This is a genomic window from Rhodococcus sp. NBC_00294 (genome assembly GCF_036163995.1).
Lineage (GTDB): Bacteria > Actinomycetota > Actinomycetes > Mycobacteriales > Mycobacteriaceae > Rhodococcoides.
The window spans coordinates 2,983,386-3,040,763 of sequence record NZ_CP108043.1; the positions used below are offsets into that span (position 1 = coordinate 2,983,386).

Sequence of the window (57,378 nt, forward strand, 5' to 3'; positions counted from 1 at the left end):
CGTAGCCCCCGACGACGTCGGCGGGTTCGGGCTCGATCACCCGCAGCGACCAGCCGAGATCCGCCATGGCATCACGGAAGGCCCCCTCGACGAACGACGCGTCGGAGCCGGTGCCGGGCAGCAGTACGACGGTGGTTGTCTCCATGGTGTCCGCATCTTCTCGTGGCGTTCACCGACCCGACCGGCCGGGTGTGGTGAGGCGTGCTCGGAAAGGTCTACAGTGGCGCTGACAGAAGCAGAACATCCGCCGCGGAAGGCCCGCGCGAACCGCTCCAGGAGCACTCATGGCACCCGCTGCCGCAGGATACTTCCGCCGCATGGCCCGGAAGTTGACCGAGGACATCGATCAACTCGATGCCGAGGAGTTGGAGTCGACGTCGAAGGCGTCCGGCGCCCAACGAGCATGCGATTGCACTCGCGGTGACGAGGTCACCATGGTCGGACGGCTCCGCAGCGTCGAGACGTGCAGCAAGGCCGCCAACGCCATCGTCGAGGCCGAGTTCTTCGACGGCACCGACACCATCTCGCTGATCTGGATCGGCCGACGCAAGATCGCCGGCATCGAGTCCGGCACGCAGTTGCTGGTCCGTGGTCGCGTGGGGGAGCGCGAGGGCCGCAAGGTCATCTACAACCCGTACTACGAGCTGCGCACCGAGGACTAGTTCTTCGGGAGCCGCATCGTCTGGCACCCTGAACTGCATGAGCGAGTCACCGAACAGTCAGCCCACCGAGGACGCGCCTCCCGAGACGATCCTGTCCCAGCTCGGTGGGGTCAGCGGACTGGTGTTCTCCACCCTGCCCGTGCTGGTCTTCGTTCCGGTCAACTCCCTCGCCGGTCTCACCGCGGCCATCTGGGCCGCCCTCGGTCTGGCCGTGGCGATCCTGGTGTGGCGCCTCGTGAAGCGGGATCCGATCCAGCCGGCCGTGTCGGGATTCTTCGGCGTGGCTGTGTGCGCGTTCATCGCCTACCGCACCGGAGACGCCAAGGGCTACTTCCTGTTCGGGATCTACACCTCGCTCGCGTACGGCGGGGTTTTCCTCGTCTCGATCCTCGCTCGTCGGCCGCTCGTCGGCATCGTGTGGGGCTACCTCAACGGCACCGGCAAGGCCTGGCGCGAGCATCGGGCTGCCGTCCGCGCGTACGACATCGCGACGTTCGCCTGGGTTCTCGTGTTCGTCGCGCGGTACGTCGTGCAATCGCAGCTCTACGACTCCGACCAGACCGGGTGGCTCGCGGTCGCCCGCATCGCGATGGGCTGGCCGCTCGCGGCGGTCGCGTTCGCCGTCACGTTCTGGGCCGTGCGACGGGCCGACGCTGTCGTGGCCGCAGCGACGCACCGGGAGAGCGAGACCACCGAGGTCGTGGACGCGGACCGCATCGAGCCCTGACGGCTGTCGGTCGGTCCTGTCCGTCAACGCTGGGAGAGTCCCAGCACCTCGCGGAGTTCGTCCTCGACGTCGACGGTGGTGACGAACAGCAGTTCGTCGCCGCCCTCGAGCGGGTCGTCCTTCTCCGGGACGATGACGCGGCCACCGCGCAGGATGGTGACCAGCGCGACGTCGCGAGGAAGCGTGATGCGGCGCACCGGCTTGCCCGCCAGCGGTGTGTTCGCCGGCAACGTGATCTCCACGAGGTTCGCCTTGCCCTGGCGCAACGTCATCAGGCGCACCAGATCTCCCACCGAGACCGCCTCCTCGACGAGCGAGGCCAGCATGCGCGGTGTCGACACGGCGACGTCGACTCCCCACGACGCGTCGAAGAGCCACTCGTTGCGCGGGTCGTTGACGCGGGCGACCACTCGGTCGACGCCGAACTCGGTCTTCGCCAGCAGGCTCAGGACCAGGTTGGCCTTGTCGTCGCCCGTGGCGGCGATGACCACGTCGTACGACTCGATGCCGGCGCCCTCGAGGGTGGCCAGCTCGCAGGCGTCCGCGTGGATCCACTCGGCCGCCTCGACCGATGCCGGGTCGACGTGGTCGGCCTTGCGTTCGATCAGCAGGACGTGATGGTCGGACCTGAGGAGCTCGCGGGCGATCGAACGGCCCACGGCTCCCGCTCCGGCGATGGCGACTCTCATGACGGATCCTTCGGTGACAGGTCTGGTGCGGGGACGGACACGAGGTGAGGCAGGAGCCGTCAGTCCTCGGGCGGAGGGTTGCTCGCGAGCGCCACGGCCTCGGCGACCATGCCGTCGACCGCCGCGATCCACACCTCGTCGTCGGCCTGGATCACCGTCTTCCGGTCGGGCAGGAGTCCGGCACCGAAGCGGATGATGAAGGCCACTCGGGACTTGGTCGCACTCTCGAGCGCGGTCACGCCCTTGCCCACCCATCCCTCGCCGATGTCGAGGCGGGCCACCGCGACGCTGCCCGACGGATCGCGCCACTTGGTGAGCTCGTTGTCGTGGATCAGCGTGTGCAGGAATCGATCCGTCGTCCACGGCACCGTGGCCACCGTGGGGATGCCGAGGCGTTCGTACACCGCGGCGCGCTTGGCGTCGTAGATGCGCGCGACGACGCGCTCGACACCGAACGTCTCGCGGGCGACACGCGCGGAGATGATGTTGGAGTTGTCGCCCGAGGACACCGCGGCCAGTGCGTCGGCCTTCTCGATGCCCGCCTCGACGAGCACGTCCCGGTCGAACCCCATGCCGATCACCTGACGTCCGGTGAAGTTGGGACCGAGCCGGTGGAACGCGGTGGGATCGCGGTCGATGACCGCGACCTCGTGGCCGATGCGGGTGAGTGCACCCGCGAGGGCGGAGCCGACGCGGCCACACCCCATGACGACTACGTACAACAGACGCTCCGTTCGGGAGTCGAGAGGACGGTGCCCAGGTGATTGCTGCCGGGAGGGACTTCGCGCAACGCTATCGGTCACCCTGCCCCACGGTCGAGCCCGGTACGGCCTACGCTCTGCGATGTGTCCAAGCTTTCGACGGCCACCAAGAGGCTGCTGCTGGGTAGGCCGTTCCGTAGCGACACGCTCGGACACACGCTCCTGCCCAAACGCATCGCCCTCCCGGTGTTCGCGTCCGATGCCATGTCGTCCGTCGCCTACGCGCCCGAAGAGATCTTTCTGGTGCTGTCGGTCGCCGGGATCTCGGCGTACTCGTTCTCCATCTGGATCGGTCTCGCCGTCGCCGTCGTCATGGCGGTGGTCGTGGCGAGCTACCGCCAGAACGTGCACGCCTACCCGTCCGGCGGTGGCGACTACGAGGTGGCCACCACCAACCTGGGACCGACCGCGGGCCTGACCGTCGGCAGCGCCCTCCTCGTCGACTACGTGCTCACGGTCGCCGTGTCCATCTCGGCCGCCGCCTCCAACATCGGATCGGCCCTGCCGTTCGTCGCGGAGCACAAGGTGCTGTTCGCGGTCGCCGCCATCGTGCTCATCACCTCGATCAACCTGCGCGGCGTCCGCGAGTCCGGTACCGCGTTCGCGATCCCCACGTACGCCTTCATGGTGGGCATGGTCGTCATGCTCGTGTGGGGCCTGGTGCAGGTGTACGTCCTCGGCGACGACGTGTCGGCCGAGTCGTCGAACTTCGAGCTGCAGGCGGAGGACAGTCACCTCTACGGCATCGCGTTCGCGTTCCTGCTGGCGCGCGCGTTCTCCTCCGGGTGTGCGGCGCTGACGGGTGTCGAGGCAATCTCCAACGGCGTGCCCGCCTTCCGCAAGCCGAAGTCGCGCAACGCCGCCACGACGCTCCTGCTGCTCGGCTCCATCGGCATCACGTTGCTGCTCGGCATCATCCTGCTGGCGGAGAAGATCGGTGTGAAGTACGCGGCGGACCCGGCGACCCAACTCGTCGGGGCCCCCGAGAACTACCAGCAGAAGACGCTCATCGCGCAGTTGGCCGAGGCCGTCTTCCGGCACTTCACGCCCGGCTTCTACTTCATCACCATCGTGACGGCGCTGATCCTGGTGCTGGCCGCCAACACCGCCTTCAACGGGTTCCCCGTACTCGGGTCGATCCTGGCCCAGGACCGCTTCCTGCCCCGCCAGTTCCACACCCGCGGCGACCGGCTCGCGTTCAGCAACGGCATCCTGTTCCTCTCGGCCGCCGCCATCTTCTTCGTCGTCATGTTCGGCGCCGAGGTGACCAAGCTGATCCAGCTCTACATCGTCGGAGTGTTCGTCTCGTTCACGCTCAGTCAGACCGGCATGGTGCGGCACTGGACTCGGTTGCTGCGTACCGAGACCGACCCCGCGCAGCGCCGGTCGATGATGCGGTCGCGTGTCGTCAACGGCATCGGCCTGGCCATGACGGGCGCCGTCCTGGTGATCGTCCTGCTGACCAAGTTCCTCGCGGGCGCCTGGATCGCGATCATCGCGATGCTCGCGATCTTCGGATTGATGAAGCTGATCCGCAAGCACTACGACTCGGTGGCCACCGAGCTCGCCGACGTCGAGTGGGACGGTGTGCTGCCCAGCCGCACGCACTCCATCGTGCTCGTGTCCAAGCTGCACAGCCCGACGCTGCGCGCCCTCGCCTATGCCCGTGCGACCAGGCCGGACACCCTCGAGGCGATCACGGTCAACGTCGACGAGGCGGACACGCGCACCCTGGTGCGCGAGTGGGAGAAGAGCGACCTCAGCGTCCCGCTCAAGGTGGTCGAGTCGCCGTACCGCGAGATCACCAAGCCCGTGCTCGACTACGTGCGCCGGGTCAAGCGGGACTCACCGCGCGACGTCGTCACCGTGTTCATCCCGGAGTACGTGGTGGGTCACTGGTGGGAGCAGGTGCTGCACAACCAGAGTGCGTTGCGACTGAAGAGTCGCCTGCTCTTCCAGCCCGGCGTCATGGTCACCAGCGTGCCCTGGCAGCTCAACTCGTCCGAGCGGGCGAAGCGCGAGAGCCTCGAGAACGCACCGGGCTCGTCCCGTCGTGGTTACGAGCCCACCTCGGCCGAACGGCGATCCGAACGATGACCGACTCGTGGCTCGGCGCGGTCGTCGAGGTCCGCGTGGGCAAGCCGGGACACGGCGGCTTCTGCGTCGCACGGCACGAGGGCCGCGTCATGTTCGTCCGGCACAGCCTTCCCGGCGAGCTGGTGACGGCGCGGGTCACCGAAGACACCGGAAAGTCCTTCTGCCGCGCGGACGCCGTCGAGATCCTGGAGGCCTCGCCCGACCGCATCGCGCCGCTGTGTCCCATCTCCGGCCCCGGTGGGTCGGGATGCTGCGACTTCTCCCACGCGACCGCCGAGGCCGGACGCCAGATCAAGGCGGCCGTCGTCGCCGAACAGCTGAGCCGCGTCGGGGGCATCGAACGCACCGTCGAGGTGGAGTCGCTCGGTGATCAGACCGGCTGGCGGACGCGCATCCGGTTGGGTGTGGACGACGAGGGACGGCCCGGTTTCCACCGGCTCCGCAGCGCCGACATCGTGACGGATCTGGCCTGCCCACAAGCGGTTCCGGGGATGTACGACGGGCTGGCTGCCCGGTCCTGGACGCCGGGCGCCGATCTCGCGGTGGCCGTCGACTCCGACGGCACCCGTCACGTCGTGGAGATCGCTCCTGCCGTCGATCGTCGCGTGCGCGCCGACACCGGTCGCCGCGGCGCCTCCTCGCGCCGCGCCGCGAAGTCCGGTGACCGCGCGCACCGAGTGCGCGAGGGCTCGGGTCGGGCCGTCGAGCGCGTCGGGTCGCGCGAGTGGACCGTGGACTCGTGGGGGTTCTGGCAGGCTCACCGGGCGGCTGCCACGCAGTACGCCGAGGTGGTCCGGGAATGGTCCGGTGCTCGGCCCGGTGACACGGCCTGGGACCTCTACGCCGGTGCGGGCACCTTCGCGTCCGTCGTCGCCGAGGCGGTCGGACCGGGCGGCACCGTCGCAGCGGTCGAGTTCTCCCACCGGGCGGTGGTGGACGGGCGTGCGGCGGTGACGGACCTGCCGCAGCTGTCGATGCAGGCAGCGCCCGTCGAGCGCGCGATCGGATCCCTGCCGCCGCAGCCGTCCGTCGTCGTCCTCGACCCGCCACGATCCGGCGCCGGCAGACAGGTGATCGCGTCGGTCGCCGGTGCGCACCCGGATCGTGTGGTGCACATCGGGTGCGACCCCGCGTCCTTCGCACGGGACGCGGGGCTCTACCTCTCGCACGGCTACCGCCTGGAGAATCTCCGTGCGTTCGACGCCTTCCCGATGACCAGCCACGTCGAGTGCATCGGATCGTTCGTCCGGGACTGACGCGTCACTTGGCGTTGTACAGGCGCATCGTGATCGGTCCGAACACCGCCAGCAGTCCGACGGACCAGATGCCGGTCCACATCAGCGCGTCCGTCTCGAGCACACCGTCGGCGAAGCCGCGCAGCGTCGTCACCAGATGCGACACCGGATTGACCGACACGAACGCCTGCAGCCACCCGGGCATCGTCGTCGGGTCGACGAAGATGTTGCTGGCGAAGGTCAGCGGGAACAGCACGAGCATGGACACGCTCATCACCGCGGTCTCGCTGCGCAGCATCAGCGCGAACATCGTCCACACCCACGAGACGCAGAACGAGAACGCCAGCAGCAACGCCACCGACGCCAGCACGCCGAGCACGCCGCCCGCCGGCCGGAAGCCCAGCGCGAGACCCAGCACGAGCACGATCGTCGAGGCGAGGGTGTAGCGGACCACGTCTCCGAGCAGGGCGCCGACCAACGGCGCCGGCCGCCAGATGGGCAGCGACCGGAACCGATCGAAGACGCCCTTCTCGATGTCCTTGTTCAAGGTCAGACCCGTGTACATCGTGATCATGACGACGGTCTGCACCAGGATGCCCGGCAGCAGGAACTGGATGTAGGCACTGGTCGAGCCCGCCAGGGCGCCGCCGAACAGGAACGTGAACATCAGCGTGAACATCACCGGGAACATGGTCACGTCGAACAGCTGCTCGGGGACGTGCTTGATCTTCAGCAGTGCTCGCCACCCGAACGAGAGCGCCGCCGACATCGACGACGGTCGATCGGGACGGGGACCGGAGTCGCGGAGCAACTCGGCGATGGTCGGCTGCGCGGTGCCCGTCGCGGCGGTGGGGGAGTTGGTGGTGGTCATTCTCAGGACGCCTCCAGTTCTGTCGTTCGTCCGGTCAGTGCCAGGAACACCTCGTCCAGGCTGGGTTGCCCGAGGGCGTAGGTGGTGACGCCGATGCCGTCGTCCGACAGCGTCGCGAGTGCGCGGGCCACCAGGGCGGTGTCGTCGACCAGCGCTGTGACGGCGAAGGGATCGGACTCGAGAGTCACGTCGGTGTGCAGGGTCGCGCGCAGGACGTCGGCGGCGTCGTCTCGGCGCGACTGTTCCGCGACGCGGACGTGCAGCGACCCCGAGCCGACCGATGCCTTGAGCTGACCGGTGGTGCCCTCGGCGATCACGCGGCCCCGGTCGATGACTGCCACCCGGTCGGCCAACTGATCGGCCTCGTCGAGGTACTGCGTGGTGAGCAGGACCGTCGTGCCGCCGGCGACCAGGGAGCGCACGATCTCCCACACCTGGTTGCGGCTGCGGGGATCGAGACCCGTGGTCGGCTCGTCCAGGAACATCAGCTCCGGCGTGACCACCAGACTCGCCGCGATGTCGAGGCGGCGCCGCATACCGCCGGAGTACGCCTTGACCTGCTTGCCGCCGGCCTCCACAAGATCGAAGACGCCCAACAGCAGATCGGCACGCTCCCGCGACGCCGGGCGCGAGAACCCGTACAGCCGCGAGAGGAGCACCAGGTTCTCCACTCCGGTCAGGTCCTCGTCCAGCGAAGCGAACTGGCCCGTGAGCGCCACCTTCGACCGCACCGCGTCGGACTCCGTCGCCACGTCGTGGCCGAGCACGCGGGCCGACCCGCCGTCGATGCCGGTCAACGTCGCCAACATGCGCATCGTCGTGGTCTTGCCGGCCCCGTTCGGCCCCAGCACCCCGTAGACACCGCCCCGCGGGACGGCGAGATCCACGCCGTCCACCGCCACGGTGTCCCCGAACCTCTTCACCAGACCGACCGCCTCGATCGCCAGGCCCCCGGCCTTCCCGTCCGTCGGCGGCCGGCCTCCGGCCTTCCCGTCATGTGTCGTCATGTGAGTGCTGACTCCTGATCCGCCACGATCTCATCGGTATGTCCGGATCGTCCGATCCGGTGCGACGAGCGTCCCGCAGTCATTGCAGGTCCGCAACGGGTTTTTCGCCGGAGACGCCGGTCACCGATCCACTCACGCCCCGGTGACGAATGATTCCTGCACGATGTTCGCGCCGTGGCGTGGGCGCCATTGCCCGGCGGCGTGGCCGCCATGATCCGGTGGCGTGTACGCCAGGACCGCGACGCGCAGGACCACGATCGCCGAGGGGGTGAGGATATGACGACGATGGCCACTAGTCTCATGGTCGATGAACTCGACGATGAACGTCTCGCAGCGAGGTGGGGGTCTGTGAGCGCCGGAGGTACGAGCGCAGCCGACCCGAGCGCCGGCGAGCCTCGGCACCGACGCGCCCCGGACGACACCGCCGATCCGTCGTGCCCCGTTCCCGATCCCGACCTCAAGCGTCGGCGTGTCGCCGAGGCCGACGAACTGCGTGCGTTGCTCGCACGTGTCGCCACCGGTGACCGCCGAGCGTTCGCCGATCTGTACGACGCGACCTCGTCTCGGGTGTTCGGCATGGTGCTGCGTGTGCTGCGCGATCCCGGGTTCAGCGAGGAGACCGCGCAGGAGGTGTTCCTGCAGATCTGGAAGACGGCCGACCGATACGACCCCGCGCAGGGGTCTCCGCTCGCCTGGATGATGACGTTGGCGCATCGCCGCGCCGTCGACCGTGTCCGGTCGGAGCAGTCCGGCACGGATCGCGAGGCGCTCTACGGCTCCTCGACCCACAGTCCCGCGCACGACGAGGTTCTCGAATCCGTCACCCAGACCCTGGAGTCGGAGTCGGTGGTCCGATGCCTGGACACGCTGACGGAGACCCAACGCGAATCGGTACGGATGGCGTACTACAGCGGGTTGACGTATCGGGAAGTGGCCGAGCGCCTGGGCGTGGCCGTTCCCACCGTGAAGTCCCGGATCCGGGACGGTCTGATCAAGTTGAAGAATTGTCTGGGGGTGGAGACCGGTGAGTGACGGAGAAGGTCGCCATCGCCGCCATGACGACGCGTCTGCACCCGACGACGTGTCGGAGCAGGATGCGATGCAGGACGTGAACGAGATGAACGACAGCGTGGTGGACGACGCCTACGCCTACGCACTGGACGCGATCGACCCCGCCGAGAGGGCGGACATCGAACGCAGGCTCGCGCAGTCGGACGCGGCGACGCGGTCGTGGTTCGAGAGCATCGTCGAGTCGGTCGACGAGACGATGGCGCTCAGCGCGTCGTCCACGGCCGCGGAACCGCCCTCGTCGTTGCGTGCGAGCATTCTCGCCGCGGTGGAGAGCACTCCGCAGGGTGATGCCCGGCCACTGGCCGATCCGATCGACGACGCTCCGGTCGCCCCGGTGGTGTCGCTCGACGATCGCCGCCGCACACGCCTGCGCGTGCTCGCGGCAGCCGCGGCGGCCGTCGTGATCGTCGGAGTGGGCGGCGCCGTGGTCACGCAGCAACTGGGAGACGCACCGTCGTCGCCCACGTCGCAGGTGCTTGCGGCCGGTGACATCAGGACCAGCACCGTCGAGGTCGAGGGTGGCGGTACCGCCACCGTGCGCTGGTCGCGCTCGCAGGACGCCGCCGTGGTCACGCTCGACGGGCTCGCGGAGCCCGGCGACGGCAAGGTGTTCGAGATGTGGCTCATCGGAGAGGATCCCGCGCCGCGCCCGGCAGGTCTCGTCCCCGCCGATGCCGCCACGCCCGCTCGCGAGCACGTCGTCACAGGCTTGAGCGACGCGACCACGTGGGCGGTGACGGTCGAGCCTGAGAGCGGTTCGGACGCACCCACCACCACGCCCATCGCCGCGGTCACGCTCGACGCCTGAGCGCAGCCGCCGGCTCAGACGACGCCGGAACGGCGCAGTGCGGCGACGATCGACTCGGCCTGCTCGTACGCGCGATCGAGAAGCACCTCCAGCAAGGCTGTCTTCGCAGCGGGGTTGCTCTCGGTCAGCGCGTCGAAGTCCTTCGGGCCGAGGATCGCGACCGTGGTGTCCTTCATCGCGGTGATGCGGAGCCCGAAGCGTGAGCGCCGGACCAACGGCATCTCACCGAAACTCATGCCGGCGGACAGCGTCGACACGGCGCGGGCCCGGCCGTCCGCGCCGATGAAGTCGACCGCGACGCGGCCGGACAGCACCATCACCAGACCCAGTGACACGTCACCGACCTCGGCGATGACGGTGCCTGCGCTGTACTGCGCGTCCGTCGTGCGGGAGGTGATCGCATCGCGGTGGGCCTCGTCCAGCGCGGTGACGATCGGGTGCTGATCGACCGTCACCTCCGTGGGTTGCCGTGCGCCGCCGCACCACCGGTCGAGGACGGTGTCCTCGCCCCAGCGCAGTGCGGAGTCCAGATCGTCGAAGACCCGGCCACTGCCGTCGTGTTCGGACAGGGACGACACGGTGTGCGCCATCGCAGCTCGGGGATCGACCAGGACGGCGGCACAACCCTGTCGGCGGAGCCCGGCGGCGAGGGTGTCCAGCATCGAGCGGGCGACGTCGCTCACCTCGTCGACCCGACGCATGTCCAGGATCACGCCGTCGAGTGCGCTCCCGTCGTCGGCGCCGTGGTCGACGGCCGTGGACACCGCGCGCACGACGCTCTCCGCTGCGGAGAACAGCAGATCGCCGTGCAGTTCGAAGACGCGGACTCGGCGTCCCCGCGCGGCGAGCGTCTCCTGTTCGGCGGCGGTGCGCCGGCGACGCGAGGGGGAGTCGGCGACGGTGTACTCGGCGCGCACGGCGCTGCGTGCGGCCCGGCCGACGTGGAGGAAGTGCAGTTCGAGGCGCGAGGACAGCTCGCGGCACGCCTTGACTCCGCGCACGCTGTTGCCGTGGGCGTCGAGTCTGGGTGAGAACACCGAGATACCGAGCTGACCGGGCAGGACCGCGAGCACCGCACCGGCGACACCGCTCTTGGCGGGGAGTCCGACGCGGTTGACCCAGTCGCCGGCTCCGTCGTACATGCCGCACGTCGTCATGACGCTCAGCACACGCTCGACGAGCACCGGTTCGAGGGCTCGGACGTCGGTACACGGGTTGAGGCCGTTGTTGGCGAGGGTCGCCGCCATGACGCCGATGTCGCGGCACGTGACGTCCAGCGAGCACTGGCGGAAGTAGAGATCGACCATCGCGTCGGGATCGCCCTCGACGATGCCGAAGGAGCGCAGCATGTGGCCGATGGCGCGGTTGCGATGGCCGGTGCGTGATTCGGAGGCGTGCACGGCGGCGTTCATGGCGAGTTCGCGTCCCGCGTACCGCGAGAACGAGGCCCGGATCCGTTCGAACTGTTCGTCGGGCGTCGCGCCTCGCACCAGCGACGCGGAGGTGATGGCGCCCGCGTTGATCATCGGGTTGCGCGGGCGCTCGGTGACGGGGTCGAGGCTGATCTCGTTGAACGGCTCACCGGACGGCTCCACGTCGATCTTGCGGGCCACCGCGGTCTCGCCGCGATCGGTGAGAGCGAGGGCGTAGGTGAACGGTTTGGACACCGACTGGATCGTGAAGGGCACGTCCGTGTCGCCCACCTGGTACACGTGGCCGTCGGCCGTCGTGAGGCAGATACCGAAGCGATCGGGGTTCGCGGCCGCCAGTTCGGGGATGTAGTCGGCGACGCCACCGGAGGTGTCCGCCACACACAGCGCGTGGACCTCCTCCAGAATCTCCTGCACGACGTCGGTCATCGTCACCACTCTCTCGATTCTGTGCCGCGGCTCGGCGCTCGTACGGTAACCCGCCGATCCGGGTCCACGTAGACTTGTCCGAACTGGCCTGTCCGAGTGCCTCACGGCACGACGGACGACAAGGCAATCTTCGGAGGGGAGCGATTTCGTTGGGTGTTCTGGACGGCGTGCACGAGCCCAGCGACCTGCGTGCCCTCGGCCCGGTGGAGCTGGCCGAGCTGGCGGACGAGATCCGTCGGTTCCTGGTCGAGAAGGTGTCTGCCACGGGTGGCCACCTCGGACCCAATCTCGGTGTCGTCGAGCTGACTCTGGCCATCCACCGCGTGTTCGACTCGCCTCGTGACCCGGTGATCTTCGACACCGGCCACCAGGCGTACGTGCACAAGATGGTCACCGGTCGGGCGGACCGCTTCGACTCCCTGCGCAAGGAGGGTGGGCTGTCCGGCTACCCGTCCCGCAGCGAGAGCGAGCACGACTGGGTCGAGTCCTCGCACGCCTCGGCATCCCTCTCCTACGCCGACGGCCTCGCGAAGGCCTTCGAGCTGACCGGGCGCGGCGATCGTCACGTCGTCGCGGTCGTCGGGGACGGCGCCCTCACCGGTGGCATGTGCTGGGAGGCGCTCAACAACATCGCGGCCGGCAAGGATCGTTCCGTCGTGATCGTCGTGAACGACAACGGTCGCTCCTACTCGCCGACCATCGGCGGCCTCGCGGACCATCTCGCGACGCTGCGCCTGCAGCCCAACTACGAACGCGCGCTGGACACCGGCCGTCACATGGTGAAGAACCTGCCCGTGGTCGGGTCGGCCGCGTACGCCATGTTGCACGGCATGAAGGCCGGCCTGAAGGACGCGATCAGCCCGCAGGTCATGTTCACCGATCTGGGCATCAAGTACCTCGGTCCGGTCGACGGACACGATCAGGCGGCTCTGGAATCGGCGCTGCGCCGCGCGAAGGCCTTCGGCGGGCCGGTCATCGTCCACGCGGTGACGCGCAAGGGCATGGGCTACTCCTTCGCCGAGAACGACGTCGCCGACCAGATGCACTCGACGGGAGTCATCGACCCGCTCACCGGCCTGGCGACCAGCGTCGCGGCTCCGGACTGGACGTCGGAGTTCTCCCGTCAACTCATCGCCCTGGGAACCGACCGCGAGGACGTCGTGGCCATCACCGCCGCGATGGCCGGACCCACCGGTCTCGCCGCGTTCGGCGAGGTGTTCCCGGACCGTTTCTTCGACGTGGGCATCGCCGAGCAGCACGCGCTCACGTCCGCCGCCGGTCTCGCACTCGGTGGTCTGCATCCCGTGGTGGCGATCTACTCGACGTTCCTCAATCGGGCGTTCGATCAGCTGCTGATGGACGTGGCACTACTGAACCTGCCGGTCACCCTCGTGCTCGATCGCGCCGGGGTCACCGGATCGGACGGCGCCAGCCACAACGGCATGTGGGACATGTCGCTGCTCGGCATCGTGCCGAACATGCGCGTGGCGGCGCCCCGCGACGGAGCGACCCTGCGCGAGGAACTCGCCGAGGCACTCGCGGTGTCCGACGGTCCCACCGCGCTGCGCTTCCCCAAGGGCGCCATTCCCGACGACATCGAGGCGGTGCGGCGTCTGGACGACTCCGTCGACGTGCTGCACGAGCCCGAGGGGGAGTCGGACGTACTCCTCGTCGCCGTCGGTCCGTTCGCGTCGTTGGCACTGGACACGGCGCGAGAACTCGCCGCGGACGGTGTCTCGGCCACGGTCGTCGATCCGCGGTGGGTGCTGCCCGTTCCGGACTCGCTCGTGAAGCTCGCCGCGGACTTCCGTCTGGTGGTCACGCTCGAGGACAGCGGTCTGCACGGCGGCATCGGTGCATCCGTGTCGGCTGCCCTGCGCGCCGGCGGCGTCGACGTCCCCTGTCGGGATCTCGGTGTGCCACAGCAGTTCCTGGACCACAGCTCGCGGGATCGCATTCACGCCGACATCGGCCTCACCCCGTCGGACATCGCCGGCCGGGTGCGCGGATGGATCGCACACCGGCCCGGCGACATCTGACGGTCGCTACGTCGCCTTGGTGGCGGCGTCCTTCAACTGCGGGAGGATCCGGTCGAGTACCCACGGGGTGCTCACCGGGTTGACGTTGCTCAGACCGGCGATGACCTGCTCGTCACTGAGCGCGACTGCGGATCCGGAGGCGACCGCGGGCAGCGTCGCCACAGCCGGAACCGAGGCAAGGTCGAAGCCCTCCGGAGTGAACGCGACGATCACGTCGGCGTCGAAGCTCTGCACGTTCTCCAGTGACACGGTGGAGAAGAAGGTGTCCGCGGAGTCGGCTTCGTCGAGTGCCACGACGCCGGGGGCGTTGACGAAACCCATCTCGTTGAGAACCTGCACGCGCGGATCGGACGGCATGTAGACGTTCGCCTGACCGGCGTCCGTGTCCAGGTTCACCACCGCGACGGTCTTGCCCGCGAACTCCGGATTGGCCTCGGCCTCCGAGGCGAGCCGCTGGCCCATACCGTCGATGAGAGCCTGTGCCTCCGTGGGCTTCCCGACTGCCTCACCGATCATCGTGGTCTGGTCCTGCCACGTCGTCTGCCAGGCCTCACCGGGGTAGGCGACGACGGGCGAGACAGCGGACAACGTGTCGTAGTAGGACTTCGGGAAGCCCTCGTAGGGGGCGAGCACCAGATCGGGCGTCAGTGTCGCGATGGTCTCCACGTCGGGATCTCCGGCTGCGGGATCGTCGTACAACGTCGTCGCGTCGGCGTCGTAGTACTGCTGCGCCCACGGCATCACACCGTTCTCGTCGGCGCCGTAGGTGTACTTCGGCTGCCCGACGGGCGTGACGTCCAGAGCGCCGAGGATGTCCTGCGCGTTCCATCCCATCGTGACGATGCGCTGGGGCTGAGCCTCGACGACGGTCGAGCCGAAGGCGTGGTCGACGGTGACGGGGAACGCGCCCCCGGACGCGGCTGCGGGCGCGTCGGAATCGGTGTCGGACGAGCATCCGGCGACGAGGGCGAGCGCGGCAGTGGCCGCGATGGCGGGGAGAAGTCGAGAACGTTTCACATTGGGTAGCCTAACCTATCCATCGTCAGCCGTGTAGATGCGACGGCGATATGGATTCGGTCTGCGAGTCTTTCCTTGGCCGAGCACCGCTCGAACCGCATCTCTCATCGTCAGGTTGTACTAATCGACGGCGAGTTCTGCAGAGCTTGCTTGATCAAGCTCGACCGACACTGCGGGGGACCAACTGCTGACGGTTGCTCTGGCCTGCTGTTTCGCTTGCTGTATGCCTTCTGAGGGAATGCTGGGTAGGTGTTCGGCGCGGCCGAATCGCTGGGAATCGGGCTCAGTAGGATTACGTGATGCGTAACAGCCACTCTGACTTTCCGGACTCGCGGCATGCGTCCGTCAGCGAGTGGCCGGCACAGTACTCGCTACCTGGGCGCCGATTCGCGGCGAAGGAAGAACAGACCCTCTATCCGGATTTGCGATTTCTTGCATCCACATTGCCGCGTGCGACAGATGGTGTGATCGTAATCCCTGAAATGGTGGGACCCGTCGGTGTGCCGGACTTGGTCGCTGTAGTTCGCACTCCGGCACTTGACGCCAGGCTGGCAGCCGGCATTGCTCCAATAAGGACGTGGAATGACGCCCGGCTCGTTGCACATTGTGGGCCAACGCGTGGGCTCTCGATAGAGTCGCTATCTCATCGCATGGGTGCGGAGACGAAAGCTACTCGACGCCGAGTGATGCGGTTGGAGCGACAGGGCGCCTTAGTGGTCAGCAGGGGTCTTGTCAGTCGAGACTCCCGAGTGCAACCACTGGGTCGTGTCTATGCGCTTGAGGCCAAAGTAGCAGACTGGTCTGGGGCGATAAGCCAGGCGCTTCGTTACGCCACTTGGGCGGATGGTAGCGGTGTCGTACTAGCGAGACTTCCGCGGGACGTCGCGCGAGTTGTTGATACCGCGCGTGACCTAGGGGTAGGGCTCGCGCTGCAGTCTAAATGGCTTGTGCGCCCACGCATCCACAGGCTCTCAACCGCTAATAGACTTTTAACGAGTGAATATATCGTCGCAGCACTTGGCGTACAAAAAGTTTGACAGGCGATCCGTGAGTCAGTCAAACCCATAAGCCTTCGGGTTCGGCGTAAGCTTTCAATGCCTGCAACGGCTGGCTTACCCAGCGTAGGCGGCTGTCGGCAGTTACAGTTCCTGAAATTAGTCGATTTATATTATTGAAGTCGAGACTTGCTTGCTCGTAAAACTCGCGGAGTTCTTGCACGCGATCGCGCCTGTTCGTACCGTGGCTTACAATTCGACTCACTATTCCATTTATCTGCCGAAAATGGTGCAGCCGCTCTGCTGCGTCATCTGAAGGCGTCTGGCCTCCCCTTATCCTCTGTGCTTCAGATGTGCCGATGGTCCTGGTTATGGTGTCCGCGGCGTCGCGACGCAGCACAGCGCCTAGCCCGCCTTGGGTGACGTATGATGCAGAACGCCTGATAACCGGTGGGGTAACCTTATAAGATTCGGGATCGTAGAACCGCATCGCACGTGTCCACCCAGTCCCTACAACGGAAGCTCCTGCGGCTATCGCGGGTAGTGCGGAATAGTCCGCGTGGGTAACTACGACCTCGCTTCGACGGGACAAAGAGTCGACTGTTCTACACAATCCGGCGAATGCGCTGGAATCTGCCAAATCCGGAATGCTGTCTTCAACCGTCAAATTGTTGACCGTCAGTACCCAGCGAGGCGAGCGCAAGGCGGCCAAGCTGCCCACATAGCTATCAAGTGCGGTTCCGGAACGCCAGAAAGTTCTTGTACCGACTAACCTCTGACATGAGTCGGAATCGAGTCGGCTAGCAAGTTGCGCAGTCTCTAAAGCATGGTTCGCATCCGCGCTGTTAGGACTGTCAAGTGACACTGTTGCTGCGAGAGGCGTAACGCCGAGTGCTGTCTGGTGTGCGAATACGCGTTCAAGGTGTTCGAGTCGCCTTGAAGGAGTATCCAAACCTACGCCGGAAGGACCCCAGAGCTGCCATGTGTCGTAATGCGGAGTATCACTCGTACCTGCTGCGAGGTGGGCATGAGTGTCGGGATCGAAGTAGACAGTCTTACCGGCAGCGTGAACAGTCTGGACAACGTCTTTGGCTGCCTTGTGTCGTGGTATTGACACGCGTGGCGTATGGAATGCGCTTATGAATAAACCCGCGACTGAACCGTCTGCAATCGCTGCGCTAGCCCAGCCTAAATGCCCACCCTGCCTACCATCTTGAATCATAATTGGCATTGCGATCCCTATATCTCATTAAGCGCGGCGATTAACTCGCTTGCGTCGAGGTAGCGCCGTGCTGGCTGGCGTTGCAAGCATGCATCGATCACGGCTCCCAGATCTGGGTCCACGCTCGATAACTTGGACTGAATAGAATCCACCTGGCCTGTAGTTAACTGCCGGAGATACGCGTCTTGGTCCGCGATGTCAGGAAAGGTGGGTTGGCCGGTGAGCGCTTCGTATGCCAGGATTCCGACGCAGAACACATCGCTTGCCTCGATTGGTCGACCGCCGGGCGCATGCTCCGGGCTTAGGTAACCGGGAGTGCCTGGATGATAGAAACCGGTAAGCGCGGCCTTGTTGAGATGACGTGCATATCCTGGGTCCATCAGAACAAATTGATTTGAAGTCAGCCTCCTAATGTTCCCAGGGGACAGATCGCGATGTACAACGCCTTGTTGGTGGAATTCGTTTAATCCGTGCGCGAGATCCAACATAAGTGCGCGAACTTCTTTGCCATCCCATGGATATGAGTTCTTGGCTGAGGATAGATCCTCTCCATCTAGCATCTCTTCCGCCCAACATATGGCTTCAGGGCTGTCGCCAATCTCAATCGCTTGCGACAGCACTCTAACTACGTATTGCGAATCGATGTCGGCTAGAATTTCCACCTCGCGGTGAGCGCGCTCCAACACTATCGCCGAGGCGGAGCCAGCGGGTAATCGAACGACTTTAACGACAGCGGATTTACCTTCAAGTTCGCTCGCATAAACCAGCTTTTGCCCGCCAGGTTTCAATTCTATGAGTTCGCCCGTACCCAAAGCGGCACGTGCCTCTTCAAGCAATTGTGTTAGGTCCAAGGGTAGGCCTCGTCTCGTCATTGCACGGCGTGTCAAAATACGGAGCAACCCGCATATAGGTTAGTTTCGGCAGATGAGGTGCGCGATCCACCTGCGTTCTGGTCACCGCATCAGCATACTGGCTGACTCGACGTATCGTGCTGATTCGCGGCGTGCCCGCGCAGCGTTGATGCGGCTCGGTTTGCAGGAGTCTGCATCGACCCAGTCGGGCGCATCGCACATGAGGCGATGCCTTCCTAGCACTCGCGTTACTTGTTCAGGTCGGTCGCGGGCGGTCTAATTATTTTTGCCTTCAGGATCAAGGTCGTTCGCATTGTCGACGGCGGTAGCCGGTGAGCAGCGGACTACCACCGGGCGACACAAAAGAGCGGCCTGCTCTCGAAGCAAAGCTTGAGAACAGGCCGCAATCATATTTGGCGCTCAGAGGCTGGCGACACCCTTGTCGAGGAACCGGTGACCGGTGACGGCCTCGGAGGTTCCGGTGCGGTCCAGGTACGGCACGATGCCGCCGTTCCAGAACCCGAAGCCGCCGCCGAGGATCAGGCAGAGGTCGATGTCCTGGGCGGCTGCGACGACGCCCTCCTGCAGCATGATGTCGATCTCCTCCGCGAAGGCGCGGCGGGTGCGATCGAGCACCTGCTCGGCCGTCGACGGTGAATCGCCCTGCGGCCACAGATCGGCGATCTCGGGGTCGACGGTCTTGGCTCCGTCGGCGCCGTAGGTCCACACCGCGGACTTCTTGTTCGCGACCATCGCCTGCAGGCCGGGGGAGTCGTGGAACCGCTCCGGGTAGTACTCGGCCATGGTCTCGCCGGTGTGCAGTGCGACGGCGGGGCCGACGAGCGAGAGCAGCGTGAGCGGGCTCATCGGCATGCCGAGCTCGCTGATGGCGTTGTCCGCGACGTCGAAGGGCGTGCCCTCGTCGATCGCGTTCATGACCTCGCCGAGGGCGCGGGTGAGCAAGCGGTTGAAGACGAAGCCGGGCTTGTCGGCGATCAGCACGGCCGACTTCTTCAGAGACTTCGCCGTCGCGAATGCTGTTGCGAGCGTGGCATCGTCGGTCTTCTCACCGCGGACGATCTCCAGCAGCGGAAGAACGGCCACGGGGTTGAAGAAGTGGAACCCGACGACCCGCTCGGGGTGCTTCAGCTCCGCCGCCATACGGGTGATCGACAGCGACGATGTGTTCGTCGCGAGAATCGTCTCGGGGGAGACGAACTCCTCGAGCTCGGCGAAGACCTTCTTCTTCACGTCGAGGTTCTCGAACACTGCCTCGATGACCCAGTCGGTCGTCGCGAATGCGGACTTGTCGAGCGATCCGGACACCAACGCCTTGAGACGGTTCGCCGCGTCGGGGGAGAGTCGCTTCTTGCCCTGCAGCTTGTCGATCTCGGCGTGAACGTAGCCGACGCCCTTGTCGATGCGCTCCTGGTCGATGTCGGTGAGGATCACCGGCACCGTCAACTGACGTACGAACAGCAGGGCGAGCTGGCTGGCCATGAGGCCGGCGCCCACGATGCCGACGCCGGTGACCTTCCGGGCGAGGGACTTGTCGGGCGCTCCGGCAGGCCGCTTGGCACGCTTCTGCACGAGGTCGAATGCGTAGAGCCCGGCCCGCAGTTCGTCGGCCATGAGAAGGTCAGCCAGCGCCTCGTCCTCGGCAGCGAAGGCGGCGTCGAGCGACGCGGAGTCGGTGATGTCGGTCGACTTCGCCAGCTCCAGCAGCTGCACGGCGCGCACCGGTCCCGGTGCGTGGTCTCCCGTCTTGCCGGACACGATGGCCTTCGCGCGCGCGATCGCGTCGTCCCAGCCCTGGCCGCGATCGATGTCGGGGCGGGCGGGGGTGACGTCACCGGAGACGACCTTCGCGGCCCACAGCAGCGACTGTTCGAGGAAGTCGGCGCCGCCGAAGACCTCGTCGGCGATTCCGAGCTTCTGCGCGTCCGCGGGCTTCAGCATGCGGTTCTGGTTGAGCGCGTTCTCGATCACCACGGTGACGGCATTGGCCGGCCCGATCAGGTTGGGCAGCAACTGCGTTCCGCCCCAGCCGGGAACGAGGCCCAGGAATGTCTCCGGGAGCCCCAGTGCCGCAGCGTTGTCCGCGACGGTGCGGTAGTGGCAGTGCAGCGCGATCTCGAGTCCACCGCCCAGAGCGGCGCCGTTGACGAACGCGAACGTGGGCACCGTGGACTCGCGCAGGCGGCGGAACACCTTGTGCCCCAACGTGCCGATCTCCAGCGCGACGGCGCGGTCGGAGATGTTCGGCACACCGTTGAGGTCCGCGCCGACGGCGAAGATGAACGGCTTCCCGGTCACCGCGACGGCCACCGGATTCGCCGCGTAGGCCGCGTCCAGTGCCGCATCGAGCTCGGTGAGTCCGGCGGGTCCGAAGGTGGACGGCTTGGTGTGGTCGAAGCCGTTGTCGAGCGTGACGATGGCGACCGGGCCGTCGAGGCCGGGCACGGTGACGATCCTGGTGAACGCGTGGGTCACCACTTCATCGGAGAAGGCAGAAGTCATGGCAATCACTTGCTTCCGTCGTAGGTGGGATTTTCCCAGATGACGCTGCCGCCCATGCCGAGGCCGATGCACATGGTGGTGAGGCCGTAGCGGACATCGGGGCGAGTGGCGAACTGCCGGCTGAGCTGGGTCATCAGTCGAACGCCCGAGGACGCGAGGGGATGGCCGCAGGCGATGGCGCCGCCCCACTGGTTGATCCGGGCGTCGTCGTCGGCGATACCGAAGTGCTCGGTGAACGCGAGGACCTGGATGGCGAAGGCCTCGTTGATCTCGAAGAGGCCGATGTCCTCGATGGACAGGCCGGTGCGTCCGAGCAGCTTCTCGGTGGCGGGGACGGGACCGATGCCCATCACGGCCGGATCGACGCCGGCGAACGAGAAGCCCACCATGCGCATCCCGACCTTCAGGCCGAGTTCCGCGGCGGTGTCCTCGCCGGCCAGGATCGCCGCTGTCGCACCGTCGTTGAGTCCGGCGGCGTTGCCGGCGGTGACGCGTCCGGCGGGCCGGAACGGAGTCTTGAGCTTCGCCAGATCGTCCAGGGTCGTGCCGGGGCGCGGCGGTTCGTCCTCGGTGGCGAGGCCCCACCCGGCGGCGGACTTGGTCGCAACGGGAACGAGCGTCTCGCCGATGAGTCCGGCCTTCTTCGCCGCGTCGTACTTCTCCTGGCTCGCGACGGCGTAGGCGTCCGTGCGGTCCTTGGTGATGGACGGGTAGCGGTCGTGCAGGTTCTCGGCCGTGTTGCCCATGACGAGCGCACTCGGGTCGACGAGCTTGTCCGCGAGGAAGCGCGGGTTCGGGTCGACACCCTCGCCCATCGGGTGGCGGCCCATGTGCTCGACGCCACCGGCGATGACGACGTCGTACTGTCCGAAGCCGATGCCCGACGCGGTGGTGGTCACCGCGGTCATCGCGCCCGCACACATCCGGTCGACGGCGAAACCGGGCACGCTGCGGGGGAGCCCGGCGAGCAATGCCGACGTGCGGCCGATGGTCAGTCCCTGGTCGCCGGTCTGCGTCGTGGCGGCGATGCCGACCTCGTCGACGCGCTCGGGTGGCAGTTCGGGATTGCGGCGGAGCAGTTCACGGATCGCTTTGACCACGAGGTCGTCCGCTCGGGTGTCCGCGTACATACCCTTGGGGCCGGCCTTGCCGAACGGCGTACGAACACCGTCGACGAACGCGACGCCACGACTGGACGCGGATCGAGCGGGAGCGGATTTCGGAGAAGACATGGTTCCTTCCGGCAGGCGCTGGAACGAGCCGGACGCCCGGCTCGCGCGCCCACTCTAACCCGTGCCTACTCGCCGGTAACTTCGGCAGTCCTCGACTCCTCGGCGGTCCGTAGGCCTGCTGCCACGACGGGACCCGCCACCTCGCGCTGCCAGGGCCGCGACCCGTGCGCCTCGAGGAAACGGTCTACGAGCACGTCCTCGTCCGTCCCGTACTCCGCGACGAGAGCGGGGTGGTCCCAGCAGATCCGACGGACGAGATCGGGAGTCAGCAGGTTCTCGACGGGAATCGCGACATCCGCGGACAGGGCGGCCATCGCGTCGCGGACGGCGGACAGACGCCCGGCGGCCTCCGGATCGCGCCGCGCCCACCGACTGACCGGCGGGGGCCCCACGAAGGGCTGGGTCACCGGGGGCAGCGCATCGTCGGGAAGTGCGCGGGCGTGCTCGATCGCGTCCATCCACACGCGCGCCTGGCGACGCTGACGAGGTCCGCCGAAGACGGGCAACGCGTTCAGCTCGGACACCGTGGCGGGGTTCCTCTGCGCGGCGGCGACGATCGCGGAGTCCGGCAGGACGCGGCTCGGCGCGATGTCGCGGCGGCGCGCGAGATCGTCGCGGGCGGTCCACAGAGCGCGGACGACGGCGAGCGTCCGCGCGTTCTTGATGGTGTGGATACCGGAGGTGCGGCGCCAGCGGTCGGGCTTGGGCGGCGCCGGGGGTGCGGTGCGAATGTACTCGAATTCCTGTGCGGCCCAGTCGGTCTTGCCCTGGCTCTCGAGCTCCTCGGCCATGGCGTCACGCAACTCGACGAGCACCTCGACATCGAGTGCCGCGTAGTTGAGCCAGGTGTCGGGCAACGGTCGGGTGGACCAGTCCGCCGCACCGTGACCCTTCTGCAGCGACAGGCCCAACGTCCGTTCGACGATGGCCGCCAGACCGACACGGTCGAAGCCGGCGAGTCGGCCCGCCAGCTCCGTGTCGTACAGCGACTCGGGAGTCATGCCGAGCTCGGCGAGCCCCGGCAGATCCTGATCGGCGGAGTGCAGTACCCACTCCATGTCGTTCACGACGGCGGCGAAGCCCGCGAGCGCCTCGACACCACCGTCGCGGACCACCGGAATCGGATCGAGCAGGACGGTGCCCGCACCCCGGCGACGGAACTGCAGCAGATACGCGCGAGCCGAGTATCGGAAACCCGATGCGCGTTCCGCGTCGACGGCTAACGGTCCGGTTCCCGACGCCAGCAGCTCCGCGGCCGCTCGCACCGCGTCCGCCGTGTCCGTCAACGGCGGGACCCCCTCGCGTGGTGCGAGAAGGGGAGTCGCCTCCGGCTCGACGGCGGTGTCGCCGGAGGAGGCAGGAGTCGAGTCGGGCGTGTCGGGCATTGTTCGAACTCTAGGCTGTCCGACGATCAGGCGTCGGAGCTGCCCGAGTCGGCGCGTGCACCCAGCGCCGTGATGCCCGCCGGGGGCAGCCCCGCGGCGTAGGCGAGAACCTCACCGAACGCCTCGACGTGCACCGACAGTTCCTCGCTGAGCGCGGTCCACGAGGCCCGCAGCTCGAGCTGGTGGGCACGCGGCGGACCGGCGATGTCCCCGTACCGCACCGAACTCGTCGAGGTGACCGTGCCGCCCAGCGCCGTCAGCGGCTCGGACCGCGCCTCGAACGCGTCGACCAGCCAACTCCACGCCACCTCGGGCAGCAGCGGATCCGACGCCAGCGACGCGTCGACGTCGGCCTGGATGTAGGCGACCAGGCGCATGGTGCCGTTCCACGCCTCGTCGCCGTCCGGGTCGTACAACAGGATGAGACGCCCGAACGCGTCACCCTCGCTCTGCTCGGGCACCGACTCCGTCTCGGAGTGGTGCACCTCGGCCCCCAGTGCGTAACTGAACGGTGCCAGGCGCTGCGGAGGCCGGATCGGCCCGACCTCGATGCTCGGGTGGACCGTCGCCCGGTGCATCGCGTCGATGGCGGCGCGGAAGGGCGCAGGCTGCGAGGCGCTCTCGGACGTGGTCACGTGTGCGGACGTTAGCCGCGACCGTCGGCCCAGCGGAGGAGGCGCGCCGGGCAGGTGTGCGTCTCTGGCAGCATGGACGCCGATGAACACCATCCCTGACGCCGTCGGTCCGCGTCGAAGCCTGCCCGAAGCTCCCTTCCTCGCGGCCGCGACGGGACGGACGCCGTCGCGTCGGCCCGTGTGGTTCATGCGTCAGGCCGGTCGGTCGCTGCCCGAGTACCGCAAGTTGCGGGAGGGCACCTCCATGCTCGCCTCGTGCTTCGACCCCGAGATGGTCTGCGAGATCACGATGCAGCCGGTCCGGCGGCACGGGGTCGACGCGGCGATCCTGTTCTCCGACATCGTCGTGCCGCTCAAGGCGGCCGGCGTCGACCTAGAGATCGTGGCCGGCACCGGTCCCGTCGTGGCGAACCCGGTGCGGTCCGTGGCCGACGTGCAGTCGTTGCCGGTCCTGCAGTCGGAGCAGATCGAGCCGGTCGCGAAGGCCATCTCCCTGCTCCTGGCCGAGTTGAAGGACGTGCCCCTCATCGGCTTCGCGGGCGCACCGTTCACGCTGGCGTCCTACCTGGTCGAAGGCGGTCCGAGTCGCAACCACGAGCGCACCAAGGCGCTCATGCACTCGGATCCGCAGACGTGGCATGCATTGCTCTCGTCGCTGGCCGACATGACCATCGCCTTCCTCACCGCGCAGGCCGATGCCGGCGTCGACGCGGTCCAGCTCTTCGACTCGTGGGCCGGGGCGCTGTCACTCGCCGAGTACCGCGAGTTCGTGTTCCCCCACTCCAGCCGCGTGTTCGAGGCCATGGCGTCGGCCGGCGTGCCGCGCATCCACTTCGGTGTCGGGACGGGCGAGCTGCTCGGTGCGATGGGGGAGGCGGGCGCGGACGTCGTCGGTGTCGACTGGCGGATCCCGCTCGACGTCGCCGCTCGTCGGGTCGGTCCGGGCAAGGCTCTGCAGGGCAATCTCGATCCCGCCGTGCTGTTCGCGGGCCCCGACGCGGTGCGCCGCGAGGTCACCCGCATCGTGGGCGAGGCGGACGCCGCACTCGCGGCCGGCGCCACCGGGCACATCTTCAACCTGGGCCACGGGGTCCTGCCCGCCACCGATCCCGACGTGGTGACGTCGGTGGTGGAGCTGGTGCACTCGCTGTGACCTCGGTCGCCGTCGTCGGAGCGGGCATCAGCGGACTGGTGGCCGCGTACCGGCTGCGGCAGTCGCTGGGACCAGCCGCGCGGATCGTGGTGGTCGAGAAGGCGCCGCGCATCGGGGGCAAACTCCGGTCGGTGGACCTGGCGGGTGGCCCGGTCGACGTCGGTGCCGAGGCGTTCATCGCGCGTCGTCCCGAGGTTCCCGCTCTGCTCGACGAGCTCGGACTCGCCGACCAGCTCGTGCGGCCGTCGCCCGCCGCCCGCCCGCTCCTGCGCTCGGGCGGCGCACTGCACGGACTGCCGACCGGCACGTTGATGGGCATCCCGGCCACGTCCGACTCGGTGCGGACTCTGGTCGACGACGCCACGTGCCGCCGCATCGACACCGATCGTGACCGGCCGCTGCGGTGGACGCCCGGCGACGATGCGTCGGTGGGTGACCTGGTGTCCGAACGCTTCGGCTCCCAGGTGACCGCGCGGAGCGTCGACCCGCTGCTGGGCGGCGTCTACTCCGGGCTGGCCGTCACCACGAGCATCCGCGCCGCGGTGCCGACTCTCGCCGCGGCCCTCGACGCCGGTGCCCCGTCGTTGGTGGACGCCGTCGAGCGAGCGCGCCCGACGCCGTCGCCGGGACCGGTGTTCGGCGGACTGCGCGGTGGTTACGGCGTGCTTCTCGACGCGCTGCTCTCCGCCTCTCGTGCAGAACTCGTCGCCGCGGACGTGCGGCGGGTGACGTCCGACGGCCGGGGCGCGTGGCACGTCGACGGCGTAGGGGTGGTGGACGGCGTCGTCCTCGCCGCGCCCGCACCGCAGACGGTCTCGATGCTGCTCGACACGGCGCCCGCACTCGCGCGGGAACTCGGGGACGTGGAACTCGCCTCGTCGGCAGTGGTGGCCCTCGGGTTCGAGGACGGGGGACTACCGCAGAACTCGGGCGTCCTGGTCGCCACGGGGGAGCTCGATTCCTCCGGTGTTCCGTTGCGCGCCAAAGCATTCACGCTGTCGAGCCGCAAGTGGCCGCATCTCGCCGAGCGCGGCGGCCAGCTGGTGCGGGTCTCCTTCGGACGCTTCGGGGACGCGGACATCGTCGACCGGCCCGACGTCGACCTGGTGTCGGCGGCCCGCACGGATCTGCGTGAGGTGCTCGGTGTGGACGAGGAGCCGACGACGACGTTCGTGCAACGCTGGCACGGCGGACTGCCGCAGTACCGCCCCGGCCACACCGACCTCGTGGCCCGCGTCGAGGACGCCGCCTCGGCGGTAGGCCGACTCGAACTCGCGGGCGCGTACCTGCACGGCGTCGGAGTTCCCGCGTGCGTCGCGACGGCATCCGCGGCGGCGGCCCGACTGGCGGAGGCGCTGGCCTGACGGCCCGATCGGGACGGCCGGGTGGCACGATGGGTGTCATGGCACGTCTCGATTTCGAAGCACTCAATTCCACGTTGCGCTACTCGATGCACTCGGTGTTCACGGCTCGGCCGGGCGCTCTCGGTGAGGATCGGGAGGCGGTGCTCGCCGAGGCCCGCGCGTTCTTCGACGGTCTCGACGAGACCGACGTCGTGGTGCGCGGGATCTACGACGTGGCCGGACTGCGCGCCGACGCCGACTTCATGATCTGGTGGCACGCGGAGAAGATCGAGGACCTGCAGGCGGCGTACGCGCGCTTCCGTCGGTCCACGGCTCTCGGCCGCGCGTGCGACGCGTTCTGGAGCAACGCCGCGTTGCACCGCCCCGCGGAGTTCAACAAGTCGCACGTCCCGGCCTTCATCGCCGGCGAGGAGCCGGGCGCCTACATCTGCGTGTACCCGTTCGTCCGCTCGCTCGACTGGTACCTGCTGCCCGACGCGGAGCGTCGCACGATGCTCGCCGACCACGGCAAGGCGGCACGCGGCTACAAGGACGTGCGCGCCAACACCGTCCCGTCGTTCGCCCTGGGCGACTACGAGTGGATTCTCGCGTTCGAGGCTCCGACGCTGGACCGCATCGTCGACCTCATGCGTGATCTGCGTGCGACCGAGGCCAGACGTCATGTGCGGGAGGAAGTTCCGTTCTTCAGCGGACCCCGGGTGACGGTCGAGGCGCTCGTCGAGTCACTACCGTGACCACGCCGGCAGCGGTGCTCTTCGACTTCTCCGGCACGCTGTTCCGTCTCGAGGAGGACGAGAGCTGGTTCACCGATCTGCGTGTCGGCGACGACGAGCAGATCGACGGTCATTTCCAGGCCGAGTTGATGCGCCGCATGACCCAGCCCGTCGGGTCGGTGGTCACCCTGGACGACGACGGCCACCGGGCCTGGGAGGTTCGCGATCTCGACCCCGGGATGCACCGGGCCGCCTACCTGGCAGTGCTGAAGGCGTCGGGTGTGCACCGCGTCGAGCACGCCGAGGCGTTATACGACAAGGTGATCGACCCGTCCTCGTGGACGCCGTACCCCGACACGGCGCGAGTGCTGCACGGCCTCGCCGATCGCGGCGTTCCCGTGGCGGTGGTCAGCAACATCGCGTTCGATCTGCGCGCGGCGTTCGATCTGCTCGGCGTGCACGACACCGTCGCGCACTACGCTCTGTCGTTCGAGGTGGGCGCCGTCAAGCCCGATGCCGCGATCTTCCGTTCCGCCGTGGACGCTCTGGGCGTCGACCCGGCCTCGTGCCTGATGGTCGGCGACAGCGAGGAGGCCGACGGCGGAGCGCAGGCGCTCGGTATGTCCTTCGCGCTGCTCGATCCACTGCCGACGTCCGAACGACCGTCGGCTCTGCTCGACGCCGTGGCGGCGCACGGTCTCGCGCTCGCGTAGGGCGCCGTGACGTCCGCGCGCCGTGGGGTGCAGCACATGGCCCACTTCGGCATGTACACCGCCGACACGGACGGCCGGGACGTGGTCGCGGTCCGTCCGCCGACGGGCGACGCCGATCCGTCCCCGATCCTGGGCAACGTTCCCGGGTCGGTGACCCATCGCTCGCGCATCCGTCGACCGGCGGTGCGTCGGGGCTGGCTCGAGAACGGCCCCGGACCGTCCACCGCGCGTGGCGCCGATGCGTTCGTCGAGATGGAGTGGGACGAGTTCCTCCCCCTGCTCGCCGGCGAGCTCCGTCGAGTCGTGCGCGAGCACGGCAACGAGGCCGTCTTCGGCGGGTCGTACGGGTGGGGCAGCGCGGGCCGGTTCCACCACGCGCAGAGTCAGGTTCACCGGTTCCTGAACACCCTGGGTGGCTACACGCGGTCGGTGGGCAGCTACTCCCTCGGCGCCACCGGCACGATCATGCCGCGGGTCATGGGGACGCACTGGAAGATGTTCTCGCGCTCCACCTCGTGGGACGTGATCGCCGAGCACACCGATCTGCTGGTCGCGTTCGGCGGGGTTCCGCTGAAGAACACGTCGGTCAATCACGGTGGCACCAGCGATCATCCGACACGCGACGCGCTGCATCGCCTCCGTGCGCGCGGCGGCCGGATCGTCTCGATCTCGCCGCTGCGTGACGACACGGACGGAGCGGCGGAGTGGATCGCACCCGTACCGGGGTCGGACGTCGCCCTCATGTTGGGGCTGGCACACGTGCTCGCCTCGGAGGGGTTGCACGACACCGCGTTCCTGCAGCGGTACACCACCGGGTACGACGTCTTCGAGCGCTACCTGCTCGGCGAGACCGACGGTGTCCCGAAGTCACCGGAGTGGGCGCAGAACCTGACGGGAGTCCCGGCGTCGGACATCACCGCCCTGGCGCGGCGCATGGCTCGCGCCACCACGCTGGTCACCGTCACCTGGTCACTGCAGCGCATCCGCCACGGTGAGCAGGCGCCGTGGATGGGTCTCACGCTCGCCGCGATGCTCGGCGGCGTCGGTGTGCCGGGCGCGGGCTTCGGCCACGGCTACGGGTCGATGAACGAACCCGGCCTGGCACCCGTGCCGTATCCGCTGCCCACGCTTCCCCAGGGCATCAACGGTGTGTCGACGTCGATTCCGGTCGCCGCGATCTCGGACATGCTGTTGAACCCTGGTGGGCCGTACGACGCGGACGGCACCGCGTCGACGTATCCGGACATCCGGCTGCTGCACTGGGCCGGCGGCAACCCGTTCCATCACCACCAGGACATCGGCCGGTTGCGCATCGCGCTGGCTCGCCCCGAGACCATCGTGGTGCACGAGCCGTACTGGACACCGATGGCACGGCACGCCGACTTCGTGGTGCCGTCGACGACGACCCTCGAACGCGACGACCTGAGCTGCACCCGCAACGACCCGCTGCTCGTGGCGATGCAGGCCGCCGTCCCGCCCTTCGCCGACAGCCGCGACGACTACGACACCTTCGCGCTGCTCGCGCGAGAGCTCGGCGTCGAGTACGAATTCACGGAAGGTCGCTCGTCCGCGGACTGGCTGCGGCACCTCTACGACCAGTGGCGACGGTTCGTGTCCGATGCGGGGCGGGTGACGCCGCCGGTGTTCGACGAGTTCTGGACCGAGGGAACGTTCCGGATGGACACCGAGGACGGTCTCACGCTGCTGTCCGATTTTCGCGACGATCCCGAGCGGGCCCCCTTGCGGACACCGAGCGGGCGCATCGAGATCTTCTCGGCCGACATCGAGTCGTTCGGCTACGCCGACTGCGGGGGACACCCACGGTGGTACGCACCGGACGAGTGGCTGGGCGGTGAACGCGCACAGGCGTTCCCGCTGCACCTGATCGCGAACCAACCGCGGACCCGGTTACACAGCCAACTCGATCACGGGGCCGTGAGCCTCGCGTCGAAGATTCAGGGCCGGGAACCGATGCGCATGCATCCCGCGGACGCCGCAGCGCGCGGACTGCGCGACGGCGACGTGGTGCGGGTGTTCAACGACCGTGGCTCGTGCCTCGCGGGGCTCGTCGTCGACGATCGCCTGCGCGAGCGCGTGGTGCAACTGTCGACCGGCGCCTGGTACGACCCGCTCGATCCGTCGGACCCGCGCTCGATGTGCGTGCACGGCAACCCGAACGTGCTCACCGCCGACCGCGGCACGTCGTCGCTCGCGCAGGGGTCCACCGGCCAGCACGTCCTGGTGGACGTCCAGAAGTGGACCGGCGAACTGCCGCCGATCCGCGCGCACGATCAGCCGGAGTTCGTCGATCGTGGGGACGTGCGTCAGAAGTAGACGCGGCTGATGACCTGGGCGACCAGCGCGGGCTTCGTCGCACCCTCGATCTCGATGGTCGAGTCGACGGTCATCTGAACCGCTCCGCCGTCCAGCCGATCTGCTGCGGCGAGGACGGCCGTCAGACGAACGCGCGACCCGACGAGCACAGGATTGACGAAGCGAACCTTGTTGCTGCCGTAGTTGACTCCCATCGTGGAGTTCTCGACCGTGTAGGTCTGCCAGGACAGGGCCGGCAACAGGGACAGCGTGAGGTACCCGTGGGCGACGGGACCACCGAAGGGGCTCTCCTTCGCGGCGCGCTCGGGATCCACGTGGATCCACTGGTGGTCGCCGGTGGCGTCGGCGAACTGGTTCACGCGCTCCTGCGTGATCTCCAGCCAGTCGCTGGTGCCGATGGTCTCGCCGAGGGCGGACACGATGTCGTCCGCGGACGTGAAGGTACGCATGGAGCCGACACTAGCGGCGGCGAGCCGTTCTGCACAGAACCTCTGTCGGGGCGCCACATCCGGCCCTGCGGACCCGGCCTGGGTGCAGGACGAGCGCAGTACGATGCGCCGATGACGTCCCACCCGGAACCCACCGGCCTACTCGAGCGCGCCGAGACGGGTGTCGATCTCGTGCTGGAGCGCGTCCTGGACGTACCGATCGACGACGTCTGGGACAGTCTCACCGTCAGTGAGCGCACCGCGCGGTGGTACGGCAGCTGGGAGGGAACGCAGGGAGCCGGCAGCACCGTGCGGGTGACGATGGGGTTCGAGGAGAACGCACCTGCCTCCGACCTGACGATCCTGGCGTGTGACGCGCCGAGGTATCTCGCACTGGAGTCCGACGGGTGGACGTTCGACGTGACGCTCAGGACCACGGGAGACGGGACCATGCTGATGTTCCGGCACCACCTGACGACGACGGACGGCCTCGAGGGCATCGGCCCGGGATGGGAGTACTACCTCGACATGCTGGTCTCCACACACACGGAAGGGTGGTCGCCGTCCTTCGACGACTACCACCCGTCCCAGTGTGGGTACTACGGCTCACTCAGCCCTTCGGCTCCAGCGTGAGCGAGATCGAGTTGATGCAGTACCGCTGATCGGTCGGGGTGGGGTACCCCTCGCCCTCGAAGACGTGGCCGAGGTGACTGTGGCAGTTGCTGCACAGGACCTCGGTGCGCTTCATGCCCATCGACCGGTCGACCTTCAGGATCACGGCGTCGGTGTCCTTGGGATCGAAGAAGGACGGCCACCCGCAGTGGGACTCGAACTTCTCGGTGCTGCGGAACAGTTCGGCGTCACAGGCGCGGCACTTGTAGACGCCCTCGGTGGTGGTGTCGGTGTACTCGCCGACGAACGGCCGTTCGGTGCCGGCCTTGCGCAGCACTGCGTACTCGGCTGCGGTGAGCTTGGTACGCCACTCGTCGTCGGACAGCTCGAACGTGGGCTTCTTCTCTGGTGCGGAACTCATGCCTCCACGCTAATGCGTGGCCGCGGTTCCCGCTGTCGTCGCAGGTACAGGCTTCGGTGAGGTCGTGTTCTCGTCGAGCAGGAACGCCGGATCGATGCCGCCGTCCAGCCGGCCCTCGCGGCGCGCGGTGAGATAGCGACCGACGAGCACGGCGAAGATCACGACGATGATCAGCGACCAACCCCACGTCGTGCGGAGGTACTCGATGGAGCGCCCGAACTCCGGGAAGCGGCCGACGAGCCAGCTGTCGTAGCTGAGGAACCCGTACACGGCGAGCCACGCCGGCCAGTTGCGCATCACCGAGTTGCGCAGCACCACCGACATGATCAGCGGGAACAGCATCATCGAGTAGTACATCTGGCCGAGCGACGCGAGCAGGAACGATGCGACCAGCAGCAGCCCACCCGCGGTGGTCACGAAGAACAGCTCGTCGTGGCGGTAGTACTTCCACAGCAGCCACAGGGACACGAGCACCATCACGGCGAACACGGCGCGGAGCGCGAGCACCAGCGCGGTGGGCAGTCCGTAGTAGAGGCCGTTGCCGACGATCGCGCTGTTGAAGTAGTCCCGCGTCTCGAGGAGGTACGGCACCGTGTGGGAGACGAAGGCCATCGGGTCGACCGACAGCGGGAGGGCGAGCAGCGTCAGGACGACGGGGATACCGACGGCGGTGACGAAGACGCGCCACTCCTTGCGGACGAGCGGCAGCAGAAGCAGCGGTGCGAGAGTCGGTTTGACGGCGATGGTCAGGCCGATGGCGGCGCCGGACCAGTACGGGTGCCGCCTCAGCAGCAGCATCATGAACAGCACTTCGCCGAGCAGGATCAGGCCGTTGATGTTGGTGAAGATCAGTGTGTTGGTGACGGTCTCGGTGGAGAACGCGGCGAGCAGCACCACCGGTGCGGCCACCGACGACAGGCCGAGCTGGAACATGCGCAGTAGCAGGTAGAGCGCGACGATCACGGCGACGGCGTTGACCCCGATGAACAACCAGCGCGAGCGCTCGGGGTCCAGCACGGCCAGCGGCGCGATGATCAGCGTCCCGCTCGGCGGATAGAGATAGTGCGGGTCGACCGAGTCGAAGTTCGCCGTGTAGACCTCGCGCCGGTTCAGAAATGCCAACGCGGCGTTGTAGACCGGGCGGAAATCGTCGGTGATGTTGCCGTTGACGGCCTTGACGATCACGCGATTGAGGACCGTCAGGATGGCGATGGGCCACAACGCGAAACGGATCACCTGCGCGGTGGTCTCACCAGTTCGCGGTTCGAGATGACGGAACGACACCCGGAGACGGTACCCCGGCAACTAGGCCGGACACGCATTACCGCCTTCCGGCACGTCGCCCGTTTCGAGGTACGCCGCGACGGCCGCTCGCCCGCACCCCGAGCCCACCGACACGGGGTGTCCGATGCCGTCCCAGGTGATCGTCGTGGTGGCCGCGCCGGCCGCGCCCAACGCTCCCGTGACCGCCGGAAGCGGCTCCGTACCGGTGACGGCGTCGGCGTTCCCGCTGAGCACCAGGACCGGGAGCCCCAGGGTATAGGGGACGGGCGGCGGGGTGGTCGCCGGCCACGCCGAGCAGGTGAGCAGGTTCAACGCCGCCGTCGCACCGAAGGCCGGGTACTGGCCCGACCACGACGTCTGCAGCTCCCGGACCCGGTCGGGCGCGGGCCACTGCTGGCCGTCGGTGCAGCGGCTCACGAAATGACCGTCGGTCTCGGTCAGGGCACGCACCTCGTCGACCGCGTCGTCGAGTGCGGTGGTGTTCCCGGCGAGCGCACCTGCCACCGTGTCCGACGTGGAGCGCACCCGCGCGGCACCGTCGGCGGTGGACGGATACGCCAGCAGGTGGACGACTGCCTGTCGAACGGTGGCACCGGACAGCGGTGCGAGATCACCGGCGTCGGCGCGGCGGAACAACTCCACCACCTGTGAGCGCGGATCCGCCCCGAGCGAGCATCCGACGGCGGCGCATCGGGTGGCGAACGCCGTCAGGGCGGTCTCCTCCCCGCGCACGGTCTGCTCGGCGCTGGTGACGGCGTCGGTGATGACGCTCGTGGGGGAATCGAGCACGAGACGGGCGACGTGGTCGCCGTACGCGGCCGCGTACCCGAGCGCGACGAGGGCGCCGTTGCCCGATCCCAGGAGCGACAGGGCACGCACTCCCCACGCCTCCCGGAGCGCCTCGAGGTCGTCGGCGCTGTTGGTGACCCCGAAGATGAGTGCCTCGGGAAGCAGGAAGTCGGTACACGCGATCGTCGCGTCGCGGGCGAGGGTCGCGACCTTGTCCGCCGCGTCGGTGCCGGGTGAGTACTGCCCGAGGTCGGTCAGCGCGTCGCGGGTGGACGTGGCACCCGAGTAGCAGTCGAACGGCGCGGAGTTGCCGATGCCGCGCCGATCGACACCGACGATCGGGTGGGCGTCGAGGAGCGCGGTGTCCGGCTGCGCGGCGAGCGCCGCCATGTCCGCGGACGACGGTCGATCGGTGCCGGACGTGTAGACCAGCGGCGCCGCGTCCGCCGGCGTGGCGGCCGTGCGCACGCGGACCGCGGAGAGTTCGAACGTGCCGTCCGAGGCGACGGTGCGGTCGATGGGAGCGGGGAAGGTCGCGCAGTCCACCAGCACTCCGGGCGCGGCCGTGACCCCGCGAGCAGCGGTGGTGCGGGCCGTGCAGTCGGTCCAGTTCAGGTCGGTGACCGGTGCCTCGAGAGGACGTGGCCCCTCGTCGGTGGGTTCGGTCGTCGCGGGCCCGCCGTCGGACCCGGCCGATCCACCCTCGATCGCCACGTCCGGACGGGTCGACGGTCCGGCCCCGCACGCGGCGGCGACCACGACGACGGCCGTCAGGGCGGCGAGCCGTGACCCGAACCTCGACATCTGCATACGTTCAGCGTGCCATCTCGCGCGCACGTACCCAGCGCACCAGGATGGTCCCGTCGTCGTCGAGCAGGATGTGGCCCGGGGTCATCGGGCGGTCGACGGCGGCATCGGACGTCGCCATCCGGCCCGAGGTCCCGGCGCTGAGGGTGGGCGAGGTGGTCACGCAGACCTCGTCGACGACATCCGCGGCGAGAAGCGACCCGAAGAGTCCGGGCCCGCCCTCGCACAGCACTCGCTGCAGGCCGAGGTCCTGCAGCAGCGCGACCACGACGTCGCCGGTGAGGTCGCCGTCGGCGCGGACGACGGTGAGCCCGGCGTCGCGCAGTGCCTGCACCTTGTCCTCGGGCGCGTGCGAGGTGGTCAGCACGATCGGCGGCACCTCCGCGCCCGTCACCACCGTCGACTCGGGATCGACGCTCGCGGAGCCGGTCACCACGACGATCGGAGGGACCTCGCTCTGACCCCGCGCGGTGCGCGCGGCGCGCACCGCGTCGGACACCTCGACACCGCCGTAGTTCTCTGCCGTGACGGTGCCCGATCCCACCAGGACGGCGTCGGCGAGCGAGCGGAGCTCGCCGAAGACCGCCTTGTCAGCAGGGGTCCCCAGTCCACCGGACACCCCGTCCTGCGACACCGCACCGTCGATGCCCGCCACGAAGTTGACGCGGATCCAGGGGGAGTGGAGCTCGGCCGGATACGCGTAGAGATCGGTGAGATCGTCGTCGGTCACTGTGAGGTAGGTCCCATTATCGATACGCTGCACAAAAGCCATCACACCACGTCGTTAACCTCGTCCCATGCCACAACGCCTCGTCGACCGCGATCCCGTGGTGCCCGCCGACCAGCTGATCGCCCAGATGGTGCCGCCGGCGATGTTCGACGACGTGAGTTTCGCGTCCTACATCCCGGACCCGAACGAGCCGACGCAGGCCGAGGCCGTGCGCAAGGCGGAGGAGTTCGCCGGCAAGGTCGCGAAGATCCGGTCGGGCGGGAAGCGCGGTCTGTTCGGCAAGAAGACGCCGGCCTCCGGCGCAGGTCTGTACCTCGACGGTGGGTTCGGCGTCGGCAAGACCCACCTGCTGGCGTCGATCTTCCACGCGTCGCCGGAGCCCAAGGCGTTCGGCACCTTCGTCGAGTTGACGCACGTCGTCGGAGCTCTCGGATTCACGAAGGCGCTCGACGAGCTGTCCGGTCACAGCGTGCTGTGCATCGACGAGTTCGAGCTCGACGATCCGGGCGACACGATGTTGGTGTCTCGGTTGCTCACCGAGTTGGCCGCCAAGGGCGTCTCCATCGTCGCGACGTCCAACACGCTGCCCGGCCAGTTGGGCGAGGGTCGCTTCGCCGCTCAGGACTTCCTGCGTGAGATCAAGAAGCTCGGCTCGATCTTCGAGTCCATTCGTGTCGACGGTCCCGACTACCGGCACCGCGACCTGCCCCCGGCTCCGGACCCGATCGGCGCGGACCAGATCGAAGCCGCCGCGGCGACCGTCGAGGGATCGACGCTCGACGACTTCGACGCGCTGGTGAAGCATCTGAGCACCCTGCACCCGTCGCGCTACGGGAAGTTGATCGAGGGTGTCACGGCCGTCTTCATCGAGAACGTCCACGCGGCACCCGACCAGTCCGTGGCGCTGCGCCTCGTCGTGCTGGCCGACCGCCTGTACGACGCGGGTACGCCGGTCACCGTGTCGGGTGCGAAGCTCGACGAGCTCTTCACCGAGGAGATGCTCCAGGGCGGATACCGGAAGAAGTACCTGCGCGCGACGTCGCGTCTGCTGGCGCTCTCGCGCTTCGCCTCCGTCTGAGTCGCTACCGTCCGAGTCGGCGTCAGGTGAGGTCGCGCTGCATGACGAAGTCCTCGTGCAGCACGGCTCCCAGCGCGAAACGCTTCTCTCCCAGCTGCCGGAAACCGCTGCGCCGATAGAACGCCAGCGCGCGGGCGTTCTGCTGGTTCACTCCGAGCCACAGCGCGCTGCGTCCGAGCCGTCGAGCCTCGTCCGCGGCCGACTCCATCAGTGCTGCAGCAACTCCCGTGCCGTGGGCGGCGGGGTCGCTGTACATCTTGCTCACCTCCACGGCGTCCGTGGCCGTGAGGGCGCTCGACACGTCCGGGTCGGTCGACGCCGACAGGATCAGCATCGTGTACCCGACCAGTGCCGTGCCCTGCGGAGCGACCCGCACGATGCGCTCGTCGTCGTCGAGGTAGGTGCGGAACGCCGACTCCGACAGCACGGTCGCCACGAAATGGTCGATGTCCTCCTGCAGCGTTCCGGGTGGACACGCCAGGGGGAAGGTCCGTCCCGCCAGATCGGCGAGGGCCGGCACGTCGGCGTGCGTGGCGTGTCTCGTGGGCTGTGTCGCCACCCGTCAGGCCGATCGAGGGTGGGCGGCGTGGGGGCGGTCCGTCGCCTCCACGGCGTCTACTACGTTCTTCGCTTGTCGCAGAGGCATTCCCGTGCGATCGCGCAGCAGCGACATCGCCTGCGCCGGCTTGCGCGCGTGCACAAGAGCGGCCACGGCGGTGTGCGTCTCGGCGTCGACGGGATGACGGTCGACGGTCTCGGTCCGTGCGGCGGCGGTGCGGTGTCGCAGCGCGAACCAGGTGACGACGACGGCGAGATCGATGACCACGAGAGCCACGACGAACCAACCCCAGGTAGGCATGAGGCAAGTCAATCACCCTGCGCCGGACGCACACGGCGATTCGGGTGATCGGCGGGCGATCGCCGTTGTGTCTTCTCACTCCCGACGTCCGAGACGTGTCGTTCACGACACCGGACGATCGGGTAGGCGGAGGATGAACGACGAACGATGGCGCGGGGTCACGACGCCGCAGCGTGGCGACGACGAGAGGATCGACATGAGCGAACAGATGACGGTGCAGTACTTCACGGGTCGCGTGGACCGGGTCAAGGCAGCGGTTCAGAAGGCCGTCGACGAGGCGGGCGCGTACGGCAGCGATCAGCTGGTGGCGGATTTCGAGTGGATCCAGTACGCCCACGATCACGTGCACGTGACGACGCGCGACGAGGTGGACTACGTCGACGACGAGACGACGACGCGGCACCTCGACGAGCTGTTCGAGCGGTACCGAGTGGGATGAGGCGGAATGCACGAAGCCCCCGTCCGAGGACGGGGGCTTCGTGTGGTGGTGCGCGATACTGGGATTGAACCAGTGACCTCTTCCGTGTCAGGGAAGCGCTCTCCCGCTGAGCTAATCGCGCGGGACCCGGTGACGGGTGACGAGGTGGAGACGGGAATCGAACCCGTGTGCACGGCTTTGCAGGCCGTTGCCTCACCACTCGGCCACTCCACCGTGGTGACGAGAACCCCGGCTCGTGAGAACCGGGGAACTCGATACCCTCGAGCGGACGACGGGATTCGAACCCGCGACCCCAACCTTGGCAAGGTTGTGCGCTACCAGCTGCGCCACGTCCGCACACTCCTCGGTGGCGTTTCCGCCTCCGTGGTGCGGTTCGAAACATTAGCCCACGTCGGCCGGAAGTCACAAATCCGCTGTTCACACCGTGTTTCCCTGCCGTCACTCCTGTCACGACCGCCGCAGGGTCGGTCGGCCGCAGCGGTGGCCGGCGCGGGTCGGGGTCCGTGTTGGGAGCACCCTCGGGGACGTGTTAACGTTTCCCCTCGTTCGGACGGCGTGCTCGCACGCGGCCCGGTCCCGTGGCTCAGTGGAAGAGCGTCCCGTTCACACCGGGAAGGTCGCTGGTTCGATCCCAGCCGGGACCACAGAGAAGACGACAGGCCCTCGCTGCAGCGGGGGCCTTTCGCCGTTCCGAGGTCGGTGTCCCCGGGTATGGTGACCTGGTGAGTACCGACAAGGCCCCCGCAGACAGGGTCGCCCCCGCAGAGCGCGCAGCGACTGCCGACCCGTCCGCGGTGACGGACTCCGGATCGCGCGAGCGCGGCAGCCGCGGGCGCGAGGAGCGCAGCCGGTACCGCGAGTGGCGTGACGGCATCGCCTCGCGCCCGACCGTGGATCGTGCGTACCGCATCGCGGTGGCCGCGGTGGGAACCGTCGTCCTCGCCCTCGGCATCGTCGCCATCCCGTATCCCGGTCCCGGATGGCTCATCGTCTTCGCCGGTCTCGGCATCCTCGCCTCGGAGTTCGCGTGGGCCAAGACGGTCCTGCACTGGGTGCGGGCCCGGTACGACACGTTCATGGAGTGGTTCGGTCGGCAGAACATCGTCGTCAAGGGACTCGGCGCACTCTTGACCACCGTGGTCGTGCTCGCCACGCTGTGGCTGCTCGGCGCCCTCGAGCTGGTCGCCGGTTGGGTGGGCCTGGACTGGGCGTGGCTGCAGAGCCCACTCTGACCGCCGCGGACGTCGTCACGCGCACCGCGAAGGCGCTGCCGTGGACCGCGAACCTCATGGTGGTCCCGCCCGGGGGCGGCTGGGACATCCCCGATCCAGCGCTGCTGGACGTCGCACTGGCTCGGTCCGCCGCGCGGTGGCCCGACGTCGCGGACACCACGTGCGCGACGCTGTGGTGGTACGGCTCCAGCTCGACGCTCGCACTGGTCCTCGGCGCCCAGATGCTCGTCACCGGGCACTGCGTCGACCCGACGGCTCCCGATGCGGTGGTGGCGATCGGCGACACCGGGACCGTTGCCGCACTGACGTCGCCCACGGTGGCGACGTCGGCGGACACAGTCGTGGCGGACCTGGTCGAACGCCTGGTCGGGGGGCTCGCACAGCGCGTGCCGGGGCTGTCCGCACCGAGCCTGTGGGCGATCGCCTCGGACTCCGTGGCCAACCGGGTGCTCGACGTGGCCTCCGCACTCGGACGCGTGGCCGACGCCACCGCGATGGCGCGGCTCCTCACGTCGCAGGCTCGGACGCACCGGTTCCCCGAACCGCGTTTCGTGGACGTGACGGCGGACGCGATCGTCACACCGGCGACTGCGAGTGCGCCGGATGCGCACTCGCGCCGTGTCGTCCGTCGTGGATCGTGCTGTCTGGTCTTCGAGGCCGGGGTCGACATGTGCGTCAGCTGTCCGCGTCGCACCCCCGAGGACAGAGCCCGACGGTGGTCGGCGCTTCTCTGACGCGCCAGGCGTTCGGGCGAGGTGTCTGCCGCGTCCCCGATGCCGATACGCTGTGCACGACACCCGACCCACACCTGTCGCCGCCGCCCCACCCGGGCGGCACCGACCCACGTCCGTAGGAGCGCATCACCGTGAGCATGCCCGATTCCGCTGTCCTCGCACCTCGCATCAGCGTGGCCGCAGGGACGACCGCCGGAACGGCGCTGCGCGACACCGGCCTTCCCAACAAGGGGCCGGACGCCATCGTGGTGGTCCGGGACGAGGAGGGTCGACTCCGCGACCTGTCGTGGGCGCCCGAGGCGGACACCGAGGTCGAGCCCGTGCGCGCCGACAGCGAGGACGGCCGTAGCGTCATCCGCCACTCGGCCGCGCACGTGCTGGCCCAGGCGGTGCAGGAGATGTTCCCGAACGCGAAGCTGGGCATCGGCCCGCCCATCGAGAACGGCTTCTACTACGACTTCGACGTGGAGAACCCGTTCACGCCGGAGGACCTGACCAAGCTCGAGAAGAAGATGAAGCAGATCATCAAGAGTGGTCAGCGGTTCTCGCGGCGCGTCTACGACTCCCTCGACGCCGCCAAGGCCGAGCTGGCCGACGAGCCGTACAAGCTCGAACTCGTCGACGACAAGGGCTCGGTCGACGATCCCGAGGTCATGGAGGTGGGCGGGGGAGAGCTCACCGCCTACGACAACCTGAACCCGCGGACCGGCGATCGCGAGTGGGGCGATCTGTGCCGCGGACCGCACGTGCCCACCACCAAGTACATACCGGCGTTCAAGCTCACCCGCAGCTCGGCCGCGTACTGGCGCGGCGATCAGTCGAAGGCCGATCTACAGCGCGTGTACGGCACCGCCTGGGAGTCGCAGGAGGCGCTCGACGCGTACCTCGAGCTCCTCGCGGAGGCCGAGCGTCGCGATCACCGCAAGCTGGGGTCGGAGCTCGACCTGTTCAGCTTCCCCGACGAGTTGGGATCCGGCCTGCCGGTCTTCCACCCCAAGGGTGGCATCGTGCGCAAGGAGCTCGAGGATTACTCGCGCCAGCGCCATGTCGAGCAGGGCTACGAGTTCGTCTACTCACCGCACATCACCAAGAGCACGCTGTACGAGGTCTCCGGTCACCTCGACTGGTACAAGGACGGCATGTTCCCCGCGATGCATCTCGACGCGGAACTCGCCGAGGACGGCACGGTGCGCAAGCCCGGCCAGGACTACTACCTGAAGCCGATGAACTGCCCGATGCACAACCTGATCTTCGACTCCCGCGGTCGCTCGTACCGCGAACTTCCGTTGCGGCTGTTCGAGTTCGGGTCGGTCTACCGCTACGAGAAGTCGGGCGTCATCCATGGTCTGACCCGTGTGCGCGGTATGACGCAGGACGACGCTCATATCTACTGCACTCGCGAGCAGATGCACGAGGAGCTCACGAACACGCTGAACTTCGTGCTCGGACTCTTGAAGGACTACGGCCTCGACGACTTCTATCTCGAGCTCTCCACCCGTAACCCCGACAAGTCCGTCGGCTCCGACGAGGTGTGGGAGGAGGCCACCGCCACCCTCGCCGAGGTCGCCGCGGCCTCCGGGCTGCACCTCGTTCCCGATCCGGGCGGCGCCGCGTTCTACGGACCCAAGATCTCGGTGCAGGCGAAGGACGCGCTCGGCCGGACATGGCAGATGTCGACCATTCAGCTCGACTTCAACCTGCCCGATCGTTTCGGCCTCGAGTACACCGGTAGCGACGGTGTGAAGACGCGCCCCGTCATGATCCACCGCGCACTGTTCGGTTCCATCGAACGCTTCTTCGGTGTGCTGACCGAGCACTACGCGGGTGCCTTCCCGGCGTGGCTCGCCCCCGTGCAGGTGGTGGGCATCCCCGTCGCCGAGGCGTACGCGGACCACCTCTTCGGTGTGATCGCCGCGCTGCGGAAGTCGGGCATCCGCGCCGAGGTCGACGCCAGTGACGACCGCATGCAGAAGAAGATCCGCAACCACACCACGCAGAAGGTGCCGTTCATGCTGCTGGCCGGGCAGAACGACGCGGATGCCGGTGCGGTGAGCTTCCGCTTCCGCGACGGCACCCAGATCAACGGTGTCCCCGTCGACGACGCGGTCACGGCGGTCGCCTCCTGGGTGGCGCAGCGCCGCAACGAGTCCCCGACGGCGGACACCTTCGACACCATCCCCGGCGGGAGTGACGGAGCATGAGCGAGGACGCCGCCACCGCCGACGCGGGAGCCATCGTGGACACCGGGACGGGTGACGAGGACCGCCTTCAGCGGCTCTGGTCGCCGCACCGGATGTCCTACATCGCGACGGCGCCGAAGGTCGACGACAAGATGGCGTCGGAGCCGTTCACCCAGATCCCCACGCTGGAGGACGAGGACGGGCTCATCGTCGCGCGCGGAGAGCACGTGTACGCGGTGCTGAATCTCTACCCGTACAACCCGGGTCACCTGATGGTGGTGCCGTACCGCAAGGTGGCCGACCTCGAGGACCTCACGGACGAGGAGAGCGTGGAGCTGATGCGATTCACGCAGCACGCGATCCGCACGATGAAGCGTGTCTCACGCCCGCACGGGTTCAACGTCGGGCTCAATCTCGGTGCGCCCGCAGGCGGTTCGCTCGCCGAGCACCTGCACCAGCACGTCGTCCCGCGGTGGGGCGGTGACGCCAACTTCATCACCGTCATCGGCGGTGCGAAGGTCATGCCGCAACTCCTCCGAGACACTCGCGCGTTGCTCGCCGCCGCGTGGAAGGACTGACTCCGTCGTGCTGAGCATCTTCGGTAGGGCATCGGCGTCCAAGGTCACCGCGCCGTTGGGCCGCGCCCTCAACAGCACGGGTCTCACGCCGGACTCCGTCACCATCATCGGCACCGTCGCGAGCGTCGTCGCCGCGATCACCCTGTTCCCCACTGACCATCTGTTCATCGGCACGCTGGTGATCTGGCTGTTCGTCATGTTCGACATGCTCGACGGTGCGATGGCACGTGCGCGGGGCGGCGGCAGCAAGTACGGCGCGGTGCTCGATGCGACGTGCGACCGCGTGGCCGACGGCGCCATCTTCGCCGGGTTGTCGTGGTGGGCGGTCTTCCACCAGAACGATCGGCCGCTGTTCGTCGCGATGCTCGTGTGTCTGGTGACGTCGCAGGTCATCTCCTACGCCAAGGCCCGTGCCGAGGCGAGCGGACTGTCCGCAGACGGTGGCCTGATCGAACGTCCGGACCGCCTGGTGATCGTCCTCGTCGGATCCGGGCTCACCGGCATCGGCCAACTCGCCGATCTCACCTGGCTGCAGTTCGCTCTGCCCGTCGCGACGTACTTCCTGGCCGCGGCGAGCATCGTCACGGTGTTCCAGCGTGTACTGGCCGTCCGCAACTCCGCCGGTGCCCGCGACATCATTCCGATCCAGCCGAAGGCCAACCGGATCGAGCCGGACAGCACGGCTGGATGAGTCTGTCGGAGCGGCTCGGCGCCGCGGGGTACATCGCCGGATGGCGGGTCGTCCGGGCGCTGCCCGACGGCGTCGCGACCCGACTCTTCGACGCCGGCGCCGATCTCGCCGCGCGCCGCAACGGAGGACCGGAGCAGCTGCGCCGCAACCTCGCCCGCGTGCTGGGCACCACCGCGGACGCGGTACCGGACGACCTCGTGCAGGCGTCGGTGCGCTCCTACGCGCGGTACTGGCGCGAGGCGTTCCGGTTGCCGTCCATGGATCTCGCGGCCCAGGCCGCGGCCATCGACGACGCCGTCGTCGGCCAGGAACATCTGGACGCGGCGCTGGCGTCCGGCCGCGGCGCCGTGCTCGCGCTCCCGCACAGCGGGAACTGGGACATGGCGGGCGTCTGGCTCACGCGCACCCGCGGCCAGTTCACGACGGTGGCCGAACGGCTGAAGCCGGAGTCGCTCTACCAACGCTTCGTCGCGTACCGCGAGTCCCTCGGGTTCGAGATCTTCCCGCTGAGCGGCGGCGAACGCCCACCGTTCGAGCAGCTCTCCGAGCGCCTGCGAGACGGCAAGGTCGTGTGCCTCCTCGGTGAGCGCGACCTCGCCCGCCACGGGGTGCCCGTCACGTTCTTCGGGGAGCCGACCCGCATGCCGGCCGGGCCCGCGCGTCTCGCGATCGACACCGGTGCGGCTCTGCTCCCGGTGCACTGCTGGTTCACCCCCACCGGCTGGGGTTTCTCGATCGAGCCCCCGATCGACGTCTCCGCGGGCGTCGAGCAGGCCACCCAGTCGCTCGCCGACCACTTCGCCGCCAACATCGCCGCGCATCCGGCCGACTGGCACATGCTGCAGCCGCTGTGGTGGGACGACCTCTCACAGGGTCGGCGTGACCGCATGACCGGTGAGGCCGACCGGTGAAGATCGGCATCGTCTGCCCGTACTCGTTCGACGTCCCGGGTGGTGTGCAGGCGCACGTCGCGGAGCTGGCCGAGGTACTGATCCAGCGCGGTCACCGTGTCAGCGTCCTGGCTCCGGCGAGCGACGAGACGGCGCTGCCCGACTTCGTCGTCTCGACGGGCAAGGCCCTGAGCTTCCCGTACAACGGCTCTGTGGCGCGCCTGGCGTTCGGTCCGGTGACCTACACCCGCATCCGGGCATGGATCGAGAAGGGCGAGTTCGAGGTCCTGCACATCCACGAGCCGAACGCGCCCAGTCTGTCGATGCTGTCGCTGAAGATCGCGGACGGTCCGATCGTGGCCACGTTCCACGCCTCGACCACGAAGTCGTTGCTGCTGAGCACCTTCCAGGGTGTGCTGCGCCCGTATCACGAAAAGATCGCCGGGCGCATCGCCGTCTCGGAGCTGGCGCGACGGTGGCAGGTGGAGGCTCTGGGGTCCGATGCGGTGGAGATCCCCAACGGGGTCCACGTCCCCGCGTTCGCGACGGCGCCCCTGCTGCCCGGGTATCCCCGGCCGGGCCGGACGCTGGTGTTCATCGGCCGCTACGACGAGCCCCGCAAGGGCATGCAGACCCTGCTGGCCGCGCTCCGGCCCATCGCCGCGGTGTTCCCGGACATCGAGGTGCTGGTCGTGGGCCGCGGCGACGAGCAGAAGTTGTGCCGAGAGGCCGGCGATCTGGCGAAGCACTTCCGCTTCCTCGGCCAGACGACGGACGCCGAGAAGGCGTCGGCACTGCGCAGCGCCGACATCTACTGTGCTCCGAACACCGGCGGCGAGAGCTTCGGCATCGTGCTGGTGGAGGCCATGGCCGCGGGCGCGCCCGTGGTCGCGAGCAACCTGGACGCGTTCCGCCGCGTGCTGCGGGACGGCACGGCCGGTGTGCTCTTCCCGGTGGGCGATTCCGAGGCCATGGCGGACGCGGTGATCCGCGTGCTGTCGAACGACGACGAGCGGGCCGACCTGGTGCGTCAGGCGAGCCGCGCCGCCGTGTCCTACGACTGGCCGGTCGTCGCGGAGCAGATCGTCCGGGTGTACGAGGCGGTCGCGGTGGCCGGTCGCACGGTGAAGGTGATCGACTGATGACGTTCTGGGTGGCCGCCGCCGTCGTGGTCGTGGCACTGCTGGTCCTGCTCCTCGGCCTGTGGGCGTACTCGACGGCGCACCGTCTCGACCGACTGCACGTGCGCTCGGACCGGTCCTGGCAGTCCCTCGAGGCCGCCCTTGCCCGTCGGTCGGTGGTGACCCGTGCGGTCGCCGCCGCCCTGGACGCGCCGGGATCGGTGGAAAGCCGCACCCTGACGACGCTCGCGGATCGGGCGGAACGGGCGGAGCGAGCCGACCGGGAGCGCGCCGAGAACGCGGTGTCCGTCGCGCTGGGCCGCATCGACCTCGCCCGGCTGAACCCGCAGATGATCTCCGAACTCGCCGACGCGGAGGCGCGGGTGCAGATCGCCCGGCGGTTCCACAACGACGCGGTCCGCGACACCGTCGCACTGCGATCGCGTCGACCCGTCCGCCTGCTCCGACTCGGCGGGACGGCCGCGATGCCGACCTACTTCGAGCTCTCCGAGAGCGAGGCGACCCTCGAGGAGGTCGAGGGCGCGTCGACCCGGACCTCGGCGCGCGTCGTGCTGCTCGACGGGCGCGGCCGCGTGCTGCTGCTGCGGGGTCACGATCCGTCGGTGCCCGACGTGCATTTCTGGTTCACCATCGGTGGGGGCGTCGAGGTGGGGGAGACCCTGCGCGACGCCGCCGTTCGCGAACTGCGCGAGGAGACCGGCATGGTCGCCTCGGCGGAGGACCTCCGCGGGCCCATGTGGCGTAGGACTGCGACGTTCTCCTTCGACGGTGTCGTGATCCGGTCGGAGGAGCTGTTCTTCGCTCTCCGCGCCGAGGCGTTCGAGCCGGTGCGCACGGGCTTCACGGAGCTCGAGCGTCGCGTCGTCACCGGGCATCGCTGGTGCACGGCGGACGAGATCCGGTCACTGGCCGCCTCGGGCGACGCGGTCTATCCGCGCGCGATGGCGGAGCTGCTCGACGAGGCGGACACGGTGCTGGCTCTCCGCACCGATCCGGACGTGCGCGCCATCCACTGACCTGGTGTGATGGCAGCCATAGCGGGCCAGTGCGGTCGAAGTGGTTATCGCGACGAGGTCCAGCCGAGCCTAGGCTCGCGGTGCACACATTCCCGCATGCCTGAGGAGATCACCGTGACCACCACCCTCCCGTCCGAGCAGGACGCCACTCCGTCCACCGGAACCGCCCGCGTCAAGCGCGGTATGGCAGAGATGCTCAAGGGTGGCGTCATCATGGACGTGGTCACCGCCGAGCAGGCGAAGATCGCCGAGCAGTCCGGCGCCGTCGCCGTCATGGCTCTCGAGCGGGTGCCCGCGGACATCCGCGCACAGGGCGGCGTCTCGCGGATGAGCGATCCCGACATGATCGACAGCATCATCTCCTCGGTCAGCATCCCCGTCATGGCGAAGGCACGCATCGGCCACTTCGTCGAGGCACAGATCCTGCAGAGCCTCGGCGTCGACTACGTCGACGAGTCCGAGGTGCTGACCCCCGCCGACTACGCGAACCACATCGACAAGTGGAAGTTCACGGTTCCCTTCGTCTGTGGTGCGACCAACCTCGGCGAGGCGCTGCGCCGGATCACCGAGGGCGCGGCCATGATCCGCTCGAAGGGCGAGGCCGGCACCGGTGACGTGTCCAACGCGACCACGCACATGCGCACCCTGCGTGACCAGATCCGCCACCTGACGTCGCTGCCCGAGGACGAGCTGTACGTCGCCGCGAAGGAGCTGCAGGCTCCCTACGATCTCGTCGTCGAGGTCGCCCGCGCGGGCAAGCTCCCCGTCACCCTGTTCACCGCCGGTGGCATCGCCACCCCGGCGGACGCCGCGATGATGATGCAGCTCGGTGCCGAGGGTGTCTTCGTCGGGTCCGGCATCTTCAAGTCCGGCAACCCCGAGCAGCGCGCCGCCGCCATCGTCAAGGCGACCACCTTCTTCGACGACCCGGACGTGCTGGCCAAGGTCTCCCGCGGCCTGGGCGAGGCCATGGTCGGCATCAACGTCGACGAGATCCCGCAGCCGCACCGCCTCGCCGAGCGCGGCTGGTGATCTGACACCACCTCCGGTCTGCGGGGGTGGTCAGCGCTCGACGAGCAGGGCCGGGCGGTCGGGGTGGTCCATCCGCACCTCGACGTCCGCCCGTTCGCCGTGCTCCGCGTGCGCCGTCAGGGCAGGCACCGTCCAGCGCTCGTCCTCCGGGGTGAGGCGCGACGCGGTGCGCTCGGTGAGCGTCAGCGCCACCGTGACGTCGAGATCGAGGCCACGCCCCAGCAGCATGGGGCCCGCGACGACCACCACCTGATTCTGCGCCGCCGTTCGCGGCCGAGCGCGAGCGGAGCGATCGGACCGCTCGTCCCACAGCGCGGGCAACCACTGATCGCGCGTGCGCACCGCCGTGATCACCTCGCGCGTCAGTGCGTCGTAGTCGAACCACAGGGTGCGGTAGGAGAGTTCGTCCTCGTGCCCGTACTCGAGTCGCAGCGACGCGGGCCGCACCCAGTCGTGCAGGGAGACGAGATCGGCGGCGCGGCCGTCCGTGCGGAGCCGGGCCACGACGCGCTGAGCGAAGGCCACCGGATCGGCGGCGTCCGCACCGTCGACGGCCACGACACACCGTCCGTCGACGGCGTCGATGCGGTCCACGACGTGGTCCACCACCGCGTCGGGAGTGGTGGGGGAGAAGCGGGGCACGGCCTCGATCCTGCCCGACGCGCCGCCTCCGCCCCCCGCGAGTACGGCCGAAGTGTCGTTCCGGGGCCCGATTCTGCGACACTTCTGCCGTACTCGCGGGGCAGGTCCCGTCTGTCCCGACCGGAAAGGGTGATCATGGCCGGAATCGAAGAGATCCTCGAGCTCGAGCGCATCGAGAACGACATCTATCGCGGGAGTTCCGTCCCGAGTCAGCTGCAGCGCACGTTCGGCGGCCAGGTCGCCGGGCAGTCGTTGGTGTCCGCGGCGAAGACGGTGGATCCCGCGTTCCGCGTGCACTCGCTGCACGGATACTTCCTGCGCCCCGGAAACCCGAACGAGCCCACCGTCTTCACGGTCGACCGCATCCGCGACGGTCGGTCGTTCGCCACGCGTCGGGTCACGGGCATCCAGGACGGCAAGGCGATCTTCACGATGTCGGCGTCGTTCCACGTGGAGGACGAGGGCATCGAGCATCAGGACCGGATGCCGGCAGTGGTGGGTCCGGAGGACCTCCCCGACGTCGCCGAGGACGAGGCGTTGCGGCAGAAGATGTTCTACAAGGAGTGGAACCGGTGGGACGTGCGCCTCGTCCCGCAGGACCGCATCACCCGGAGCTCCAGTCTTGCTGCGCAGCAACAGGTCTGGATCCGATACCGCGATCCGCTGCCGGACGACCAGGTCTTCCACGTGTGCGCTCTGGCGTACATGTCGGACATGACGCTTCTGGGTTCGGCGAAGGTCCCGCACGAGGACGTCGCCACGCAGACCGCGTCGCTCGATCACGCGTTGTGGTTCCTGCGCCCGTTCCGTGCGGACGAGTGGTTGCTGTACGACCAGACGTCGCCCTCCGCCGGCCTCGGCCGCGCGTTGACCCAGGGACGGATCTACGACCGTCAGGGCCGGATGGTCGCGGCCGTCACGCAGGAGGGTCTGATGCGCTACGACCGCTCGGCGCAGCACACGCCGGGCCTCGAGACGTCACGGTGACAGCTCCGACAATCGGAGTGCTCGCGCTGCAGGGTGACGTGCGAGAGCATCTCGAGGCGCTCACTGCCGCCGGTGCGAGCGCGGTGACGGTGCGCCGTCCCGAGGAACTCGACGCCGTCGACGGTCTGGTGCTGCCCGGCGGCGAGTCGACCACGATGGGGAAGCTGCTGCGGATCTTCGATCTCCTCGCTCCGCTCCGCGAGCGCCTCGCCGCCGGTATGCCCGCCTACGGGTCCTGCGCCGGCATGATCCTGCTGGCCTCCGACATCCTGGACACCACCCCGGATGCCGTGCATCTCGACGGCCTCGACATCACGGTGCGGCGCAACGCCTTCGGTCGTCAGGTCGACTCCTTCGAGACCGACCTCGACGTCGCTCGGGTGGGCGGCGAGCCGATGCGTGCCGTGTTCATCCGGGCGCCGTGGGTCGAGCGGGTCGGCGACGGAGTCGAGGTGTTGGCCACCGTCCCGGAGGGTCCCGCGGCGGGCCGCGTCGTCGCCGTGCGGCAGGGCGACGTGCTCGCGACGTCGTTCCACCCCGAGGTCACGGGGGACCGCCGGGTCCACGCCCTGTTCGCCGACATGGTGCGGGAGCGAAGGACCTCGTCCACGCCCGCGTAAGATGGGCACGTTCTCTGCCGGTACGAAAGGGGCTATTGCCGATGAGCGGCCACTCCAAATGGGCGACCACGAAGCACAAGAAGGCTGTCGTCGACGCCCGCCGATCGAAGTCCTTCGCCAAGTTGGTGAAGAACATCGAGGTCGCCGCGCGCACGGGTGGTGGTGACCCCGTCGGTAACCCCACGTTGTACGACGCCATCCAGAAGGCGAAGAAGACCTCGGTCCCCAACGACAACATCGAGCGTGCGCGCAAGCGCGGCGCCGGTGAGGAAGCGGGCGGCGCCGACTGGCAGACCATCATGTACGAGGGCTACGGGCCCAACGGTGTCGCCGTCCTCATCGAGTGCCTCACCGACAACCGCAACCGCGCGGCCGGCGAGGTCCGTGTCGCGATGACTCGCAACGGCGGCAACATGGCCGACCCGGGTTCCGTGTCCTACCTGTTCTCCCGCAAGGGCGTCGTCACGCTGGAGAAGAACGGCCAGTCCGAGGACGACGTCCTCATGGCCGTGCTGGACGCCGGCGCCGAGGAGGTCAACGACAACGGGGACACCTTCGAGGTGGTCTCGGAGCCGACCGACCTCGTCGCCGTGCGCACCGCGCTGCAGGAGGCGGGCATCGACTACGACTCCGCCGAGGCCAGCTTCCAGCCGTCCGTCAGTGTGCCCGTCGACGTCGACGGAGCGCGCAAGGTGTTCAAGCTGATCGATGCGCTCGAGGACAGCGACGACGTGCAGAACGTGTGGTCCAACGTCGATCTGTCCGACGAGGTGCTCGCGCAGCTCGACGAGGACTGACTCCAGCGCGCCGCCCACACTCGTCACCGACTCGCCGCTAAGGTATCGAACAACAGTTCTACGTGTTCGAAGGTCCGGAGCGGCCGAATCCGGTGAGGGAGTGGGCGTTGCGTGTCATGGGAGTCGACCCCGGGCTGACCCGGTGTGGACTGAGCCTGGTCGAGTCCGGCGCAGGCAGAGCGGTCACGGCGCTCGACGTCGACGTGGTGCGGACGCCGGCCGACATGGAGTTGGCGCAGCGACTTCTCCTGATCGCCGAATCCGCCGAGTACTGGCTGGACACCCACCGGCCCACGGTGGTCGCCGTCGAGCGGGTGTTCTCCCAGAACAACGTGCGCACCGCGATGGGCACCGCGCAGGCCGGGGGAGTGATCGCCCTCGCGGCCGCCCGGCGCGGTATCCCGGTCGCCTTCCACACCCCGTCCGAGGTCAAGGCCGCGGTCACCGGGAACGGCACCGCGGACAAGGCTCAGGTGACGGCCATGGTGACCCGCATTCTCGGCATGCAGCAGGCCCCCCGCCCCGCCGACGCCGCCGATGCTCTCGCCTTGGCGATCTGTCACTGCTGGCGGGCACCCATGATGGCGCGGATGGCCGCCGCCGAGGCGCAGGCAGCCGCGGCGAAGGCCGCGTACGAGAAGAAACTGAAGCAGCAGCGCGCGGCCGTGCGGGCCGCCGCGAGGACGGGAGCGCAGCCGCGATGATCAGCTCGGTACGGGGCGAGGTGCTCGAGATCGCCCTCGACCACGCGGTGGTGGAAGCGGCAGGCATCGGCTACCGCGTCAACGCGACGCCGGCGACGTTGGCCGGGCTCTCTCGCGGAACCGAGGCGCGCCTGGTCATCTCGATGATCGTGCGCGAGGACTCCATGACGCTGTACGGCTTCGCGGACGCCACGTCGCGCGATCTCTTCGGTCTGCTCCAGACGGTGTCCGGCGTCGGTCCCCGGCTCGCCATGGCCGTGCTCGCCGTCCTCGAACCCGACGCGCTGCGCACCGCGCTGACCGACGGCAACGTCACGGCCCTGATGCGGGTACCGGGTATCGGCAAGCGCGGCGCCGAGCGTCTCGTGGTCGAACTGCGCGACAAGGTGGACGCGGTGGTGTCCGGTCCGGCCGGTGTCGCCGCACCCGGCCACTCGTCGGGCCCGGTGCGTGATCAGGTGGTCGAGGCGCTGCTCGGCCTCGGGTTCCCGGCCAAGCAGGCCGAGCCCGCCGTCGATGCCGTGCTGGCAGACGACCCCGCCGTCGGAACGGCGCAGGCTCTGCGCTCGGCCCTGGTGAGCCTGGGCAGGTCGCGGTGATGGACCCGGACGGCACGGACGACTCACTGGTCACCGCCGAGATGGTGCCGGACGACGGCGATCTCGATGCGAGTCTGCGGCCGAAGTCGCTCGACGACTTCATCGGTCAGCCCCGCGTGCGGGAGCAACTGCAGCTCGTCCTGCAGGGCGCGACGCAACGCGGCGGAACACCGGACCACATCCTGCTGTCCGGTCCGCCCGGACTCGGCAAGACCAGCATGGCGATGATCATCGCGGGGGAGCTGAACTCGGCGTTGCGCCTGACGTCCGGGCCGGCCCTCGAACGAGCGGGAGACCTCGCGGCGATGCTGAGCAACCTCGTCGAGGGTGACGTGCTCTTCATCGACGAGATCCACCGCATCGCGCGGCCGGCCGAGGAGATGCTGTACCTGGCGATGGAGGACTTCCGCGTCGACGTGGTCGTCGGTAAGGGGCCGGGCGCCACCTCGATCCCGCTCGACGTCGCACCGTTCACGCTCGTCGGTGCCACCACCCGGTCCGGCGCCCTCACCGGCCCGCTGCGTGACCGCTTCGGCTTCACCGCGCACATGGATTTCTACGACCCCCGTGAACTGCAGCGCATCCTGACGCGGTCGGCGGGAATCCTCGGAGTGCGCATCGAGGCGGATGCCGCCGCGGAGATCGCGGGACGATCGCGCGGCACACCCCGCATCGCCAACCGCCTGCTGCGCCGGGTGCGGGACTACGCCGAGGTGCGTGCCGACGGCCGCGTGACACTCGAGGTCGCCCGGGCGGCGCTCGAGGTCTACGACGTGGACGAGCTCGGCCTCGATCGCCTCGACCGGGCTGTGCTCGGCGCACTCGTCCGCAGCTTCGGCGGCGGGCCCGTGGGGGTCTCGACGCTCGCGGTCGCGGTCGGGGAGGAACCGGCCACCGTGGAGGAGGTGTGCGAGCCCTACCTCGTCCGCGCGGGCATGATCGCGCGGACGCCGCGCGGTCGGGTGGCCACGGCCGCCGCGTGGGAACGGATGGGTCTCACACCCCCGCCGGATCTCGCGGTCGGCGGCATCTCGGTGCGGACGAACGAGCCGCAACGCACGCTCTTCGACGAGACCTGAGCCGATGGATCCGGACGATTCCGGCGTTTCAGGCGGTCGACACGCCCGATCGCCCGACCGAACGTGGCACACTGAAGGTTCCGAGTCCCAAGATCTAAGGATTGACGTTTCTGATGGAACTGCTGTTTCCGCTTCTCGTTCTCGCCCTGCTCGTGCCCATGTTTCTCGGCATCCGCCGCCAGAAGCGTGAGGTGGCCAAGACGGTCGAGCTGCAGGAAGCGCTGTCCATCGGTGATCGCGTCCTGACCACGTCCGGTCTGCACGGTCTCGTCGACGGACTCACCGAGACCACCGTCGACCTGGAGATCGCTCCCGGCATCATCACCACCTGGTCGCGTGCCGTCGTGCGCGACGTGCTGCCCGACGAGGACGAGCTGGACGAGTCAGGTGCGGAGAACTCCGGTCCGACCAGCGACTTCGAGGACCACAGCGACGCCGGATCGCGCGTCGACAGCCTGGAGAACGGCCTCGGCGGCGCGGACGACGGCCGATCGCAGGCACGACTCACCAAGGAGTGAGACAAAGCGGATACACCGCCCCCGAGGTCGTCCTCGGGGGCGGTGCGTCGTTGTGGAGAGGGTACGGTCGGTCAGGCTCCGGCCGTCCGTGACGCCCGCCGCCGCCGCGCTCCACCCCCGTCCGACCAGCAGCAGGTCCGTCTCCTCCAGCCGGTCCGTCTCACTCAGGAGAAGCACTCACCGTGGCCCCATCCAGCGGATCCTCGTATCCGGTGCGGTATCTCGCCGTGTTCGGCGTCTTCATCGCCCTCGTGTACGTCCTGGTCTTTTTCACCGGTGACAAGTCCCCGACTCCCAAGCTGGGCATCGACCTGCAGGGTGGAACACGCGTCACGCTCACCGCGCGCACGCCCGACGGCAGCGCCCCGAGCCAGGAGAGCCTGCGTCAGGCGCAGCAGATCATCGAGACCCGCGTCAACGGTCTCGGTGTCTCCGGCTCCGAGGTGGTCGTCGACGGTCAGAACCTGGTCATCACGGTTCCCGGCGACGACAGCTCGCAGGCCCGCACACTCGGTCAGACGGCCCGGCTGTACATCCGCCCCGTGCTGACGTCCCAGGCCCCCACTCCGGCGGGCACTCCCGCTCCCGCGGCGACCGACCCCGCTGCCGACCCCGCGGCTGCCGACCCTGCGGCCACCACGGCTCCGGCGACACCGGCACCGCAGAACCGGCCCTTCCCGGCGCAGGACCCCACGGACACCCCCGCCCCGTCCGAGACACCCGCGCCGTCCGACACCTCCGCCTCCGAGCCCGGTGCCGCCCCGCCCGCGTCGTCGGCGGACGAGACCGCCGACGCGATCGCCGAGGCGAAGGCGCAGCGGCAGAGCACCGACCCGACAGTGCAGCAGCAGGCCATGGCCACGATCGACTGCTCCGCGCCCGACCCCCTGCAGGGCAACGACGATCCGGCCCTGCCGCTCGTCGCCTGCTCCACGGACGGCACCGCGGTCTACATCCTCGAGCCGTCGATCATCGACGGACAGCAGATCGCCGACGCCAGCTCGCAGTTCGACACCCAGCAGTCCCGCAACGTCGTCTCCCTCAGCTTCACCACCGAGGGTGGCAACACCTGGGCTCAGTTCACGTCGGCGAACATCGGCAAGCAGGCCGCGTTCACCCTCGACTCCAAGGTCGTCAGCGCACCGGTCATCCAGGGCGCGACCCCCGCGGGCAGCGCCACGCAGATCACCGGCAATTTCACCGCTGACAGTGCCCGCGAGCTCGCCAACACGCTGAAGTACGGATCGCTGCCGTTGTCGTTCGCCGCCTCCGAGGCGGAGACAGTGTCGGCGACGCTGGGACTCGCGTCGCTCGAGGCAGGCCTGATCGCCGGCGCCATCGGCCTCGTGTTCGTCCTCATCTACTGCCTCCTCTACTACCGCATGCTCGGCATCCTCACGGCGCTGTCGCTGGTGCTGTCGCTGGTCGCCATCTACGGGATCCTCGTCCTGCTCGGTCGATGGATCTCGTTCACGCTCGATCTCGCCGGCATCGCCGGTCTGATCATCGGTATCGGTATGACCGCCGACTCGTTCGTGGTGTTCTTCGAGCGCATCAAGGACGAGATACGCGAGGGCCGCAGCTTCCGCTCGGCGGTTCCGCGTGGTTGGGCCCGTGCGCGGCGCACCATCCTGTCCGGCAACGCGGTGAGCTTCATCGCGGCGGCGGTGCTGTACGTGCTCGCCGTCGGTCAGGTGCGCGGCTTCGCGTTCACGCTCGGCCTGTCGACCCTGCTGGACATCGTCATCGTGATCCTCGTGACGTGGCCACTGGTCAATCTCGCCTCGCGGTCCGAGTTCTGGTCCAAGCCGTCGATCAACGGTCTCGGTGCGGTCCAGGAGATCGCCCGCGCGCGCAAACGCGCTGCCGCCGCCAAGACCACCCGCGATGCTGCTACCGCGGCAGCCGGCCCGAGCAAGGAGGCCTGACCCGTGGCCGAGACGACCACCACCACCGAGGACACCGTTCCCGACGCACCCGAGGCCGGTCGCGGACTCCTGTCGCGGCTCTACACGGGCACCGGCGCGTTCGACATCATCGGACGCCGTCGCCTCTGGTACGGCGTCACCGCGGCCTTCGTGCTGGTGTCGTTGCTGTCGATCGCGGTCCGCGGCTTCACGCTCGGTATCGATTTCGAGGGCGGCACGCGCGTGCAGTTCCCGGCTCCGCAGGGCGTCGACACCGCGCAGGTCGAGGAGATCTACACCGACACCCTCGGTCAGGACGCCGTCGCCGTCCAGACCGTGGGCACCGGATCCGGCGCCACCGTGCAGATCCGCTCCGAGTCGCTGGACCAGGGGCAGGCGTCCGCGCTGCAGACGGCCCTGTTCGACGCGTTCCAGCCCGCCAACGCGGAGGGTGAGACCACGCGCGATGCGGTCTCTTTCACCGACGTCAGTGAGACCTGGGGTTCCCAGATCACCGACAAGGCGCTGATCGCGCTCGTGGTGTTCCTGGTGATCGTCAGCATCTACATCGCCGTCCGGTACGAGCGGGACATGGCGCTCGCCGGTATCGCGGCCCTGTTCTTCGACATCCTCGTCACGGCGGGTGTCTACTCGTTGGTCGGGTTCGAGGTCACTCCGGCGACCGTCATCGGACTGCTGACCATTCTGGGCTTCTCGCTGTACGACTCCGTGGTGGTGTTCGACAAGGTCGAGGAGAACACCCGCGGCATCCTGCACCTCAACAGGCGCACCTATGCCGAGCAGGCCAACCTCGCGGTGAACCAGACGCTGATGCGCTCGATCAACACCACCGTCATCAGCGTGCTCCCTGTCATCGCCCTCATCGTCATCGCGGTCTGGTTGCTGGGTGTGGGGACGTTGAAGGATCTCGCACTGGTCCAGCTCGTCGGCATCGTCATCGGCGCCTACTCGTCGATCTTCTTCGCGACCCCGCTGGTGGTCACGCTGAAGGAACGATGGGGCCCGGTCGCGGCGCACACGAAGAAGGTGCTCGCGAAGCGCGAGGGCACCACGCGTCCGCGCGCCGAGAGCGCGGTTCCGGCCGGCGCCACGGGCACGGCGACCGCCACGGCAACGGCAACGGATGCTCCGGCCAAGACCGCACGCACTGCGGCCGCGGCGCCTCGCGCAGGCGCGCGCCCGACGGGTAAGCGCGGCAAGCGGAGGAGCTGACATGCGTGCGTCGTCAGGGGCCAGGACAGGCGTCGCCGTCGCGGCGCTCGCCGCGATCACGGCCACGACACTCGTGGCGTGCGGCGACGAGGACACCCGCATCCCGTCCATCGGCTACGCCGTCGACAACACCGTCACCACCTACAACGGCGGAACCGTCGCCGGATCGGTCTCGGCTGCGCCGCAGGCCTTCTCGCGAGTGCTGCCCGGATTCGCGCTCACCGCCCCGAGCGGCGGTGCCGTGAGCGACACCGACATCGGGACGGCCGTGGAGGTACCCGGCGAGCAGCAGGTGGTCACCTACACGCTCGCCGCGCCCGCCGTGTGGTCCGACGGTGTGCCGATGACGTGCGACGACCTCGTGCTGGCGTGGGCCGCACGCAGCGGCCGGACAGCCGCGGACGGAGCGCCGCTCTTCGACGCCGCGTCCACCGCCGGTTACACCGACATCGAACGCATCGACTGCGCTCCCGCGGACAAGGTCGCGACCGTGACGTTCCGCTCGGGACGCGGGTACGTCGAGTGGCAGTCCCTCTTCGGCGCCGGGACGATGATGCCCGCACACGTCGCGGCCCGCATCGCCGGCGTGCCGGACGTCGTGAGCACCCTCGCCGGCGGTGACCAGGACGCACTGCGGCGCATCGCGGACGTCTGGAACACCGGATGGAACCTCACCCCGGCGGAGGGGGAGGACGTCGGAACCGTCGACCCGGCGGTCTTCGTGTCGTCCGGGCCCTTCCGCATCGAGTCGTACTCGGTCGAGAACGGTCTCGCGCTCGTTCCCAACGAACGGTGGTGGGGTGTTCCCGCCGCCACGGATCGTGTCGTCGTGTGGCCCAAGGGCGCCGACATCGCGGCCAAGGCGGCATCGGACGACATCGAGGTCGTCGACGCCGACGGCGGCACGGCGACTCCCGACGGCTTCACGTCGACGGCTCAGCCGTCCTTCGGCGTCGAGCAGTTGACCCTGGCCACGTCCGGTGTCTTCGTCGACCCGGCCGCACGCCGCGCCTTCGCTGCATGCGTTCCCCGCGGCGAGCTGTACGCGCAGCACGGCCACCCCGGATACGAGGCGGAGACCGGCCGCGGGTCCGGCATCGTCGACAGCCGGACCACCCTTCCCGCGACGCTGCCCTACCGCTCGGTGGCGGCCACCGCGGCGGAGCGGTACCGCACCGCGGACGTCGCCGGGGTGACCGCGGGTCTCGCCGAAGCGGGTCTGACCGACCCCGTCGTCCGCATGGGCTACCTGGGGCCCGACGAGCGCCGCGCGGCCGTCGTCGCCGCCATTGCATCGTCCTGCGCACCTCTCGGCATCGAGATCGTGGACGCGTCGTCGCCGACCTTCTCGCCGCTCGCTCTGCGCGCCGGGGAAGTGGACGCCGTCCTG

Annotated in this window: 54 protein-coding genes and 4 tRNA genes (2 of these 58 running past the window's edge); 35 read left to right on the forward strand and 23 right to left on the reverse strand. The window is 68.6% G+C overall.

What is annotated here, in order from left to right; translation table 11 throughout:
* Positions 1–145, reverse strand: the beginning of a protein-coding gene (locus tag OHB23_RS14005) for an alpha/beta fold hydrolase (RefSeq protein ID WP_328809741.1). It extends 560 nt beyond the left edge of the window; only the first 145 of its 705 coding nucleotides appear in the window; the start codon lies at positions 143–145; its stop codon lies off the left edge, out of view.
* A 139-nt stretch (positions 146–284) separates the two neighbouring features.
* On the opposite strand from OHB23_RS14005, the gene OHB23_RS14010 reads away from it, so the two are divergent.
* Both OHB23_RS14010 and OHB23_RS14015 read left to right on the forward strand, forming a co-directional pair.
* A complete protein-coding gene (locus OHB23_RS14010; protein ID WP_027505186.1) occupies positions 285–662 on the forward strand; it encodes an OB-fold nucleic acid binding domain-containing protein in 378 nt (125 codons plus the stop codon).
* A gap of 37 nt (positions 663–699) precedes the next feature.
* Entirely contained in the window at positions 700–1,389 is a 690-nt protein-coding gene (locus OHB23_RS14015) for a DUF3159 domain-containing protein (RefSeq protein WP_051613201.1), read from the forward strand.
* Between the two features lie 23 nt (positions 1,390–1,412).
* Here the strand turns inward: OHB23_RS14015 and OHB23_RS14020 are convergent, their stop codons facing one another.
* Positions 1,413–2,078, reverse strand: a complete 666-nt coding sequence (locus OHB23_RS14020) for a potassium channel family protein (protein ID WP_027505188.1) — start codon at positions 2,076–2,078, stop codon at positions 1,413–1,415.
* A 59-nt stretch (positions 2,079–2,137) separates the two neighbouring features.
* A complete protein-coding gene (locus tag OHB23_RS14025; RefSeq protein ID WP_027505189.1) occupies positions 2,138–2,800 on the reverse strand; it encodes a potassium channel family protein in 663 nt (220 codons plus the stop codon).
* Between the two features lie 123 nt (positions 2,801–2,923).
* Between OHB23_RS14025 and OHB23_RS14030 the strand changes: the two genes are divergently transcribed.
* Complete coding sequence (locus OHB23_RS14030; protein ID WP_027505190.1) at positions 2,924–4,936, forward strand: APC family permease; 2,013 nt, start codon at positions 2,924–2,926, stop codon at positions 4,934–4,936.
* Positions 4,933–6,192, forward strand: coding sequence for a class I SAM-dependent RNA methyltransferase (locus tag OHB23_RS14035; protein ID WP_328809742.1), 1,260 nt, complete (start codon positions 4,933–4,935; stop codon positions 6,190–6,192). Before OHB23_RS14030 ends, OHB23_RS14035 begins: the two co-directional genes overlap by 4 nt.
* A 4-nt stretch (positions 6,193–6,196) precedes the next feature.
* Here OHB23_RS14035 and OHB23_RS14040 read toward each other — a convergent pair whose 3' ends face one another.
* Both OHB23_RS14040 and OHB23_RS14045 read right to left on the reverse strand, forming a co-directional pair.
* Complete coding sequence (locus OHB23_RS14040; RefSeq protein WP_056444823.1) at positions 6,197–7,042, reverse strand: ABC transporter permease; 846 nt, start codon at positions 7,040–7,042, stop codon at positions 6,197–6,199.
* A gap of 2 nt (positions 7,043–7,044) precedes the next feature.
* Entirely contained in the window at positions 7,045–8,049 is a 1,005-nt protein-coding gene (locus tag OHB23_RS14045) for an ATP-binding cassette domain-containing protein (RefSeq protein WP_051613202.1), read from the reverse strand.
* Between the two features lie 348 nt (positions 8,050–8,397).
* Here OHB23_RS14045 and OHB23_RS14050 point away from each other — a divergent pair, with 348 nt between their 5' ends.
* Entirely contained in the window at positions 8,398–9,081 is a 684-nt protein-coding gene (locus OHB23_RS14050) for a sigma-70 family RNA polymerase sigma factor (RefSeq protein WP_268788561.1), read from the forward strand.
* Positions 9,074–9,928 (forward strand): anti-sigma factor, encoded by an 855-nt coding sequence (locus tag OHB23_RS14055; RefSeq protein ID WP_222630974.1) that lies wholly within the window; start codon positions 9,074–9,076, stop codon positions 9,926–9,928. The genes OHB23_RS14050 and OHB23_RS14055 overlap by 8 nt, the downstream gene beginning before the upstream one ends.
* A gap of 14 nt (positions 9,929–9,942) precedes the next feature.
* Here OHB23_RS14055 and glsA read toward each other — a convergent pair whose 3' ends face one another.
* Positions 9,943–11,787, reverse strand: coding sequence for a glutaminase A (glsA, locus tag OHB23_RS14060; protein WP_328809743.1), 1,845 nt, complete (start codon positions 11,785–11,787; stop codon positions 9,943–9,945).
* Positions 11,788–11,936: 149 nt separating this feature from the next.
* On the opposite strand from glsA, the gene dxs reads away from it, so the two are divergent.
* The gene (gene dxs, locus OHB23_RS14065) at positions 11,937–13,826 is read left to right on the forward strand and encodes a 1-deoxy-D-xylulose-5-phosphate synthase (protein WP_027505197.1); all 1,890 of its coding nucleotides are present in this window, start codon (positions 11,937–11,939) and stop codon (positions 13,824–13,826) included.
* Positions 13,827–13,832: 6 nt separating this feature from the next.
* On the opposite strand, the gene OHB23_RS14070 is transcribed toward dxs, so the two are convergent.
* From OHB23_RS14070 to OHB23_RS14095, 6 genes are all read right to left on the reverse strand, one after another.
* Positions 13,833–14,843 (reverse strand): iron-siderophore ABC transporter substrate-binding protein, encoded by a 1,011-nt coding sequence (locus OHB23_RS14070; protein WP_328809744.1) that lies wholly within the window; start codon positions 14,841–14,843, stop codon positions 13,833–13,835.
* A 2,234-nt stretch (positions 14,844–17,077) separates the two neighbouring features.
* The gene (locus OHB23_RS14075) at positions 17,078–17,896 is read right to left on the reverse strand and encodes a serine/threonine-protein kinase (RefSeq protein ID WP_328809745.1); all 819 of its coding nucleotides are present in this window, start codon (positions 17,894–17,896) and stop codon (positions 17,078–17,080) included.
* Positions 17,897–18,331: 435 nt separating this feature from the next.
* Positions 18,332–20,431: a 3-hydroxyacyl-CoA dehydrogenase NAD-binding domain-containing protein gene (locus tag OHB23_RS14080; RefSeq protein ID WP_442972984.1), complete on the reverse strand. Its 2,100-nt coding sequence runs from the start codon at positions 20,429–20,431 to the stop codon at positions 18,332–18,334.
* A gap of 5 nt (positions 20,432–20,436) precedes the next feature.
* Positions 20,437–21,663, reverse strand: coding sequence for a thiolase family protein (locus tag OHB23_RS14085; RefSeq protein WP_328809747.1), 1,227 nt, complete (start codon positions 21,661–21,663; stop codon positions 20,437–20,439).
* Between the two features lie 65 nt (positions 21,664–21,728).
* Complete coding sequence (locus OHB23_RS14090; RefSeq protein ID WP_328809748.1) at positions 21,729–23,048, reverse strand: ribonuclease D; 1,320 nt, start codon at positions 23,046–23,048, stop codon at positions 21,729–21,731.
* 26 nt (positions 23,049–23,074) lie between these two features.
* Positions 23,075–23,683 (reverse strand): DUF3000 domain-containing protein, encoded by a 609-nt coding sequence (locus tag OHB23_RS14095; protein WP_328809749.1) that lies wholly within the window; start codon positions 23,681–23,683, stop codon positions 23,075–23,077.
* Positions 23,684–23,765: 82 nt separating this feature from the next.
* Between OHB23_RS14095 and hemE the strand changes: the two genes are divergently transcribed.
* The 5 genes from hemE to OHB23_RS14120 are packed head-to-tail and all read left to right on the forward strand — an operon-like array spanning position 23,766 to position 29,960.
* Positions 23,766–24,836: a uroporphyrinogen decarboxylase gene (gene hemE / locus OHB23_RS14100; RefSeq protein ID WP_222637623.1), complete on the forward strand. Its 1,071-nt coding sequence runs from the start codon at positions 23,766–23,768 to the stop codon at positions 24,834–24,836.
* Entirely contained in the window at positions 24,833–26,200 is a 1,368-nt protein-coding gene (locus OHB23_RS14105; protein WP_328809750.1) for a protoporphyrinogen oxidase, read from the forward strand. The genes hemE and OHB23_RS14105 overlap by 4 nt, the downstream gene beginning before the upstream one ends.
* A 38-nt stretch (positions 26,201–26,238) precedes the next feature.
* Positions 26,239–26,934 carry a hydrogen peroxide-dependent heme synthase gene (gene hemQ / locus OHB23_RS14110; protein ID WP_027505205.1) on the forward strand — a complete coding sequence of 232 codons (696 nt, stop codon included), beginning with the start codon at positions 26,239–26,241 and terminating at the stop codon, positions 26,932–26,934.
* Complete coding sequence (locus tag OHB23_RS14115; RefSeq protein ID WP_328809751.1) at positions 26,931–27,626, forward strand: HAD family hydrolase; 696 nt, start codon at positions 26,931–26,933, stop codon at positions 27,624–27,626. Before hemQ ends, OHB23_RS14115 begins: the two co-directional genes overlap by 4 nt.
* 36 nt (positions 27,627–27,662) lie before the next feature.
* Positions 27,663–29,960 carry a molybdopterin-dependent oxidoreductase gene (locus tag OHB23_RS14120; RefSeq protein ID WP_328809752.1) on the forward strand — a complete coding sequence of 766 codons (2,298 nt, stop codon included), beginning with the start codon at positions 27,663–27,665 and terminating at the stop codon, positions 29,958–29,960.
* Here the strand turns inward: OHB23_RS14120 and OHB23_RS14125 are convergent.
* Positions 29,951–30,409: a MaoC family dehydratase gene (locus OHB23_RS14125; protein ID WP_056444801.1), complete on the reverse strand. Its 459-nt coding sequence runs from the start codon at positions 30,407–30,409 to the stop codon at positions 29,951–29,953. The two genes, OHB23_RS14120 and OHB23_RS14125, sit on opposite strands and share 10 nt — an antisense overlap.
* Positions 30,410–30,520: 111 nt before the next feature.
* Between OHB23_RS14125 and OHB23_RS14130 the strand changes: the two genes are divergently transcribed.
* Complete coding sequence (locus tag OHB23_RS14130) at positions 30,521–31,021, forward strand: SRPBCC domain-containing protein (protein WP_307108820.1); 501 nt, start codon at positions 30,521–30,523, stop codon at positions 31,019–31,021.
* Here OHB23_RS14130 and msrB read toward each other — a convergent pair.
* The 4 genes from msrB to OHB23_RS14150 are packed head-to-tail and all read right to left on the reverse strand — an operon-like array spanning position 30,999 to position 35,073.
* Positions 30,999–31,421, reverse strand: a complete 423-nt coding sequence (msrB, locus tag OHB23_RS14135; RefSeq protein ID WP_027505209.1) for a peptide-methionine (R)-S-oxide reductase MsrB — start codon at positions 31,419–31,421, stop codon at positions 30,999–31,001. The genes OHB23_RS14130 and msrB overlap by 23 nt on opposite strands.
* 9 nt (positions 31,422–31,430) lie before the next feature.
* Complete coding sequence (locus OHB23_RS14140) at positions 31,431–32,705, reverse strand: glycosyltransferase family 87 protein (protein WP_155956979.1); 1,275 nt, start codon at positions 32,703–32,705, stop codon at positions 31,431–31,433.
* A gap of 21 nt (positions 32,706–32,726) precedes the next feature.
* Positions 32,727–34,304: an alpha/beta hydrolase gene (locus OHB23_RS14145; RefSeq protein WP_328809753.1), complete on the reverse strand. Its 1,578-nt coding sequence runs from the start codon at positions 34,302–34,304 to the stop codon at positions 32,727–32,729.
* A gap of 4 nt (positions 34,305–34,308) precedes the next feature.
* Positions 34,309–35,073, reverse strand: a complete 765-nt coding sequence (locus OHB23_RS14150) for a pyrimidine reductase family protein (protein ID WP_081821184.1) — start codon at positions 35,071–35,073, stop codon at positions 34,309–34,311.
* A 25-nt stretch (positions 35,074–35,098) separates the two neighbouring features.
* Here OHB23_RS14150 and zapE point away from each other — a divergent pair, with 25 nt between their 5' ends.
* Positions 35,099–36,109 (forward strand): cell division protein ZapE, encoded by a 1,011-nt coding sequence (zapE, locus tag OHB23_RS14155; RefSeq protein ID WP_328809754.1) that lies wholly within the window; start codon positions 35,099–35,101, stop codon positions 36,107–36,109.
* 22 nt (positions 36,110–36,131) lie between these two features.
* Here zapE and OHB23_RS14160 read toward each other — a convergent pair whose 3' ends face one another.
* Both OHB23_RS14160 and OHB23_RS14165 read right to left on the reverse strand, forming a co-directional pair.
* Complete coding sequence (locus OHB23_RS14160; RefSeq protein ID WP_328809755.1) at positions 36,132–36,668, reverse strand: GNAT family N-acetyltransferase; 537 nt, start codon at positions 36,666–36,668, stop codon at positions 36,132–36,134.
* A gap of 3 nt (positions 36,669–36,671) precedes the next feature.
* Positions 36,672–36,968: a hypothetical protein gene (locus OHB23_RS14165; RefSeq protein WP_162246766.1), complete on the reverse strand. Its 297-nt coding sequence runs from the start codon at positions 36,966–36,968 to the stop codon at positions 36,672–36,674.
* Between the two features lie 196 nt (positions 36,969–37,164).
* Here OHB23_RS14165 and OHB23_RS14170 point away from each other — a divergent pair, with 196 nt between their 5' ends.
* Positions 37,165–37,407 (forward strand): hypothetical protein, encoded by a 243-nt coding sequence (locus OHB23_RS14170; protein WP_162246765.1) that lies wholly within the window; start codon positions 37,165–37,167, stop codon positions 37,405–37,407.
* Between the two features lie 46 nt (positions 37,408–37,453).
* Here the strand turns inward: OHB23_RS14170 and OHB23_RS14175 are convergent.
* The 3 genes from OHB23_RS14175 to OHB23_RS14185 form a co-directional block, all read right to left on the reverse strand.
* Positions 37,454–37,528 (reverse strand) — tRNA-Val (locus tag OHB23_RS14175).
* A gap of 21 nt (positions 37,529–37,549) precedes the next feature.
* Positions 37,550–37,620: transfer RNA gene (locus tag OHB23_RS14180), tRNA-Cys, on the reverse strand.
* A 50-nt stretch (positions 37,621–37,670) separates the two neighbouring features.
* Positions 37,671–37,743 (reverse strand) — tRNA-Gly (locus OHB23_RS14185).
* Between the two features lie 236 nt (positions 37,744–37,979).
* Here OHB23_RS14185 and OHB23_RS14190 point away from each other — a divergent pair.
* From OHB23_RS14190 to pdxS, 10 genes are all read left to right on the forward strand, one after another.
* Positions 37,980–38,051, forward strand: a tRNA-Val gene (locus tag OHB23_RS14190).
* 150 nt (positions 38,052–38,201) lie between these two features.
* Complete coding sequence (locus tag OHB23_RS14195; RefSeq protein WP_051613207.1) at positions 38,202–38,639, forward strand: TIGR02611 family protein; 438 nt, start codon at positions 38,202–38,204, stop codon at positions 38,637–38,639.
* Complete coding sequence (locus tag OHB23_RS14200; protein WP_328809756.1) at positions 38,618–39,373, forward strand: (2Fe-2S)-binding protein; 756 nt, start codon at positions 38,618–38,620, stop codon at positions 39,371–39,373. Before OHB23_RS14195 ends, OHB23_RS14200 begins: the two co-directional genes overlap by 22 nt.
* A 137-nt stretch (positions 39,374–39,510) precedes the next feature.
* Positions 39,511–41,574 carry a threonine--tRNA ligase gene (gene thrS / locus OHB23_RS14205; protein WP_222649496.1) on the forward strand — a complete coding sequence of 688 codons (2,064 nt, stop codon included), beginning with the start codon at positions 39,511–39,513 and terminating at the stop codon, positions 41,572–41,574.
* Positions 41,571–42,131, forward strand: a complete 561-nt coding sequence (locus OHB23_RS14210; protein WP_328809757.1) for an HIT family protein — start codon at positions 41,571–41,573, stop codon at positions 42,129–42,131. The genes thrS and OHB23_RS14210 overlap by 4 nt, the downstream gene beginning before the upstream one ends.
* Positions 42,132–42,138: 7 nt before the next feature.
* Positions 42,139–42,822, forward strand: a complete 684-nt coding sequence (gene pgsA, locus OHB23_RS14215; protein ID WP_307092859.1) for a phosphatidylinositol phosphate synthase — start codon at positions 42,139–42,141, stop codon at positions 42,820–42,822.
* Complete coding sequence (locus OHB23_RS14220; protein WP_056444780.1) at positions 42,819–43,733, forward strand: phosphatidylinositol mannoside acyltransferase; 915 nt, start codon at positions 42,819–42,821, stop codon at positions 43,731–43,733. Before pgsA ends, OHB23_RS14220 begins: the two co-directional genes overlap by 4 nt.
* Positions 43,730–44,854: a glycosyltransferase family 4 protein gene (locus OHB23_RS14225; protein WP_027505220.1), complete on the forward strand. Its 1,125-nt coding sequence runs from the start codon at positions 43,730–43,732 to the stop codon at positions 44,852–44,854. Before OHB23_RS14220 ends, OHB23_RS14225 begins: the two co-directional genes overlap by 4 nt.
* Positions 44,854–45,870, forward strand: coding sequence for an NUDIX hydrolase (locus tag OHB23_RS14230; protein WP_027505221.1), 1,017 nt, complete (start codon positions 44,854–44,856; stop codon positions 45,868–45,870). Before OHB23_RS14225 ends, OHB23_RS14230 begins: the two co-directional genes overlap by 1 nt.
* A gap of 96 nt (positions 45,871–45,966) precedes the next feature.
* Positions 45,967–46,902, forward strand: a complete 936-nt coding sequence (pdxS, locus tag OHB23_RS14235; RefSeq protein ID WP_051613209.1) for a pyridoxal 5'-phosphate synthase lyase subunit PdxS — start codon at positions 45,967–45,969, stop codon at positions 46,900–46,902.
* A gap of 30 nt (positions 46,903–46,932) precedes the next feature.
* Here the strand turns inward: pdxS and OHB23_RS14240 are convergent, their stop codons facing one another.
* A complete protein-coding gene (locus OHB23_RS14240) occupies positions 46,933–47,544 on the reverse strand; it encodes a hypothetical protein (RefSeq protein ID WP_328809758.1) in 612 nt (203 codons plus the stop codon).
* Between the two features lie 135 nt (positions 47,545–47,679).
* On the opposite strand from OHB23_RS14240, the gene OHB23_RS14245 reads away from it, so the two are divergent.
* The 10 genes from OHB23_RS14245 to OHB23_RS14290 form a co-directional block, all read left to right on the forward strand.
* Positions 47,680–48,531: an acyl-CoA thioesterase gene (locus tag OHB23_RS14245; RefSeq protein WP_027505223.1), complete on the forward strand. Its 852-nt coding sequence runs from the start codon at positions 47,680–47,682 to the stop codon at positions 48,529–48,531.
* A complete protein-coding gene (gene pdxT / locus OHB23_RS14250; protein ID WP_328809759.1) occupies positions 48,528–49,151 on the forward strand; it encodes a pyridoxal 5'-phosphate synthase glutaminase subunit PdxT in 624 nt (207 codons plus the stop codon). Before OHB23_RS14245 ends, pdxT begins: the two co-directional genes overlap by 4 nt.
* 41 nt (positions 49,152–49,192) lie before the next feature.
* Complete coding sequence (locus tag OHB23_RS14255; protein ID WP_027505225.1) at positions 49,193–49,948, forward strand: YebC/PmpR family DNA-binding transcriptional regulator; 756 nt, start codon at positions 49,193–49,195, stop codon at positions 49,946–49,948.
* Between the two features lie 107 nt (positions 49,949–50,055).
* Positions 50,056–50,652 (forward strand): crossover junction endodeoxyribonuclease RuvC, encoded by a 597-nt coding sequence (gene ruvC, locus OHB23_RS14260; RefSeq protein WP_027505226.1) that lies wholly within the window; start codon positions 50,056–50,058, stop codon positions 50,650–50,652.
* On the forward strand, positions 50,649–51,251 hold the full coding sequence (ruvA, locus tag OHB23_RS14265) for a Holliday junction branch migration protein RuvA (RefSeq protein WP_027505227.1): 603 nt from the start codon (positions 50,649–50,651) through the stop codon (positions 51,249–51,251). Before ruvC ends, ruvA begins: the two co-directional genes overlap by 4 nt.
* On the forward strand, positions 51,251–52,330 hold the full coding sequence (gene ruvB, locus OHB23_RS14270) for a Holliday junction branch migration DNA helicase RuvB (protein WP_328809760.1): 1,080 nt from the start codon (positions 51,251–51,253) through the stop codon (positions 52,328–52,330). The genes ruvA and ruvB overlap by 1 nt, the downstream gene beginning before the upstream one ends.
* A 113-nt stretch (positions 52,331–52,443) precedes the next feature.
* Complete coding sequence (yajC, locus tag OHB23_RS14275) at positions 52,444–52,848, forward strand: preprotein translocase subunit YajC (protein WP_222631004.1); 405 nt, start codon at positions 52,444–52,446, stop codon at positions 52,846–52,848.
* A gap of 182 nt (positions 52,849–53,030) precedes the next feature.
* Entirely contained in the window at positions 53,031–54,776 is a 1,746-nt protein-coding gene (gene secD / locus OHB23_RS14280) for a protein translocase subunit SecD (RefSeq protein ID WP_051613210.1), read from the forward strand.
* Between the two features lie 3 nt (positions 54,777–54,779).
* Positions 54,780–55,988, forward strand: coding sequence for a protein translocase subunit SecF (gene secF / locus OHB23_RS14285; protein WP_442972985.1), 1,209 nt, complete (start codon positions 54,780–54,782; stop codon positions 55,986–55,988).
* A gap of 1 nt (position 55,989) precedes the next feature.
* Positions 55,990–57,378, forward strand: partial view of an ABC transporter substrate-binding protein gene (locus tag OHB23_RS14290; protein WP_328809761.1) — the 5' portion only. 333 nt of this gene lie beyond the right edge of the window; 1,389 of the gene's 1,722 nt are visible here — the first part of the coding sequence; it begins with the start codon at positions 55,990–55,992; its stop codon lies off the right edge, out of view.

What these genes read in the sequence shown, in the direction of transcription:
- OHB23_RS14010 (WP_027505186.1), top strand. Translation starts at nt 285, where the DNA reads ATGGCACCCGCTGCCGCAGGATACTTCCGCCGCATGGCCCGGAAGTTG.
- OHB23_RS14015 (WP_051613201.1), top strand. Translation starts at nt 700, where the DNA reads ATGAGCGAGTCACCGAACAGTCAGCCCACCGAGGACGCGCCTCCCGAG.
- OHB23_RS14020 (WP_027505188.1), bottom strand. Translation starts at nt 2,078, where the DNA reads ATGAGAGTCGCCATCGCCGGAGCGGGAGCCGTGGGCCGTTCGATCGCC.
- OHB23_RS14035 (WP_328809742.1), top strand. Translation starts at nt 4,933, where the DNA reads ATGACCGACTCGTGGCTCGGCGCGGTCGTCGAGGTCCGCGTGGGCAAG.
- OHB23_RS14040 (WP_056444823.1), bottom strand. Translation starts at nt 7,042, where the DNA reads ATGACCACCACCAACTCCCCCACCGCCGCGACGGGCACCGCGCAGCCG.
- OHB23_RS14045 (WP_051613202.1), bottom strand. Translation starts at nt 8,049, where the DNA reads ATGACGACACATGACGGGAAGGCCGGAGGCCGGCCGCCGACGGACGGG.
- glsA (WP_328809743.1), bottom strand. Translation starts at nt 11,787, where the DNA reads ATGACCGACGTCGTGCAGGAGATTCTGGAGGAGGTCCACGCGCTGTGT.
- OHB23_RS14080 (WP_442972984.1), bottom strand. Translation starts at nt 20,431, where the DNA reads ATGACTTCTGCCTTCTCCGATGAAGTGGTGACCCACGCGTTCACCAGG.
- OHB23_RS14085 (WP_328809747.1), bottom strand. Translation starts at nt 21,663, where the DNA reads ATGTCTTCTCCGAAATCCGCTCCCGCTCGATCCGCGTCCAGTCGTGGC.
- OHB23_RS14090 (WP_328809748.1), bottom strand. Translation starts at nt 23,048, where the DNA reads ATGCCCGACACGCCCGACTCGACTCCTGCCTCCTCCGGCGACACCGCC.
- hemE (WP_222637623.1), top strand. Translation starts at nt 23,766, where the DNA reads ATGAACACCATCCCTGACGCCGTCGGTCCGCGTCGAAGCCTGCCCGAA.
- hemQ (WP_027505205.1), top strand. Translation starts at nt 26,239, where the DNA reads ATGGCACGTCTCGATTTCGAAGCACTCAATTCCACGTTGCGCTACTCG.
- OHB23_RS14120 (WP_328809752.1), top strand. Translation starts at nt 27,663, where the DNA reads ATGGCCCACTTCGGCATGTACACCGCCGACACGGACGGCCGGGACGTG.
- OHB23_RS14125 (WP_056444801.1), bottom strand. Translation starts at nt 30,409, where the DNA reads ATGCGTACCTTCACGTCCGCGGACGACATCGTGTCCGCCCTCGGCGAG.
- OHB23_RS14130 (WP_307108820.1), top strand. Translation starts at nt 30,521, where the DNA reads ATGACGTCCCACCCGGAACCCACCGGCCTACTCGAGCGCGCCGAGACG.
- msrB (WP_027505209.1), bottom strand. Translation starts at nt 31,421, where the DNA reads ATGAGTTCCGCACCAGAGAAGAAGCCCACGTTCGAGCTGTCCGACGAC.
- OHB23_RS14145 (WP_328809753.1), bottom strand. Translation starts at nt 34,304, where the DNA reads ATGCAGATGTCGAGGTTCGGGTCACGGCTCGCCGCCCTGACGGCCGTC.
- OHB23_RS14150 (WP_081821184.1), bottom strand. Translation starts at nt 35,073, where the DNA reads ATGGCTTTTGTGCAGCGTATCGATAATGGGACCTACCTCACAGTGACC.
- zapE (WP_328809754.1), top strand. Translation starts at nt 35,099, where the DNA reads ATGCCACAACGCCTCGTCGACCGCGATCCCGTGGTGCCCGCCGACCAG.
- OHB23_RS14165 (WP_162246766.1), bottom strand. Translation starts at nt 36,968, where the DNA reads ATGCCTACCTGGGGTTGGTTCGTCGTGGCTCTCGTGGTCATCGATCTC.
- OHB23_RS14170 (WP_162246765.1), top strand. Translation starts at nt 37,165, where the DNA reads ATGAGCGAACAGATGACGGTGCAGTACTTCACGGGTCGCGTGGACCGG.
- thrS (WP_222649496.1), top strand. Translation starts at nt 39,511, where the DNA reads ATGCCCGATTCCGCTGTCCTCGCACCTCGCATCAGCGTGGCCGCAGGG.
- OHB23_RS14210 (WP_328809757.1), top strand. Translation starts at nt 41,571, where the DNA reads ATGAGCGAGGACGCCGCCACCGCCGACGCGGGAGCCATCGTGGACACC.
- OHB23_RS14220 (WP_056444780.1), top strand. Translation starts at nt 42,819, where the DNA reads ATGAGTCTGTCGGAGCGGCTCGGCGCCGCGGGGTACATCGCCGGATGG.
- OHB23_RS14230 (WP_027505221.1), top strand. Translation starts at nt 44,854, where the DNA reads ATGACGTTCTGGGTGGCCGCCGCCGTCGTGGTCGTGGCACTGCTGGTC.
- pdxS (WP_051613209.1), top strand. Translation starts at nt 45,967, where the DNA reads ATGCCTGAGGAGATCACCGTGACCACCACCCTCCCGTCCGAGCAGGAC.
- OHB23_RS14245 (WP_027505223.1), top strand. Translation starts at nt 47,680, where the DNA reads ATGGCCGGAATCGAAGAGATCCTCGAGCTCGAGCGCATCGAGAACGAC.
- OHB23_RS14255 (WP_027505225.1), top strand. Translation starts at nt 49,193, where the DNA reads ATGAGCGGCCACTCCAAATGGGCGACCACGAAGCACAAGAAGGCTGTC.
- ruvA (WP_027505227.1), top strand. Translation starts at nt 50,649, where the DNA reads ATGATCAGCTCGGTACGGGGCGAGGTGCTCGAGATCGCCCTCGACCAC.
- ruvB (WP_328809760.1), top strand. Translation starts at nt 51,251, where the DNA reads ATGGACCCGGACGGCACGGACGACTCACTGGTCACCGCCGAGATGGTG.
- yajC (WP_222631004.1), top strand. Translation starts at nt 52,444, where the DNA reads ATGGAACTGCTGTTTCCGCTTCTCGTTCTCGCCCTGCTCGTGCCCATG.